This is a genomic window from Blautia sp. DFI.3.45 (assembly GCF_020593505.1).
Classification (GTDB): domain Bacteria; phylum Bacillota; class Clostridia; order Lachnospirales; family Lachnospiraceae; genus Blautia_A; species Blautia_A wexlerae.
Map to the genome: position 1 here is coordinate 1 of NZ_JAJDMI010000033.1, position 40,519 is coordinate 40,519.

Genomic DNA, 40,519 nt, shown 5'->3' on the forward strand with positions numbered 1-40,519 from the left:
TTCCTTGTTTTGGTTCAAGGTTACGAACGAGCACCGCGAGTTTCGCAATTACCTATCAAATTTTTATCAGATTCTCAAACATTCGAAATCCGCTGATTTGCTATGTAAATCGCTACTTTCTCATGTTTGGCAGGTCCCAAGTTCAAAAGTCTTATCGTGCAGGCACGAACGACTTTTTGACCTTTTGTCCCTGATATCATAAAAGGGCGCACGAATATAATTCGTGACGCCCTTGTCCTTACTGTATCACTCCGTTGCCGGATTTTTATTTTTCCAGAGATTTAATTGTATCTTCGATGATTGCTACAGCTTTGTCGCACTCTTCTTCTGTAACAATAAGCGGTGGGATCATACGGATGATATGCGCTCCAATAGCTGTGATCAGAAGATGTCTGTCAAGACAACCATGTTTTACATCCACTCCGCCGATAGTATCATCAAATTCCACACCTACCAGAAGTCCCTGATGTCTTACTTCTTTTACATGAGGAAGCTTCTCAAGCTTAGCTGCAAAGTAATCGCCAACCTTCTTTGCATTTCCAGCCAGATCTCTGTCCAGAAGCTCATTCACCTCAGCCAGTGCAGCTGCACAACTTACCGGATGTCCGCCGAATGTAGTTCCATGGGAACCTGCTGTGAAAGCTTTTGCAACCTCTGCTGTTGCACAGATGGCACCGATTGGCATTCCACCGCCCAGAGCCTTTGCCATAGATACGATATCCGGTTTGATACCATAATTCATATAGGACATAACAGCACCTGTTCTGCACCATCCTGTCTGTACTTCATCGATCAGAAGAAGCATATCGTTCTCATCACAGAATTTACGAAGTCCCTGCATGAATTCCATTGTTGCAGGATGTACGCCACCCTCGCCCTGTACAGGCTCAACCATAATGGCAATTGTGTTCTCTGTACATGCATCCTTAAAAGCCTGAAGGTCATTGTACGGTGCATAGGAGAAACCATAAGTCATAGGTCCGAATCCAACCTGGCATCCATTACCCGGCTGACCTGTTGCAGACATGGCACCAAAGGTTCTTCCATGGAATCCCATCTTTGCAGTTACGATATGATAACGGTTTGGACCATACTTTTCAATACCATATTTACGGGCCATTTTGATCATTGCCTCGTTAGCCTCTGTACCAGAGTTCTGATAGAAAATCTTGTCCATTCCGATTGTTTCACAGACTTTCTCAGCAAGCAGCGCCTGCGGGATTGTGTATGGATAGTTGAATGTATGCATAATATCATCTAACTGATCCTTTGCAGCAGCTACAACCTTCGGATTACAGTTTCCTGCGCTGTTTACTGCAATACCTGCGTAAAAATCAAGATATGGAGTTTTATTCTCATCATAAATGTACATGCCCTCTGCTGTCTCTGCAAGGAAATCAAATCTCTCATAAGTCTCGATCATGTACTTGTTTACTTTGTCCTTAATGTCCTGAAAAGTTAATCCTGTGTCTTTTAATTTCATAGCTGTGCCCTCCTGCATCCTTAAGATAATAAAAAAAGCAAAGACAAACTGACCCGTATGGGTAAGCGCCTTTGCTTAACTTTTTCTGTGTATTATTTTGTACATCCTTACAATATCACTGCCCTTATGATTTGTCAACATGTTTTTTTGAACATTTACATTTTTTACAGAAAGATCGTTACTGAGAACGGAGTGAACAGTAACGAAAGCTCTGTGTTCTCCTTATTGTATATCCAATATTTCCTGCATATTCGTGCGATAATAAAGGTTTCTCAACAATTCATAACAACACAGCCTCTTCATGAAATGGCAGACTGACAAACCATTACATACATCCTTTCTTTTCAGATATTCATTTTCTGGTGTATCTTTTTCATTATTTTGTGCATTATATTGTACATTTTACACTCATACTTCGGATAAAATCACCTGCTTCACTACTCAGTTCTACACTATGGTAATCCACCTGCGGCAGACCGCTTCAGCAACAAAACTCCTGATACAACTGCATCAATGATAATCCAGAAAAAAACAGGTACAGCAGGCTTTCTCCTTCCCTGTGTTCCGATAGACATGCTCCTGATCCGTTTCAAACTTAAACACCTGATCTCTGTGGATTTCATACTTCTCACCATGACATTCCAGAGTAAGCACACCCTCCATAACAGCCAGATATTCTCTTGTCTTCTCCCCATGGCTACCACTGATATAAACACCACCCGGTTCCACCTCGATCCGGTACACCTCCACCAGACGGGTATCCTCATAAGGCAGACAGGTCCATACCCTGTACTGTCCTGCTATCTCCTTGGTAGGAACCAGTTCTGCCGGTGTCACCAGACAACAGTCCACTCTCGGCGGCTGTATCAGCTCCTGAAACTCTATCCTCAGACCACTTGTAATCTTCCCCAGCACACCCAGAGAAGGATTGGCAGTCCCTCTCTCAATCTGAGCCAGCATACTCTTACTCACCCCCGTCTGCTCAGACACCTGATCCAGACTCATACTCTTGGATTTCCGAATCCTCTTCAGATTCACCGCCACATTATTCGATAAATAATCCATATGTCCCCTCCTTCCAAACAACTGTATTATTTATTTTTTATATCAGCAATATAGAAATCTGTCAATTACATTACTGTTCACTCCGTTCTCAGTAACGTAGCCAAAATTCATTCAGGAACATAAATTTTATAGCAATTATCCAAAACCCGGTTGACAATTTCCTCTCTATAAATGTATAATGTAACCCAAGAAAACATTTGTCCACCCTATTCGGACAATGAATACCTCATATCAGCCAAATGCCATGACAGGGAGGAGTACACAACTCCGGGAAGCACAGAGAGAAAGCGGTCGGTGCGAGCTTTCGTGAACGAATTGTGGAAGTAGCCCCCGAGCAGTGAACCAAACCGTATATCCCGTCTGATCCACAAGACCTGAACGGACATGCCAAGTAGGCTTCAACGTCAGTTCCACGTTACAGGAACACAGTATATCAGTACTGACAAAGTGCAGAGCCAGACTCTGAATACAGGTGGTACCGCGGAAAACATTTTCGCCCTGGGCAAACAAGCCCAGGGCGTTTTTTACTATATTTATATATCAGGGTCAAAAAGTCGTTCGTGCTTGCTTTAATCTGTCACATCAAACCCGCCACCCCACACTCGGCAGAATCAGCGCAGCGCCATTCTGCCCCCTGTATTGGCCAACACACAGCTCGGAAATTTATTTGTTTTCGGGTGCATTTGCAGGAGTCGTAGTAACTCTTAGTGCCTGGAAATCTGCGTTGTTCAGAAAAATCTCACTGTCTGAGCCGCATCTGCGGCGAGTTTGAGATTTTTCTGAACGGTTTTAGCAGATTTTCAGACACTTAGAGTTCCTAGTACATCGTTTTCGAAATAACTATACCACTCACTTGTCTGCGAATCCGATTGCACAGGTCTAAAAGCCTCAGCGTAGCCCGCTACGCCTGCGTTTTTATACCAGCACACTCGAATCCGCATCCTACGCGATTGGTATAATTATTTACGAAACGATGTACTAGGCTCCGAAACCGCACACCAAACAAATAAATTTCTGAGCGTCCTATACACATACACAAAGGAGGTTTACCAAAATATGAAACAAATATCCGGCAACAAACTCTTAGTCAAAGCCTTAAAAGAAGAAGGCGTAGAATACCTCTTCGGCTACCCCGGAGCCTGTACCATCGACATCAGTGATGAACTCTACAAACAGGACGATGTCAAAATCATCCTCCCCCGTCACGAACAGGCCCTTGTACACGAAGCCGACGCCTACGCCAGAACCACCGGCAAAGTCGGCGTATGTCTGGTAACCAGCGGTCCCGGAGCAACCAACCTTGTAACAGGACTTGCAACCGCCAACTATGACAGCGTACCTCTTGTATGCTTCACCGGCCAGGTAGCCCGCCACCTCATCGGCAACGATGCATTTCAGGAAGTAGACATCGTAGGAATCACCAGAAGCATCACCAAATACGGCGTTACTGTCCGCAGACGTGAAGACCTTGGCAGAATTATCAAAGAAGCCTTCTACATTGCCCGCACCGGCCGTCCGGGACCTGTCCTTATCGACCTTCCAAAGGACGTAATGGCAGAACTTGGCAGCGCTGAGTATCCTAAAAATGTAAACATCCGCGGATACAAGCCCAACACAGATGTCCATATCGGTCAGCTCAAACGTGCCATCAAACTTTTAAATAAAGCAAAACGTCCCTTATTCCTGGCAGGCGGCGGTGTAGTAATCTCCCGCGCCCATGAAATTTTCCGGGAAGTAGTGGAAAAGACAAAAGTACCGGTTGTCACAACCGTAATGGGAAAAGGCTCTATCCCCACAGACCATCCACTCTATATCGGAAACCTTGGCATGCATGGTGCCTATGCAGCAAATATGGCAGTCAGCAACTGCGATGTGCTGTTCTCCATCGGAACCAGATTCAATGACAGAATCACCGGAAAACTTCATGAATTTGCACCACATGCCCAGATTATCCACATTGATATTGATACAGCATCCATTTCCCGAAACATTCAGGTAGATATCCCCATTGTTGCTGATGCAAAAGAGGCTATCACCAAAATGAACGAATACGTCCAGGAATGTTCAACGGACAAGTGGCTTAACCTGATCAAAAACTGGAAAGAAGAGCATCCGCTTAAAATGCGTCCAAATGATCTTTTAAGTCCGATGGATATCCTGAAAGAGATCAACGAACAATTTGAGAACAGTATTATCGTAACAGATGTAGGACAGCATCAGATGCTTGTCTCCCAGTATGCGGAAATCACAGAGGGCAAACAGATGATCATGTCCGGTGGTCTGGGAACAATGGGCTATGGTCTTCCAGGCGGCATCGGAGCCAAAATCGGAAATCCCGACAGACCTGTCATCGTTATCTCCGGTGACGGCGGTGTGCAGATGAACATTCAGGAGCTTGCAACTGCAGTTCTGGAGGAGCTTCCGGTTATCCTGTGTATCTTTAACAATGAGTATCTTGGAATGGTACGCCAGTGGCAGAAGCTTTTCTACGGCAAACGCTATGCTATGACCAATCTGCGCGCAGGAGCACTTTCCCGCCGCACTGAAGGCATGGAATATCCACAGTACACACCGGATTTCATCAGACTTGCAGAGAGCTACAGGGCAAAAGGAATCCGTGTCACAAAAAAAGAGGAAATTGCAGCAGCCTTCGAGGAAGCAAAAAAGAACACAAAGGCACCTACAGTAATTGAATTCATCATTGACCCTGAGGAAATGGTTTATCCTATGATCAAACCAGGCGGAACTCTGGAAGATATGATTATGGACTGTTGATCAGGAGGAAAATTATTATGGATAAAGGAATGAAAAAAAGATGGATTTCTCTCTATGTTGAGAACCAGGTAGGTGTTCTGTCCAAAATCTCCGGACTTTTCTCCGGAAAAAGCTACAATCTGGACAGTCTTACTGTAGGAACCACCGAGGACCCCACAGTATCTCGAATGACGATCGCAACTGTCAGTGATGATGAAACTTTTGAGCAGATCAAAAAACAGTTGAACCGTATGATCGAGGTTATTAAGGTTATTGATTTCACAGACGTATTTGTCCGCATGAAAGAGATTCTGTATATTAAGGTTTTTAACTGTTCCAAAGAAGATAAGGTTGAACTGTTTCAGATTGCCGAAACCTTCAAGGCAAAGGTCATTGACTATGGCAAAGACAGTCTGCTTCTGGAATTTGTCCAGACAGCCACCAAGAATGATGCAGTTGTTAAACTGATCAAGGAAGAATTCCACAGAATTGAAGTGGTACGTGGAGGAAGTGTAGGAATCGAATCTATCAGTATGATGGAACGATAAAACTTTTTCTGAAATTTTTATAAAGGGAGGATTGTCGCATTGTTCTTAATGCTCAGTCCTCCCTTTACTTACGGTTCTTCCATCTTTTCGTTTTTCATCTGTGCTTTCGCTTTTCGCCCAATCCGTGCATTGCTGTTCATAATACTGGCACGGGTGATCTTATCATTTCCAAATTTCATCCGGATCTCATCCATAGCTGCATCCAGCTTTCTGTGGCGTTCTTTATTTTCTGTATCTTCAAACAGAGACATCTGTTCATAAGTGCCATCTGTAAGGCCTGTCAGTGCCACACCAATCAGACGTAGCGGCTGTCCTTTCCAGAATTCTTTAAAAAGTCTTGTAGCATTTATATAAATTTCATCTGTAAGATCTGTAGCATTTTCCAGCTTTGTCTGGTGTGAACGGTTTCTGAAATCCAAAGTACGGAAAGTCACGGAAATACAGTTGCATTTCTTATCTTTTCTGCGCATTCTGGTTGCCAGAACATCACACTGCTCCAAAAGTATGGGAAACACCTGCTCTATGGAAGTAATATCATCGTTAAAAGTAGTTTCCACGCTGAAACCTTTTGCCTCATCAGGCACTGCTTTTACAGGGGAATCATCGATACCTCTGGCATATTGCCATAGCTGATGTCCCGTTTTTTCCCCAAGCCAGTACTGCACATTGGATGCTCTTTCTCTTGCCAGATCACCGATGGTACGGATTCCCTGATTCAGAAGCTTCTGCTCGGAAGCTTTTCCCAGAAACAGCAGATTACGGATAGGAAGAGGCCACATTTTCTCCGGGATTTCATCCGGGAACAGAGTGTGTACTCTGTCCGGCTTTTGAAAATCTGATGCCATCTTTGCCAAAAGCTTATTGGTAGAAATTCCTACATTTACTGTGAATCCCAGCTCTCTGTGAATCTTGTCTTTCAGCTCATGAGCAGCAGCTACAGGGTCAGGATAGATCAGAGAAGTACCTGTCATATCCAGAAATACCTCATCAATGGAAAAAGATTCCATCACAGGTGCAAAGGAAGCACAGATTGCTTTAAATGCCCGGGAACATTTATCGTATAATTCAAAATCACTGGGAACGATCACCAAATTGGGACATTTCCGAAGAGCCATAGCTACTGGCTCGCCGGTCTGGATCCCGTATTTTTTTGCAGGGATAGATTTGGCAACCACGATACCTGTCCGTTTCTTTGGATTTCCTCCTACACAGGAAGGAATTTCTCTGAGATCCGGCAACCCCTGGCTCACCCTTCTGGCTGATTCCCAGGAAAGAAATGCACTGTTTACATCAATATGAAAAATTAACCGTTCCGTACTTTTCACTGTTCTTCCTCCAATATATGAATTGCGCTCTTCATATCTGATGATTTCATTTTACCCTGATCTGCTCTCCAGGGTAAGAACCTCGTTTGTCCAAAAAAGTGTCTTTATTTGCATCATCTTGTCTGAGCTGTTACTGTATTTATATTTGTTTGATTTCACTCTGCTATCAGAGTTTTGAACAACAACGCCGCACTTGCCATACGGCAGTGCGGCGTCTGTATTTCGCTACCGGTCACATTGTTCCCGGTAACTTTTTTTACTTAATTCTGAGGATTCATTTCCTCTCGATATATACTTATCGATTAGTCATAAAGATTAGGAGCAATTTCTTCGCTGTCCATATTTGTGGAATCATACCAGTATCCAGTTCAGCCTCCAGCCATTCATAAGAGAATTCCGGGAATGTCTGATGTTTGAAATTTTTCCATGTTACTCCTTTCTCATGAAGTAACTGTCTACACATAAGCAAACAGTGCCATCGCTGTCATTGATCAGCAATAAGCCCCCGTGTTTTCATATAGTTCCATTATACCTTCTCATTTTCCCGAAGTCAACATAATTTAACATGTATCAGCCGTTTATTTGTGTTGCTTTTTATTTGATTTTTGTTGTATTTCAGTTGTTTTTATTTTGTTTCCTCATTGACATTTAAATCCTCATCTGTCATACTTGAATATAACGAATGTACCATCAAACAGCAGCTTTGCATCTTCCGTAAGGCTCTTATCATATATAGAAACCGCTCTGGAAAGGAGACAAACAATGTATCTTTCTGACATCCACACACATTCTATCGCCAGCGGTCACGGAACCACCTGTACCATCTCTGACATGGCAAAAGCAGCCAGCAAAAAAGGACTGAAACTCCTTGGGATTTCTGACCACGGCCCGGGAACTCTGGCTTCCGGAACTTCTTCTTATTTCAGAAGCCTTCCTTTTTATCCCAGAAAAAGATTCGGCATAGATATTCTTTACGGAGTTGAACTAAACATCCTGGACAGTGCAGGACATACAGATCTGTCAGATGAACTGCTGAACAACCTGGATTACGCTATCATCAGTATGCATCGGCAGAACTACCGTTCAGGCTCTGTATCTCAGAATACAGAAGCTTACATCAATGCAATAAAACATCCTGCTGTAAAAATACTCGGCCACTGCGACGATACACATTTCCCTGTAGATTATGAAACGCTGGCAAGAGCAGCTTTACGGGAAAATGTTATTTTTGAAATAAACGAAGCTTCCCTCGCACCCGGAGGATATCGGGGAGACACAAGAGCCAATGCAGCCAGAATCCTGTATCTCTGTCAGAAATATCAGCTTCCTGTTATTTTGTCCAGCGACAGCCACGGAAAAGAACATGTTGGAGATTTCACCTATGCCGAAGAATTCGTTCACCAGCTCATGTTTCCGGAAACTCTTATCCTTAACAACCAGCTTCCCAAATTAAAAGTTTTCCTTCAGACACGTTAAAAGAATGTTCCTCAAAGGGACATTCTTTTATTTTATGCATTGTTTTTTGCATTGTGTTATTTTGTTTATTTTCTATAATTTCTTATCAAAAAAGACGACATTTTAGTACATTTTAATTAACAAAACTCACTTAACCATTTACATATCTCTTGATAGATCAGTCTTACTGTAGGAACCACCGAGGATCCTACAGTATCCCGAATGACTATCGCAACAGTCAGCGATGATGAAACCTTTGAACAGATCAAAAAATAGTTAAACCGCATAATCGAGGTTATCAAGGTAATCGACTTCACAGATGTATTTGTCAGAATGAAAGAAATTCTCTATATCAAGGTTTTCAACTGCTCCAGGGAAGATAAAGCAGAACTGTTTCAGATTGCAGAAACCTTCAAGGCAAAAGTCATTGACTACGGCAAAGACAGCCTGCTTCTGGAATTTGTCCAGACAGCCATCAAGAATGATGCAGTTGTCAAACTGATCAAGGAAGAATTCCACAGAATCGAAGTAGTACGTGGTGGAAGTGTGGGAATTGAATCCATCAGCATGATGGAACGCTAAATCTCATAATCAATATTTTTTGCAGAATATAGAAACGTCTCTATATCCTGTATTTATTTTCAAACATACTATAAAATATTGCAGTTTTTAATCAAATGTGTTATTGTTTACGGGAGCGTTATTCGAAAGAAAATGCATCTGATTTCCACATCTGACAGTCTGGTGGATAAAGTCATCCACTTCACAGTCTGGTTAAATTTGTGAGGCGACCTGTAAGGCGTCTACACACCGGAAACTTTTACCGGAAGATATTTCTTGTTTCATATCTTTTGTTCTGATGTATATTTTTCATAACGCCTGATCCCCATACTCTAAACTGTCTGAAAAGCAGGGGACGCATTGCGCCGTTTTATCAGACCAAAAGGAGAATTCATATGAACACAACAACAACTACTACAACAGCTGCCGCAAAAAGAAGCAGCACTCTTTACATGGTAGAGCTGGCTATGATGATTGCCATTATTCTGCTCATGTCCTTTACCCCGCTGGGCTACCTTCGTACTCCCGGCTTATCCATCACTCTTCTCACCATCCCGGTAGCTGTAGGAGCTATCATCCTCGGACCGAAAGGTGGTGCTGTATGCGGACTTGCTTTCGGTGCAACCAGCTTCTATATGGCTGTCACAGGAAGTTCAGCTTTCGCTGCTGCACTTTTTAACATTAATCCATTTGGCACTTTTATTGTATGTATCGTGGCACGTGTGCTGGAAGGATGGATCACAGGACTTATTTTCGCAGCATTATATAAATCACCGGCGAAGAAATTTTCCTATTACGTTGCTTCACTGGCATGCCCGTTACTGAATACTTTCTTCTTCATGGGCTTTTTATGTCTCTTCTTCTACAACACAGATTACATTCAGGGTATTGTTTCCAGTCTTGGAGTAAGCAATCCTGTTGTCTTCGTTGCTGCTTTTGTGGGCGTTCAGGGACTGATCGAAGCGGGCTTCTGCTTTGTAGTGGGAAGTATCGTTTCCAAGGCACTTTCTGTGGCACTGAAACGTGCATAATCTTTAAAAGAACAGCCTTTTCCAAAAAACCTGACTACATTGTCACCGTAGTCAGGTTTTTTTATCTGGCACATTTAAAACAGAAATCCTACCTGATTCAATTAATATCTATAGCAATCTCACAAAATAATGCAATCAAGACAGTTCAGCAGAGTGCGAAAGACAAGGAAAATATCTGACGCAGTACTTCACATTCTGATGGGCTGGATTGCTCTCAGTATTTCATAGAATTGCTATCACATAATAAAGGAGATTTTTATGTCATTATTAAAAGAGATTTCTATTACAGAGCTTTCAAATTTACGCATCGGTCATACTTCTGACCATGATGCGAAGACCGGTGTAACTGTTCTTTATTTTCCAAATGGAGCAAAAGCAGGCTGCGATATAAGCGGAGGCGGCCCTGCTTCCAGAGAAACTCCTCTCACCTCTCCTGTCACTGCCGACAATCCCATCAATGCTATTGTCTTGTCCGGAGGTTCTGCTTATGGACTGGCTGCTGCTGACGGTGTGATGAACTATCTGGAATCACAAAATATCGGTTATAACACCGGTGCAGCCCTGGTTCCTCTTGTATGCCAGTCCTGTATCTATGACCTCTCTTACGGAGATCCTAAAATACGTCCAACTGCAAAAATGGGCGAAGAAGCCTGCCGTCAGGCATTTGCAGGAACAGATGCCAGAACCGGGAATATCGGCGCAGGTACCGGTGCAACTGTGGGAAAACTTTACGGTATGAAACAATCCATGAAGTCAGGTCTTGGTATTGCCGCTGTATCAGTGGGAAATTTCCAGATGGCCGCAATTGTCGTTGTCAATGCACTGGGAGATATCTTTAGTCCACAAAATGGTCAGAAAATCGCAGGGCTGAAAACGCCTGACAGAAGCGGGTTTCTGGATAGTGTCCACGAATTATACCGCTTTATGACACCTCATGACCAGTTTACCGGCAATACCACCATCGGGGCTGTGATCACCAATGGGGCATTTTCAAAGGCTGAACTGAATAAAATTGCCTCTATGACCCGCTGTGCCTATGCCAGATGCATCAATCCTGTAGCAACTATGGCTGACGGCGATTCCATCTATGCTGCCAGCATTGGCGATGTTTCTGTAGATATCAATATGGCAGGAACTCTCGCCGCAGAAGTCATGGCTCAGGCTATCCAAAATGCCATCCATACTTCCCGGATCCAGGATGAAGAATTTTTGAAATATGTATAACAGTCCGCTATAAAAGCGCAGAGAAAAAGTATCATCTCTGCGCTTTTATTCTTCCTGTCTGTCTTCATTTTTCATCTGTGCTCTGGTTTTTCTCCAAGCCAGAGCTGTACATTTGCTTCCCGTTCCCTTGCCAGATCACCAATAGTACGGATTCCCTGATTCAGAAGCTTCTGCTCGGAGGCTTTTCCCAGAAATAACAGGTTACGGACAGGAAGTGGCCACATTTTCTCCGGTATTCCCTGGCTTACCCTTCTGGCTGACTCCCAGGAAAGAAATGCGCTGTTTACATCAATATGAAAAATTAATCGTTCCATACTTTTTAATATATCTCAATCATATTTTTGCAGACTTCCAATCATCTTAATCCCCATTATCATCAACACAGGGAAAATCAGTGCCGCAAAGATTCCAAGTTTCAGATTATCATTCAGTGCTCCTGAAATCATCCCCACATAGGTTGGTCCGGATGAGCATCCCACATCTCCAGCAAGGGCAAGGAGGGCAAACAGGGCTGTTCCGCCACGCTTTACTGAGGCAGCCGCCATGCTGAAGGTTCCCGGCCACATAATACCTACAGACAGACCGCAAACCGCACATCCAAGGATTCCCAACGCAGGTACCGGGATAAATGCGATCATCAGATAGGAAACCATGCACAGAACTGCACTGTATTGCATAAAGCGTTCCAGATTGATTTTATCTCCAAATTTTCCATAAAATGCCCTTGAACTTCCCATAAGAATTGCAAACGCCATGGGACCTGCCAGATCTCCGATAGTTTTATTGATTCCAAAGCTTTTCTCAGCCAGAGTAGAAGCCCACTGGCTTACCGCCTGCTCACTGGCTCCTGCACAGAGCATCATTAACATCAGAACCCAGAAGATTTTTTTCTTAAAAAGCTCTCCCATAGTCAGCCCCTTTTCACCCTCATCCAGCAGTGGAGCAATGGGAACTCTGGTAAAAAAGATTCCATTTGCAATGGGAATCAATGCCCACACCAGCGCCATATATTTCCAGTTTGCAATCCCGAAAATACGAAAGAATAATGTAGAAAGAAGTACCACTCCCACATGTCCCCAACAGTAAAAGGAATGAAGGAGACTCATTGCTTTTTCCTTATTATCTGTAGGGCAGGCTTCCACCACAGGACTTACCAGCACCTCCAGCAATCCGCCTCCGATGGCATAGATCATAACTGCAATGAGAAGTCCCACAAACGGATCTCCCAGGCACTCCGGCAATACTGTGAGCAAAATCAGACCTGCAGCCGCCATTGCATGTGCCAGGATCATAGATGCACGATAACCTATTCTGTCCACAAATCCAATCGATGCCAGATCTACCAGCAACTGAATCCCGAAATTAAAAGTAACCAGAAGTGTGATCTTCTGCAGCGAAATCCCGTAACTGCCCTGAAATGTCAGAAACAGCAGAGGAACGAAATTGTTCACAATGGCCTGCACTACATATCCGATAAAACAGGCCTGCACTGTTCTGTTGTAATTTGTTTTCATTCGATATGATATCCTCCAATCTGAAATTTATTAGTTACTGAGAACGGAGTAAGCAGTAACAATTTATTACGCTGATATCGTTCAGGCATTCTCATTCACCAAATTCTGCACCTTCACAGTTCTATCAATCAATAATGACAGTGTATCACAGATTCTTTCTTTTTTCTTTCATTATATTTTGAAAATCCTATAAATTTTTATGTTATTTTGACTTTTTCTCATATAACAATTCTATACACTCTAACAGGTAATCCATCAATCCAATTCAAAATATTTCCCGCAAAAAAAGATGTGTACCATACCATTTCTGACACCATACACATCTCAAAATAAACACTTCTTATCTTCTGTACTCCGCAGTCAGGTCTTTAATAACCTCTCCTGCAATAATCAGCCCGACGACAGACGGCACAAAGGCCACACTCCCCGGAATATCTCTGCGCTCCGTACACTTATGCGCAGCACCCGGAGGACAAATACAATGCGACCTGCAGCTGATCGCCATATCTTCAATTGGTCTGATCGGCTGTTCCTCTGAATAAACAACCTTCAGTTTCTTCACACCACGCTTCTTCAGCTCTCTACGCATAACCTTCGCCAGCGGACACACCTTCGTCTTATAGATATCCGCCACCCGAAACGCACTGGCATCCAGCTTATTTCCGGCACCCATACTGCTGATAACAGGAGTCCCTGCCTCCTTTGCACGCATGATCAGTTCAATCTTCGCAGTCACTGTGTCCACAGCATCTACCACATAATCATACTCACTAAAATCGAAATCAGCAGCATTCTCCGGAAGATAAAAACAGTTATGGATTCTCACATCTGCTTTCGGATTAATGTCCAGGATCCTGTCCCGCATCACCTCTGTTTTATATTGACCAACAGTTTTCCTGGTGGCAATAATCTGTCTGTTAAGATTCGTCAGGCATACTTTGTCATCATCGATCAGATCAAAGGTCCCCACACCGCTTCTGACCAATGCTTCACATACATATCCTCCAACCCCTCCGATTCCAAACACTGCCACACGGGAGTTCTCCAGTTTATTCATTGCTTCTTTTCCCAGAAGAAGCTCTGTTCTTGAAAATTGATTCAACATAATATCTCCATTTCATTCGGTATTGACCGACTATCTGCCTGCCTTTCTTCTACTTCATTATTTCTGGTCTGTTCTGCTTTGCTGCCTGTAATGTAAGCAGCTCTGCATGCCAGAAACAAAAAAACAAGGAGCAGAAACCAAAGCCAGAGCTTTCTTTTGTTTTTTATGAGCAACCGTTTCATAATCTGCATCACTATTCCTTAATATATTATTTTCAGATACCAGAGTTGCAACATACTTCCATCACAGATTTCTTATGATATCTTTACTTCTATAATGCGTCAAGTATATCATAGAAAGAAAAATCCTGCAATGAAGAAACTCTGTTACTGTACATGAAGTGAACAGTGCTGAGTGAAATTCACAAACCGGAAGTGCTTATCCATCTCATCACCAATCAATCCAATTACTTTTCCCATGGTAAATGCCGCCATCACTGTTCCGATTCCCAGTCCGTTGATATGCCCCAGAATCAGCCCTGTCATACAGGCAGTAATCATCAGACAGATCACATCAAAAGAAACCTTGATCTTAGAATATTTCACCTTTATAATCTCTGACAGTTCACGAGGAAACAGATCTGTAGGAATAATCGGCAGACCGCATCTGTTAGAAAGTGCGATCCCTATACAGATCAGCAGATAACTGATCACAAAATATAACACTCTGAGTGGAATTGTCTTTGGCAGGATATTGATCCATGCCTCATTAACATCCAAAAACTCACTGAATGCAAATCCAACCAGAAAACTGCACAGATAAGCAGGTACAAATTTTTTTCTCAGTATCATCAGACTTAAGATCAGAAGTGCCTGAAAAATATAAGTCCATGTTCCCAGTGTAATTACCGGAAATACTTTTTCAAATGCATAAGGAACACTGGATATGGCAGATATTCCTGAACCAGAATACAGCATCAGAATAACAGCAAGACTGTTGATCATGACTGCTATCACCAATGCCAGCTCTCCTCTGAAAATATGTCTCGAATCTTCTTCCTCATTTGTTTTCATAACAATTCTCTCCTCTAACACAAGCAAGGGACTGCTGTCAGAAAATATTTTCTGTCATACTTTTCTGACGGCAGACCCCTGTGTCTTTTACATCTTATATTTTCTGAAAATACTATTTTTTATCGAATCAGGCAAGTTTCCCACTTCAACTACTGATATTTTCCTGACTTACTCAACCGTGCAGACGCGGATCAGGTTTGTTCTTCCCGGAATTCCAAGCGGTACACCACCGGCAAATACAATAGTGTCGCCAACTTTTACAAGTTTATGCTTCTGTGCTGCTTCGATTGCTCTCAGGCAAAGGATCTCAGAACTGTATTCTTCTTTGATCAGCATCGGGTAAACACCCCAGGACAGATTCAGCTGGCGAAGAACTCTCTCAGAGCTTGTACATGCACCGATCAGACATCCTGGTCTGTGTTTGGACATCATATGAGCTGTACTTCCGGATTTTGTCACTGCAAGGATTGCACTGGCCTTCAAGTCGATTGCGGTCAGACAGGTTGCATGTGCGATTGCATTTGTAATATCCGGATTCTCATTTCTGTCTGTTTTCTTAAAGATTGTATTGTAATCAATATTCTGCTCCATATGTTCTGCAATACGGCTCATCATCTGAAGTGCCTGTACCGGATATTTACCAGCTGCGGTTTCTCCTGAAAGCATAGTTGCACTTGTTCCCTGAAAAATCGCATTGGCAACGTCTGTAGCCTCTGCACGGGTTGGTCTCGGATGAGAGATCATGGAGTCAAGCATCTGTGTTGCTGTAATAACCGGTTTTCCTGCTGTGTAAACTTTCTGGATGATTTTCTGCTGGATAACAGGTACATATTCCGGCGGGATCTCAACACCCATGTCACCTCTGGCGATCATGATGCCATCTGCTGCTTCAATAATCTCGTCGATATTGTCAACGCCCTGCTGGTTCTCAATCTTTGCAATGATCTGAATCTCTTCACCGCCGTTTTCTTTCAGGATTTTTCTTACTTCGCGGATATCGTTTGCAGTACGTGTAAAAGATGCTGCAACGAAATCAAATCCTTCCTGGATACCGAAGAGAAGATCATCATGGTCTTTTTTACTGATGAATGGCATCTTCAGGTTTGCACCCGGAACATTGACACCCTTCTTGTCGCCAATCACACCTGCATTAATAACCTTGCAGACAATGTCCTTTCCTGAGATGTCCTGAACCTCCAGGTCTACAAGTCCATCATCAACCAGAATATGTCCGCCCGGCTGCACATCCTTATAAAGCTCTTTATAAGTAATGCTTACGCGCTCATTAGTTCCTTCAATGTCTTTATTTGTAAATGTAAAAATCTGTCCTTCTTCCAGAGAAACCTTGCCATCCTTGAAGCATCCAAGTCTGATCTCCGGTCCCTTTGTATCAAGAAGTGCTGCAACAGGTCTGTCATATTTCTTGCGAAGTTCTCTCAGTTTCTGGATACGGCCTCTCTGCTCATCGTGAGGTCCATGTGAGAAGTTGAAACGTGCTACGTCCATTCCCTCTCTCACAAGCAGCTCCATAACATCGCCCTTATCAGTAGACGGTCCCATTGTACAGATAATTTTGGTTTTTCTCATTTAATCTTTCCCTCCAAACTGTCAACTCAATTTTATCTATTTTATTCCTGTAAAATAATGTAATAAAATGTTACCTGTTTCTATAAATGAAAACATTAAATCAAATAAAAATTACCATTATTGAGACTATCTGTCAATATAGAATTTCGACTTATTTTTGTTGATATTTGACAAAAAAATAACATACTTTTGTTGCAAATATCACATATATTTTGGCTGATCCGACAGTTGGAAAATTTTTCACTCATTCTTATCAGAATCCAAAATCTGCATAGTCTTCCGGCAGAAATCTGTGGTAAATGATATGGCATCCTTCATCTTTAAAACAATAATAATAAGGATCTGATCCATCATCAAAGCGGATCATCACATCAAACTCCTCGTTATCCATTGGTTCAGTAATGATTTTATCTGAATAAGAATGGAACAGTTCTTTAATTTCATCTATCGTACATCCATGTCTGCCGACCAGTTCGATCAATGCCTTGATGAATTCATTCTCTTTCATATTATTATGTACATATTCGGAAGCTTTTTCCGAAACAGTAAAGCAGAAACGATCTCCTCTGTGTGATACTGCTACTTCACCAAATTTCTCTTCTATATAAGAAGGAAAATCTTTTAAAATCTCCATCATGCCTGCAGCATCCGTCTCATTGCCAAAGAAATGATTCAGGGAACTGAGCGGATAATAAAGGCTGATCTTCTCCTTCATATATCCAAGCTTCGCCTGTTCCTCTTTGATCACATCGATCAGACTGGTTTCTAATCTGTTATAGTTCATTTATTTTCCCTCCTGAAAATCTGTCCTTTTGCTTTTTCTGGTTAATATTTTATCAGACATTGCCCGAAAATCAATGCATTTCTTTTTCAATTGTACGCCCGCCAAAACAATTTCAATGTTTTCTTTTTCATACAAAAATAAAGAGCTTGCGAAACTGTCCTTTTTTTCTCCCTCTGACAAATAACTCTGACTGGATAAAACAAAACAGATAAAACCAACCACTTCGTTGCTTTTTAACCAAATAACTGCTTGATTCGGTTAAAAAAACAGCGTTCCAAATATTATTTATATCCGAAACGCTGTCATTATTCCAATTATTTCATTATGTATTTAATCCCAGTTCTTACGTCCGTAACGAAGTGTCACATCATATATTTCCTTCTGGAGTTTCTTTGTAAGATCTCTCTTCTTGATTCTCCACTTCCAGTTCATACCAACTGTAGATGGTTTATTCATTCGGAATCTGTTGTCCAGTCCCATATAGTCCTGCATTGGGATAACGCAGACACGCGCAGCACTGCGCATGATCAGACTGATGAAACACTTATACAGTTCTTCTTCCGGTGTTGCATGATCACACAGATAATCTCTCGCCAGTTTTCTCTCAGCTGCTGTGATGCTATTCCACCATCCCACGATAGTTTCATTATCATGGGTTCCTGTATACGCCACGCAATTCTCCGGATAGTTATGTGGCAGATAATCACTGGCACATCCGGAATCTCTGGAGTCAAACGCAAATTCCAGAACCTTCATTCCCGGGAATCCGCTCTCATATACCAGATGACGTACGGAATCTGTCATATATCCCAAGTCCTCTGCGATAACCTGCTTCCATCCAAGCGCCTGTTCAATCTTACGGAACAGATCAATTCCGGGACCTTTTTCCCAGTGTCCGCCTCTTGCATCTTTATCTCCGTATGGAATAGAGAAATATTCATCAAATCCACGGAAATGATCGATTCGCACAACATCATACAGTCTGAAGCAGTAACTCATTCTGGAAATCCACCACTGATATCCTGTATTTCTGTGATAATCCCAGCGATACAGCGGATTTCCCCATAACTGACCGGTTGCAGAAAATCCATCCGGAGGGCATCCTGCTACTGCCAGCGGTACATTGTCCTGATCCAACTGGAACAACTCCGGATGTGCCCATGCATCAGCACTGTCCATGGCAACATAAATCGGAATATCTCCGATGATCTGGATTCCTTTTGAATTTGCATAGGATTTCAGTTTCATCCACTGCTCATAAAACTTAAACTGCATATACTGCTGGAATTCAATATCAAAATAGAGTTCTTCACGATAATAATCCATGGCATTGTTCCAGCGGAGTCTGATATCCTCAGCCCATTTGGTCCATTCTACACCTTCGAAACGGTCTTTTACTGCCATAAACAGAGCATAATCTGACAGCCACCAGCTGTTCTCTGCTACGAATTTCTGATAGTCAGGATTCTTGCTGATATCACTGTTCTCGTATGCTTTTCTCAGAAGAGGATAACGGCCTTTGTAGATTTTTTCATAATCTACCTCATCAGGCTTCTTTCCCCAATTAACTTTCTCGCAGTCTTTCTTATCAAGAACTCCTTCTTCCACAAGTGTATCCAGATCAATAAAATATGGATTACCTGCAAATGTAGAGAAAGATTGATATGGAGAATCTCCATAGCTGGTCGGTCCCAATGGCAGAATCTGCCAGTAAGTCTGTCCGGCTTCCTTTAACCAGTCTACAAATTCATATGCACTTTTGGAAAAACATCCGATGCCATAGTCTGATGGAAGACTGCTGATCGGCATTAATATTCCTGCTGCTCTTTTTCCCATGATTCTTGTCTCCTTCGCCATTCTTCACTTTTACCGCCTATACTTTATCTAGTACATCGTTTTCGAAATAACTATACCACTCACTTGTCTGCGAATCCGATTGCACAGGTCTAAAAGCCTCAGCGTAGCCCGCTACGTCTGCGTTTTTATACCAGCACACTCGAATCCGCATCCTACGTGATTGGTATAGTTATTTACGAAACGCTGTACTAGTGTACATATAAGCAGTTTTTCTATACCTTATGCGCAATTGTTTTTTTTATTATATCTATTTTTTGTGCAAATTGCAATACAACTTTCATGTTATCCATTTTTTCGTGAAAATTACTAATCATTGCTTAGTTCTTTTTGTCATCTTCCATATTAAACACCAATCATTTCCACTCAGAGAATTGTCGTCAAGCGGATATTCACAATCTGCTTCGCTACGCAGCTCTATACCGAATAACTGCTCCGCATTTCATCAGAAGGAGCTTATTTTTTATCCATATCAAAAACTTATAATTACAATGCAATATTTCTATTTTACGTTTCATTTCTGATATGATAGGATGTGTTCGGTTAAAAAATAACAAAGTAACACTCCAACTTATCTGTTGAGAAACGTTTATCATTAACTACCATCAGAAAATTTCTTATACAGATATCTTCAACATCTTAAGTTATACACATCAAAGACAAAGAAAGAGGTAAGAAAATGGAAGACAACAAATTATGTCTGGAAAAACAGCCTTTAAACCAGGAAATGCTTGACAAAATCGATGCTTACTGGCGTGCAGCTAACTATCTGTCTGCCGGACAGCTCTATCTTCTCGACAATCCGCTTCTGAGAGAGCCATTAACTATGGATCAGATCAAGAAAAAAATTGTTGGTCACTGGGGAACTGTACCGGGACAGAACTTCGTTTATGCACACTGCAACCGTGTCATCAAACGTTATGACCTTGATATGATCCTGCTTTCCGGTCCTGGACATGGCGGAAACTTCATGATTGCCAACACCTATCTGGAAGGTTCTTACAGCGAAGTTTATCCTAACATCAGCCAGGATGAGGAAGGTATGAAGAAAATGTTCAAACAGTTCTCCTTCCCATGCGGAGTCCCAAGCCACTGCGCACCGGAGACACCTGGTTCCATTAATGAAGGTGGCGAGCTTGGTTACTCCATCGCTCATGCTTTCGGAGCTGTATTTGACAACCCGGATCTGATCGCAACTACTGTTGTAGGTGATGGTGAAGCTGAGACTGGTCCTCTGGCGACATCCTGGCAGTCCAACAAATTCCTGAACCCGATCACAGACGGTGCTGTACTTCCTATTCTTCACTTAAATGGATATAAGATCAGCAACCCGACTATCTTCTCCCGTCTTTCTCATGAAGAACTTGAATGCTTCTTCAAGGGTTGTGGCTGGAAACCATATTTCGTTGAAGGTGACGACCCAATGACAATGCACAAGAAGATGGCTGAAACAATGGACACAGTGATCGAAGAAATCAAAGCAATCCAGAAGAACGCCCGTGAGAACAATAATCCGGAACGTCCGGTATGGCCAATGATCATCCTTCGTACCCCTAAGGGATGGACAGGTCCTAAGGTTGTTGACGGACTTCAGATTGAAGGTTCTTTCCGTGCTCATCAGGTTCCGATCACTATGGAAAAACCGGAACATCTTGAACTTCTGAAGGAGTGGCTGGAAAGCTATCGTCCTCAGGAACTGTTTGATAAAAACGGACGCCTGATCCCGGAACTGGCTGAACTGGCTCCTAAGGGAAATGCACGTCTCGGTGCCAACCCACATGCAAATGGCGGACTTCTTCTGAAAGATCTTCGTCTTCCGGACTTCCGCGATTACGGTATTGAAGTACAGCCTGGCAAAACAAAAGCTCAGGATATGATCGAACTTGGCGGATACATCCGCGACATCTTCAAACTGAATGAAGAAAACAAGAACTTCCGTATCTTTGGACCAGATGAAAGCATGTCCAACCGTCTGTACAAAGTATTTGAATATCAGAAACGTGACTGGAACGCAGAAATGCTTGATACTGATGACTGCCTCGCAAGAGACGGACGTATTATGGACAGTATGCTCAGTGAGCATATGTGTGAAGGATGGCTGGAAGGTTACCTGTTAACAGGTCGTCATGGCTTCTTCGCAAGCTATGAAGCTTTCATCCGTATCGTTGACTCCATGGCAGCCCAGCATGCAAAATGGCTGAAAGTTTGCAATCAGCTTTCCTGGAGACAGCCCATCGCATCCCTGAACTTCATCCTGACATCCAACGTATGGCAGCAGGACCACAACGGATTTACTCATCAGGATCCTGGATTCCTGGATCACATTGCCAATAAGAAAGCAGACGTAGTTCGTATGTACTTACCACCGGACGCTAACTGCTTACTCTCCTGCTTCGATCACTGCATCAAGAGTAAGAACTATGTTAATGCAATTGTAGCTTCCAAACATCCAAGTTGCCAGTGGCTGACCATGGAGCAGGCTGTTAAGCACTGCACACAGGGTATCGGTATCTGGGAGTGGGCAAGCAATGACTGTGGTGAAGAACCAGACGTTGTTATGGCCTGCTGCGGTGATACACCTACACTTGAGATCATGGCTGCAGTTACTATCCTTCGTGATGAAATGCCGGAACTTAAGATCCGTGTTGTTAACGTTGTCGACCTGTTCAAACTGGAATCTGACCACAAACATCCACACGGCTTAAGTGACGCAGAATATGATGCAATCTTCACAAAAGATAAACCTGTCATCTTTGCATTCCATGGATATCCAACACTGATCCATGAGCTTACTTATGAGCGTCACAACCACAATATCTCTGTTCACGGATATCAGGAAGAAGGTACTATTACTACACCATTCGATATGCGTGTACAGAACCAGATTGACCGTTTCAATCTTGTAAAGGATGCCATCATGCATCTTCCACAGCTTGGAAACAAAGGTTCCTTCTTAATCCAGAAGATGAATGACAAGCTTGTTGAGCACAAACAGTATATTGCTGAATATGGCCAGGATTTGGAAGAGATTCGAAACTGGGAGTGGCATAAATAAATCCGTCTAACAGATGATAAATTCCTTATAAATATAATAAGTCATCAGGATTCACATCATGTGGATTTCCTGATGACTTTTCTATTTCAGCGGTTCTGTTCTTTCCGTTCTGCCAAAAACTTCTGGAATGCTTTAGATGCAATACTTTGAGGATATTCTGTATCATGGATCAGAATAATGCTTCTCTCCGGAAGTGTTTCATTTACATCTATCTCAAAAACCTTTCCGGATTCCAGATCATCTCCGGCAAATTCTTCTGGCAGGAATCCGATTCCCATATTATACCGTACTGCCGGGAGAATCATATCTGTAGTCGCCAGCTCTACATCCGGCGAAAACTGCAGTCCATTTTTTGAAAAATACTCATTCAAAAATCTCCTGCTGATTGCCTCGGAAGTCAGGCTGATCCATGGATAGGCTGAAAGTTCCTCCAACGAAGTCTTCCTCCCCTTCAGCTCCGCAAAACGACTGCCTCCGATCAGAATTTCCCTATACTTTCGCACTACTTTCATTTTCAGTGGCTCTGCTAACTGTAAAGAAGCAGATACAACTGCAAGATCTACTTTACCCTCTTTTAAGGCATTTACAGAATCTGTAGTGCTGTTATTAAGAATTTTAAAATGCACATTCGGGTATTGAATATTAAAGTCTCTGACTGCCTCGAACAAATAACAGTGCAATGCTGTCTCTGTTGCACTGATATAAATGGTCCCGTTCTCAAGGCTGATCAGATTATTAAGATTATCCTCGGCTTTGAAAAACTGAGCACAGCCTGCTGCTACATACTGATAGAAAATCTTTCCCTCAGGAGTCAGTTTCATGCCACTTTTGCTTCTGGTAAACAGTCTGCACCCTAATATATTTTCCAGATTATGTATCGTCCTGGTCACAGCCGGCTGGCTGGTCTTTAATACTGATGCTGCCTTTGTCAGATTCTCATATTTTGATACGTAATAAAAAACTTTATAATATTCAAAATTTGCGTTCATTCTGTTCTCCGTCTTTCATTGTCTTATGTACAGTAACATATTTTACGCGCCTATTCTATCACAATTCTTTTTTCTGTACAATCTGATATGTCCAGAGTGTGTATTACTATTATCAAAAATAATCTCGCTTTCTTCATTGCGTTTTTTTGCACAATACAATATAATAATTTTAGATTTTATTTATGCAAAAAGACGAAAGGATGTACATATGAAGCACAAAAAAGACTGGTATAAAGATCTGGTGATCTACCAGATTTACCCAAGAAGTTTTAAAGATGGCAACAATGATGGAATCGGTGATCTGAAGGGAATGATTGAGAAGCTGGATTATCTGAAGGAGCTTGGCATCAATGCAGTATGGATGTCTCCTGTCTATGCTTCTCCGAATGTGGATAACGGTTACGATATTTCTGATTACTTCGCGATCATGGAAGAATTCGGAACTATGGAAGACTGGGATGCTTTCCGCGACGGTGCACATGAACGAGGCATCGCCATTATCATGGATCTGGTCCTGAACCATTCTTCAGATAAACATAAATGGTTCCTAGAATCAAAGAAATCCCGCAATAATCCTTACAGTGATTACTATATCTGGCGTGATCCTGCACCGGACGGAGGCGCACCCAACTGCTGGATGTCCGTATTTGGCGGAAGCGCCTGGGAATATGTTCCGGAACGTGGACAATACTATCTCCATTTCTTTGCTAAAGAACAACCGGATCTGAACTGGGATAATCCGGAAACTAAAGAGAAAATTTTTGATATTATCCGTTTCTGGAATGAGAAAGGTGTTGACGGATATCGCATTGATGCCATCAGTTATCTTGACAAAGGACTGGACGGACGTGCAGATATGAATGAACCCCTTGGTACTGTAGCGTGTGTAAATCTGGAGGGAACCCACCGCTACATCCGTGAAATGGTTGCAGAAACAATGACTCCCGACAATCTGATGAGTGTAGGAGAAGTTAATATCAACAATGAACAGGATGCCATCAACTATTCCAGCGCAGCAAGCAAAGAATTTAACATGGCTATTCCATTTGTCCCTCCGATTGTTGAAATCCAGACATGGTCACCAGAGAAAATGAAACGTGATCTTAAGAAAGATTATGAAATCCTGAAAAAAGACGGATGGTGGGCAAGATTTTTAAGTAATCACGACAAACCGCGTCAGGTTTCCCTTTACGGAAATGACAGAGAATTCTGGTCAGAATCTGCAAAAATGCTGGCATGTTATCTGCACACACTTCCCGGTACCCCCTTTGTTTTCCAGGGCGAAGAATTGGGAATGACCAATGTTACCTTCCCATCTATCGATGATTACAATGACATTGATACCCGCAATTATTATAAAACCATGATCGAACAGGGAGCTTCTCCTGAAGAAGCACTGGCAGAATCCAGAAGTATCAGCCGTGATAATGCAAGAACGCCTATGCAGTGGAACGACAGTCCAAACGGCGGATTTTCTGAGCATACTCCGTGGCTGGGTGTCAATCCAAACTACAAACTCATTAACGCAGAAAGCCAGATGAATGATGACTCTTCCGTTTTCAGATTCTACCAGAATCTTATCGCACTACGCAAAAAACACCCGATAATGGCTCATGGAGATTTCAAACTCTGCTGCCCGGAAGAGGGACCGGTTATCGCCTACACCAGAAGCTGGCAGAACGAGACATGGCTGGCAGTGCATAATTTCTCTGCATCCATGCAGAAATTCCATTATGGCGCTGAAGATATTGAATTACCGTGCAACACTCCCGTAATCATTTCCAATTACGGCGAAAACGAAGTTGAATACGGAATTGGAACACTTGTACTCAAACCTTACGAAACCGTAGTATTCCAGTTACATTAAGCAACTTCATCAATACAGACAGTAAAAAGCAGAACCATTGAATCACTATCCCTCAATGGTTCTGCTGCTTTTTTGTATTTGTTTTTCATTTATTTGACTGCCATTACTTTGCATTTCTTTTTGTAAAATGCAATACCGTACTTCAAGTGCTTCTCCATTCTCAGAAACAGTTTTCTTAAAATATTCCATAATCTGTGTCAGAAAAATATTACGTATTTCCATATTAGGAATGGTAAGCATGAACGTATTTGCATCTTTTCTTCCGGTCTGTGTGAGATATCCCGTAGTAAAAAGAACACTCCACAGGTTTTCAATCGAAGCATACATATCCTGATATGTCAGTTCCTGATGAATCTCCTTTACAATTGTTTCTCCTGCTATCAGTTTCTCAATTTCCTTTCTGACCGTTCCCTTATCAGTCTCCTGAATAAAGCGTTTCACCGCTTCATTACTACTGGTATCAGACCAGTAATGCTGTGGCTGCGCCAGATTATTTATACGCAATTCGTCACAATAATTTATCATATCCCAGGGACAGTAAACCTCTACATTTCCAAACCGATATCCGTCATACCACATTTTTATTTCATCATAATGCTCAAAAAGCTCATAATATTCCAATATATTCTTTTTGGAAGTTTCTTTTTAATTTGTTTCAATAGACACACTTCCCTTTATATTTTGATATATTAAACTCTAACTTTTATAAAGTGTAACATATTGCTATTGAATTCGTCTATCAAAATTTCTTTACATCCCATAATGTTTCTATTAATATCCCATCGTCTATTCATCCTTACAATACAACTGTAATTGTACTATTTTCTGCATTTAATAATAGTACCATATTGGAGCAAAATAGAGATTGCCAGCAATTTAACCACTGACAATCTCTATTTTTTATTTTATCAATCAGATTCCTCTGAAATCTCGACAACTATTCACATGACAGAATGTCACTCTTTAGCAGTTTAACAAGAGAAATCCGTCATCCAATCGGCTCGAAGTCTACAGCTCCATGTTTACACAATGGACAGATATAATCTTCCGGAAGTTCATCGCCTTCGTAGATATATCCGCAGACTTTACATACAAATCCTTTCTTACCTTCTGTTTCAGGTTTCGGTTTTACATTTTTCTGATAATAGGTGTAGCTCATTGTCTCCTGGTCACTTACCACGCGGGCTTCTGTCACACTGCAGATGAACATTCCGTGAGTTCCCAGATCTACATACTGCTCTACTTTCAGGGACATAAATGCGTTGATATATTTGTCCAGGAATATCAGTCCGTTATCAGAACGATTCACCTTCTGTCCCGCAAATTTATCCACGCTTCTTCCACTCTGGAAACCAAACTGTTCAAATACAGAGAACGGAGCTTCTACAGAGAGACAGTTTACATTCATCACCCCTGTCTGCTTGATAACATGGTGAGAATAATTTGTCTTATTGATATTAACTGCAACACGGAACGGAGAGTCTGTCAGCTGGGTAACTGTGTTGACAATCAGTCCGTTATCCTTCTTACCGTCATTTGATGTCACTACATAGAGACCATAACCAATGCGGAATAATGCTGTCATATCATTTTTATTTGCCAGTTCATCATTCTTTGCAATATATTCCTTACAAAGCTCGGAAGCCATCGCTTCCATCTGATCTCTGTTTTCCTGATTGACTGCGGACATGATCTTCACTGTGGTGTCCAGCCAGTTGATCTTCTTACATTCAGAAAGCATATTTTTCATTACTTTTGCTGCCAGAGGTGCCCAGGAACCGTTTTCAATAATGCCCACTGTGCGGTTCTGGAAATTATGCTCTGCCAGACGGGTAATAAAGTCATTCATAAACGGATAGATTCCTGCATTATAGGTAGTTGTTGCCAGTACCAGCTTACTGTAACGGAATGCATCACTGAGTGCCTGAGACATATCATCTCTTGCCAGATCATAAACAACTACTTTCGGACATCCCTTGCTTTTTAATTTCTCCACAAACTGATTGACTGCTTCTTTGGTATGTCCGTATACAGAAGTATATGCAACTACGATTCCTTCTTCCTCCGGTGTGTAAGAGGCCCAAGTATCATAGAGGCTGATATAATGTCCCAGATTTTCTGTAAGTACCGGACCATGTAACGGACAGATGATCTGAATATCCAGAGTAGCTGCTACTTTCAGAAGTCTCTGTACCTGTGCGCCATATTTACCAACAATACCGATAAAATATCTTCTTGCTTCATCATCCCAGTTTTCTTCCACATCCAGAGCACCGAACTTACCAAATCCATCTGCTGAAAAAAGAACTTTATCTGTGCTGTCATAAGTCACCATAACCTCCGGCCAATGTACCATTGGCGCAAATACAAAAGTAAGATTATGATTTCCCAGACTCAGTGTAGAACCATTCTCTACTTCCAGTTTCTGCCCTTCCAGATCCAGTCCGAAGAAATTTTTGATCATTACAAATGTCTTCGCATTGGCTACTACTGTAGTGCCGGGATATACTTCCAGAAAGTTCGCTACATTTGCTGCATGGTCAGGCTCCATATGCTGAACGATCAGATAGTCCGGCTTACGTCCGCCCAGTGCCTGTTCAAGATTATCCAGCCATTCATGTTTGAAATTGGCATCTACAGTATCCATAACTGCAACCTTGTCATCCAGAATCACATAGGAATTATATGCCATTCCGTTTGGCACTGCATACTGTCCCTCAAACAAATCTACCTGATGGTCATTAACTCCGACATATTTAATGGTATCTGTAATCTTCATATTTCTGCCCTCAATTCTTTCTTTATAGTATATCGTCTGTCCGTTACTATTCAGCAATCTGCTGTCACTCAACGTTAATAAGTTATAGTTGCTATGCATTCTTAATTTGTTTATGTTTTTATATTATACTATTTTAATCTAGTTTTCAAGTCCTTTTGGTAATTTTTTTCATAATGTAGTTATAATCTTATACAATGTCTCCACGCTGTACGGCAGTATCCTCTCATCTAATTGAAATTTCGGATGATGCAGAGGATGATTTTCTCCTGGTATTCCCGCAAGAAATACTGTGAAAAGTCCTCTGGTTTCTCTGAAATATCTGTATGCATTATCACCTGAAAGAAACAGCTCATCTTCTCCTTCCAGGACAAACTTATCCCCAAATACTTCTTCACCCACTGCCTTTGCTGTCTCTGTAAGTTCCTCATCATTGGCAAACGCATATACCGGATTTTTGGGAAATTCCATACGGATCTGTGTGCCAGTCTGCTTTTCAATTTCCTGCAGATTTCTCTCCAGCTCGTGCTCAAGTGCCATGTAAGTTTCTTCATGAACTGCGCGTATATTTCCGTTTAATACCACATGGTCTGCAATAATATTCGTATATTCACCGCCATGGATCGTACCCGTACCCACAATATATTTTCCTGAATCCGGATGCTGTTTTCCAAAACTTTCATTCAGATCATGAATGGCACTTATCACTTGAGCAGCTGCATAAATTGCATCAATCCCCTTATCCGCTTCACACCAGTGACTGGATTTTCCATGAACATGAATCTGCATACTGTTGATCATGGAAGATGCCTGTCCCTGATGCACTGCCATTCCAAATGTCATGTCCGCTGCGTAATGAAACATCAGAAATGCATCTGCTTTCGGATTCTCTAATGCTCCGGCCTGAAGCATTCTTTTTGCACCTTCACCAATCTCCTCTGCAGGTTCAAAAAGGAACCGGAGCCTGACTGGAAAATTTTCCTGCATTCTTTGCTCTTCTGCCACAATTTTTGCAAGGATCAGTGCTGCTGCCAGGATCATATCGTGACCGCAGGCATGCATACATCCCTGATTTACTGATGCATATGGTAGATTTGTCTGCTCCTGTATGGGCAATGCATCCATCTCCGCCCTGAGTACAACCATTTTCTCCCTGTTTCTCAGAGATGGAAGTTCCGCGATCAATCCTGTAGGTTCTATCGGCACAATCTCATATCCCAGTTTCTCCAGATATTTCCGGATATATGCAGACGTCTCCACTTCCTGAAGTGCCAGCTCCGGATGTTGATGAAAGTAATGTCTCAATGTGATTAATTCTTCCGTATATTTTTCTATATTCATCTGTTTTCCAACCTTTGTTCTCAGGGATTACCATTTTCATCTTCCGACATACTCAAAACCGCATTCGGACGTTCCAGGCAGAACTTCTGTATCTCTTCCAGAAATCTCTGACCGTATTTCTTTAACTTATTCTTGCCCACACCGGAAACCTCCAGCATTTCTTCTTCATTTGATGGACATTTGATGCACATATCTATCAGCGTCTTATCACTGAACACGATATATGGAGGCATGGCTTCCTCTTTTGCAATTTCCAGACGAAGTTTCCGCAGGGCTTCAAATAAATCGTAACCTGCTGCCGTAAGCGCATCTGTACTGCGTTTTCTGACAGATTTCTGGGGCTTTTTCTTTTTATCCGCTTCTTTTTCCTCGTAAGTACGCATGATCACGTGAGTATTTTCATCTCTTAGCGGAGAAATATCGCCCAGTTTCAGCACACTGTAACGTTCCTGTGTCTGATAGAGATATCCCATCTCAGTCATCTGGCTGATCAGTGCCCTGAGTTCTGCCTCACTGTGATCATTCAATGCTCCATAAGATTTATACTTATCTGCTCCAAGCTCCCTCAACCGGGCTCTCTTAGCCCCCAGCAGAGTACCAATCACAATTGTCAGTCCATACCTTCCTCTCGTCTCAGCTACACAGTTCACTACCCACTTCGCCTCTCTGGTCATATCTGTCTCATGGTATTCTCTGTGACAATTTCCACAATTATCACAGGGACCGAAGGTCTTTTCACCGAAATACTCCAGAATATAATTTCGCAGACATCCTGTTGTTTTACAATATCCTTCCATGATCTGAAGCCTTCGTATATCCCGCTGACGAATGAGAAATTCATCCTCTTCATCCACATCGGAAAAATCTTTGTTATCCAGAAGCATTCGATCGATCATAACATCCTGTGCAGAAAACAATAGAACACACTGGGAATTCTCTCCGTCACGCCCTGCACGTCCTGCCTCCTGATAATAATTCTCCATACTCTGCGGCATATTGTAATGGATCACATATCTCACATTGGATTTATCAATCCCCATTCCAAATGCATTTGTTGCAATAATAACAGGAGTTCTGTCATAAATGAAATCATCCTGATTCTTTTTTCTGGTTTCATTATTCAGTCCTGCATGATATCTGGTAACAGCAACTCCTTTTTGGAAAAGCAGTTCAAAAAGATTGTCCACATTTTTTCTTGTAGAGCAGTAAATAATCCCGCTCTCTGTTGGATGTCTGTCTATGTAATCCATCACAAAATCGTCTTTTCGCCGGATATTTTCCACGCTGTAATATAAATTCTTTCTATCAAACCCGGTGATTACTACTTTCGGATCTTCCAGATTTAAAGTACAGAGAATGTCGTTCTTTACTTCCTCTGTTGCAGTTGCGGTAAAAGCACTGACGATCGGACGACCGGGAAGATTTTTTACAAAGTCTACGATTTTGACATAGCTTGGTCTGAAATCCTGGCCCCACTGTGAAATACAATGTGCCTCATCCACTGTCACCATGGAAATCTCCACCTGTCTGGCAAATTCCAGAAACTCATAATTTTCCAGACGTTCCGGTGCAACATAAATAATTTTGTATCTTCCTCCTGCTGCCAGGTACAACGCCTTGCTAATCTGACTTTCCGACAGTGAAGAATTGATAAATGCGGCATGTATTCCCGCTTCATTCAAAGCCTTTACCTGATCCTGCATCAGTGAGATCAGAGGAGAAATTACAATCGTAATTCCTGACAGCATCAGTGCCGGTACCTGATAACAGATAGATTTTCCGGCTCCTGTCGGCATGATTGCAAGCACATCCCGGTGTTCCAGAATGGACTCCACAACACTCTCCTGCCCTTCTCTGAATGTATCATATCCAAAATAAGTCTTTAAGGTTTGTACTGCCTGTCTGTTCACCTGAAACCTCCCTCTGCATTTTAATCTATTTTAATCTCTTTTTCAGCTCCTGAATCAGTTCGGAATAGTCTCTGTGCTGCATCTTCGGAAATGCCTTGATGATACGCCCCTGACCGACAACGGTATGATTGGTAATAGAACTGGACAGTTCCTCAAACTGAGCCTGAAGCTCCGCTCTTTTTATACGAAGCATTTCGATAGATTTTTCTCGCTGTGCGGCAGTTGCATCACGCAGTTCTGCTGCTGCAAGAGTTGCCTGAACCTTTCCTTCTCCCACTTTCTGTGCTGTGCCAATCGTAGTCGTAGCCAGTGTATCACTCAGTTTATCACTTACAATTCTCAGATCTGAGCGAACCTTATCCAGTCTGGTAAGCTTTTTATTCAGTCCCTGGATCACTGCTACCGTCACAATAAAATCTGTCAGATACACAGCATACAAAGCTGCTATCACAATCCATTCCCAGGTTGCAGGTGTATGTAACGCATGTGCCTCTACATACTTCTGGAAAACTTTTACTACCATAACGATAGCCAGTCCCCAGATCAGAGAAAACTCCAGGCAAATGTAGCCATGAAAATTAAAGGGTTTATCTGAATAATCCCACCATCTTGCGTGGAAACACACATCCAGCAGCCAGCCTGCAACCAGCTCCACCGCAGTTGCCAGAACAATTCCAAACACAAAAATCATTCCATCACTCATCTGACGCCCGCTGCCCTGAATTGTATTGAGCAAAGCAAAAACAGAAAGCACCCCAAATCCATATACCGGGCAAACCGGTCCATTCAGGAAACCTCTGTTTATAACTTTTCCCAACGCTACTGCATGAAAAATAACTTCAACAACCCAGCCGCCAAAAGAATAAATAAGAAAATACAGACATATCTGAAAATACGTCATTCCACAAATCATTCGTTGCTCCTCCTTGCTTTCATCAAACCACTTTTCATATCCCATTATCACAGTTCAAACAGAAAACTTACCCCAGACTGTTTTGTAATGTACTGATCAGTTCCTCTATAACAATTGGTTTGGATAGAAATCCATTCATACCACATGCCAGTGCTTTCTTTCTGTCTTCGTCAAAAGCATTGGCAGTCATGGCAAGGATCGTAATTCCCGCCAGTGCCGGATCATCCAGTGAACGGATCTGCTCAGTAGCCTCATATCCGTTCATTACAGGCATCTGCACATCCATAAGCACCAGATCATAATCACCTGGTCTTGAATTCTTAACCTTCTCCACAGCCTCTGCTCCATCTTCCGCTGTATCAACCTGAAAACCATATTCACTAAGGAGTGCTACTGCAATTTCACTGTTCAGTTCATTATCTTCCACAAGCAGTATGCGCCTGCCTCTGAAATCTGAATCTGCTGCCGGAAGGATATTATCCTCTGCCTCAGCCTGCTTCTGGCCGATTGCAGCCATCAGAGTCTCTCTGATATCTGACATAAACATAGGCTTGGAGCAGAATGCAGTCACCCCTGCTGCCCTGGCTTCCACTTCAATATCTGACCAGTCATAAGCAGTCAGGATAATGATCGGTGTATCATCACCAAGACTTCGGATCTGACGGGTAACTTCAATGCCGTTCATATCCGGCAGACGCCAGTCAATGATATAAGCATGGAATGCATCACCCATTTCCATAGACTGTCGTGCGCGGAGAACAGCCTCCTTACCGGAAAGTGTCCATTCCGAACGCATTCCAACCTTTACAAGCATCTTAGTCACACTGTCACAGGTATTGAAATCATCGTCTACTACCAATGCCTTCAGGCCTTCCAGCTCTGCGATTTTCTCTATACGGTGATTCTCAGGCTGGATCCGCAATGGCAGGCGGATAATAAATTCAGTACCTTTTCCCTGTTCTGTCTGAACTTCAATGGTTCCACCCATCATATCCACGATGTTCTTGGTAATAGCCATGCCCAGTCCTGTACCCTGAGTCCTGCTTACAGTGGAAGTCCGCTCTCTCTCAAAAGGAGAAAAGATCTTCTGTACAAATTTCTGACTCATGCCGATTCCGTTATCCTTTACCCGGATTTCGTACAGTTCACAGCCTCTCTGTGTACCCGGATACTCTCTCAGCCGGACAGAAACGGTTCCGCCTGCAGGAGTAAACTTGATCGCATTGGACAAAAGATTCAGCAGTACCTGATTCAGCCTGGTCTTGTCACAATAAACATCCTCATTGGTAACATCCATGACATCCATGTAAAGCTCTAACTGTTTCGCATGGATTTGTCCGCTGATAATGGTTTTCAGATCATGAAGAACCTCTGACAGACTGACTTCCGTCTCTTCCAGATGGATTTTCCCGCTCTCAATACGGCTCATATCCAGGATATCATTGATCAGTGAGAGCAGATGATTACTGGAGGAAAGAATCTTACCCAGATAATCCCGAACCCTTTCTTTATCATCAATGTTGCTTACAGCCAGTGTAGTAAAACCAATGATCGCATTCATTGGTGTACGGATATCATGAGACATATTGGAAAGGAAGGTGCTCTTTGCCTTGTTTGCAGTCTCCGCAGCGCGGACCGCCTCAGAAAGGGCCTGATTCATTTTTCTATCAGAGGTACGATCTGACAGAACCAGGATATATTTCTTTTTTCCGTTTACCTCGCTGCCCATTGCAACGTTATGAAACCAGCGGTGTTCTCCTGTTTTCTGATGAACATATTCAAGATCCCATTCCTGCTGCTCATGAACCTGGATTTCTTCCAGATACTTCTTCTCCGGATCTTCAACGTCCCCGGGATGCAGTTTCCCAAGGACACAAATATCTTTACGAATCTGTTCTACTGTAATTCCCAGCAGTTTTTCCACATTGGGACTGACGTAATCTGCCTGATATGTTTTTGCATCCAGCATCAGGAAAACGTCATCTACATTCATTGACAGCTTTTGAAACAATTCGTCCCTGTACAGGATCTCCGTATCCTTTCTCTTCAGGTTTACCCTGTTTTTCCGGAGAATAATTCCAATAAAAAGACCGGCAATACACACCGCTACTGCACTTACAAGCAGCACAGTGCTACGCTGCAGAACATTCATACTTGCATTGACGATATCAGCCTGGACAAGTCCCAGAAAGATCCAGTCCTGAGGTTTGGATTTCTCATAGACCAGATAGTAATCCTCTCCATCCAGATTTATCAGCATTGCATCTGTATGTCCTTCCTTAAACTCTTCTGAAAGCTTAAGGATCTCTTTTTCAGACAGAGTAGAATGTTCTCTCAGAATCCCAAAGAAATTATACACCTCTCCCCATGCCTCAGAAGAATGATCCACAACAACACGGCCATCCGGATGAACCACATAACTCTGGGCATTTCCATTGAAAGCAGAAATATTCAGCACATTTACGATATCAGAGTTTTCATAGGCAATGGCAATGGCATCATATTCAAAGCCCTGATAACTTCCATGAGGCCTGGGAGTGGCAAAAACAAGGAGCTGGGATTTTCCGGGAACTGTTGCATTGGTTATCACATCATTTCCCTGCCGGATCTCATCTTCAATATTTTCCTGTAATCCCAGATACCCGGTTTCACCTGTTACCATCTTATAGTTCCCGTCCGCTGACAGGAAATAAAAATCTAAAAAGCCTGCATCTTCCTGTGCTTTCTCTATATACTCACGAATTTCACTTTCATCGGAAGTGTTCTGCAGATATTCCCCCCATATATGGAGATAAGTCAGATTCTTATTTGTCAGCTCACTTAGCATATTATCAGACTGATGAAAAATTTCTGTCAGGTGAGAAACACTTTCCTCATAAACAGTCTTCGATACAAACCCCAAATATTGGAAAACAGTCAAAAGGATTCCAACAAATAGGGCAATAAGAACTGCTGCATTCCATCGTTTTCTCACAACCCGTTTCTTTCTGTTTGTATTATGATTCTTAACATCCATTCTTCTCACCTCAGAGTAATGTAGTCTTCAGGCTCTGCAAGAATGGCATTACCATCTGAAACATATGTTGTCCAGGTATCTTCCACAGAGGTATCCCCTCCATCAAATACAATATTTTCCTCTGCCGGATAAGCTTCCATATATTGTGGTGCTGCAAGGCAGGTCACAGTAAAAGTATCCTTGTCCTGAATCTGTTTTCCATTCTTTGAAACTTTACTCAATGTATAACCATTATCCGTTTCCCTGATTTCTACAGAAATACCACTGAACACAGGCAGAGAGCCGCGGTTAAAGGGGATAAAGCCTCCCTGATAGCCTTCTACGAAGTTTCTGACCGTTTCCTTCAGTTCTGCCCCGCTCATCTCACTGCTGTAAGCGGAAAGCTCGTTTGGCATAATCATGTTGCCTGCCATTTTTTCTGTATAACCGGCCTTCAGTACATTTCCTGTAAAGCTGTTTCCTGTTGCAATCAGCACATCCGTCCCATAAATACCGCGCAAAGTGTTTGCCATAACAGAATAGGCTTCATTGCCTCCGCTGGTATGGAAACGATTGGAATAAGTTTTCTTTGAATCCAACACAATATCCTCAGAAGTGGATTTTTCTTCAAGAAGCTGGGAATTAAATGACTGATAAGCCTGCTCTGCATTATATTCTCCTGAGATCATCTTAGACACCACATCCCTGGAAATGGAAAAAAAGTCATTTGACGCAATACGGATATACATATGGTTTTCTTCGATCACAGGTTTCACATCCTTCAGATATTCCGTAAGCCGGAAATCCACATCCTGGCTATAGCTTAACAGATCCTGCCCATCATAAATGATCCGGTTCTGCGCATCCTCTGAAAGCATTGTGTTCAGTACCTTCATTGCTTTCTGCCGACGTGTTTCATCCTTTGTCAGGTCACGGTTTAAAGCTATCTGGAAATATGGTGTAGTCATCAGCCACTTTTCGCCGTTCTGCTGAAAGAATGGCAGGAATGTTGTGTTAATGCCCTGATCCTGGAACATTTTTACACCGGCAGAACTGCCGAAATACATGGCAAGCTTACCACTTTTGTACATCTCAACCACATCATCATAATTCATATCCAGATCATCCTGGCTCAGCCCTGTATCCTGAATAAACTGCTCCATACGTTCAAAAGCCTCCGGCCAGACAATACTGTCCAGACCTTCTCTCTTTGCATTGTCCGGGTCACTGTAGATGGTACGCCACTTACGTCCATCCACAGAAGACAGCTCTGATGCAGACAGACCCTGCAGTGTTTCCATACAGGTATAATCATAGTAATAGTCTGCAGTAAACCCACGGATACCCACCTCATCAAATGCCTGGCAGGCAGAAACGAAGCTTTCATAATCCGTTGGAAGAGGAATATCATACTTTTCAAAAAGATCTTTGTTCACTACAAAGCCATGGGCATCTGCACACACAGGAAGCCAGTTTACACTGCCATCCTGATTTTTGAAATTGTTAAGGTAGGTATCATAGACAGCACCTGCAGCATTGGTTGTGGAAAGATCCATCAGACTGTCCTTCAGGGGGCTTGCATCATGGAGGGAAAACCTGCAGCAGGTTATAATATCCGGCAATCCGCCGTTTTCATTCAGAAAACGATAGAAATCCAGATCATTATTGCCTACTACAAATTCAACGTTGATATCCGGAAGCTGTTCCTGGATGTATGGCGCATATTTTTCATACAGCTTTGTGCTCCATAAATACACTGTGATGGTTTCTGCATCTTCTTTTTCCGCACTTTTCCCGCCGCAGCCAGACAGAAGTGATACGGCTGTCACCATCGCCAAAAGCACAGAAACTAACTTGTTCCATTTTTTCTTTTTCATTATAACTTCTCCCTCTGATTGCGTTTTACTAACTCATTGATCACTTTTACTAATAATTTCCCATCAACAGGCTTGGCAATATGTTCATCCATTCCTGCTTCCTTTGCTCTCATTTTGTCCTCAGTGAACGCGTTTGCTGTCATGGCAATGATCGGTATCACTTTTGCATCCTCTCTGTCCAGAGAGCGGATCATCTTTGCTGCTTCATATCCATTCATGACAGGCATCATAATATCCATAAGAATAGCATCAAATTCTCCAGGTCTGCTTTTTCTGAATATGTCAACAGCCTTCTGTCCATTCCATGCTTTTGTCACCACAGCGCCTTCATTCTGAAGCACAAATTCTGCAATCTCCATATTCAGCTCATTATCCTCTGTCAGAAGAACATGGAGCCCCTGGATAGAAGTTTCTGTTTTTTCTTCCGTTTCATTCCTGTCCTTCATATCTGCATCAATCTGGAATGGAATCCGGATCACAAATGTAGTCCCTGTGCCTTCTTTACTTTCAAAGGAAATGGTTCCGCCCATTTTCTCCACCAGTTTTTTTGTAATTGGCATTCCCAGTCCTGTTCCGGCGAATTTTGTGCGGCTTCCTGCATGTTCCTGTGCAAATGGTTCAAAAATGCGTTTCTGGAATGCCTCTGTCATTCCAATTCCGGTGTCTCTGCAGACAAATTCCAATGTGGGCATTGCTGTCTGTTTCGATGGGATTTCCCGACAGCTGATATAGACATATCCGTTTTCTTTGTTATATTTCACCGCATTGGACAAAATATTCATCAGAATCCGTTTCACATGCACCGGACTTCCAATAAGATTCCAGTGTGTAACTTCTTTCTCTTCCCAAATGATCCGGATGTTCTGCTCCGCAGCCATATGTTCGATCACACCCAGTATTTCCTCAAAAATACTGTTCAGATTAAATGGGATGTCTTCCAGAACCACTTCATCTGACTCCAGCTTGCTCATGTCCAGAACCTCGTTTATCAGTTCCAGCAGCAGATGGGATGTCTTTTTGATCTTTGCCCTGCATTCCGTCTGTTTCTCCATATTGTCTGCATAATGGTCTGCCACATTGATCATGCCGCAGATTCCATTGATCGGTGTCCGGATATCATGGCTCATTCTCTGCAGAAACTCAGTTTTTGCCTCATTGGCTGCTTCTGCTTTTTTTGCTGCTCTTAGAAGTTCTGCTTTATATTTTTCATCTTTTTCCTTTTCCTGTTTCCGATGTGCCAGATCCGCTCTGTAACCCCAGAAGCAGAATATACCGAATATGAGTAAATAAAGAAAAACGACAGCTGTTACACTTAGCGGCAGGTTACGGAATACTTCCGTATCCGGAAGATAGGCATAAATATAATAATCCCTCTGCTTCAGCATGATTCCGTAACCTCCGGTTCCTTCATTTTTTAAATGAAAAATATGCTGACTGTCTGTATGCTCTTTCATTGCCTGGACAACCTGGTTGCCGGCAGTATCCTGTCCCAGCAGGCTTTCATCGTTGCTGGCAACAATGGTTCCCTTGTCTGCAACAATAATCGTTCCATCTTTCTGAGTGCTATAGCCCTTTAAAAGGTTCTGTATTGTCAGGGTATAATTTCTGACAAATTCCGAAGATGTATAATAATAGATTGCAACCATACCTGGCCCATCTTTTCTGGCACAGGCTGCAATGTCGATACGTGATCCGTCTTCTCGGTCAATCCGTTCCGAATAAGATCTTTCTTCATATCCGGTAAAATCCATGATAATGTCTTTTTGCAGATAATCTGTGATCTCATTGGTCAGAGCCTCATCCATGCTGTATTTGCAGACTGTCTTTCCCTCTGCATCCAGCACAAGGATACCATCCACCCAGAGGGTCTGCAGATTTTCTTTCAGAAACTCCTGGCTTAGCCGGCCGCCGTTTTCTGTTTCCATGTCGATATTCGTACTCATCTGTCTGGCACTTTCAATGGCGCGGAGGAGACTTTTAGATTCCGAAGCTTCATTATAATGGGTGTAGGTGGAACACTGCACTTTGACATAGTTTACAGTTTCCACCATCCTGTTCTCTGCTTCCTTTTTCTCTGCCCGAAAAAAGTAATACAGGGAAACTGCAGTCACACAGATTCCAAGCAGAATGCCGAATATCCAAAATCGTTTTACTTTTATTCTTCTCCTAATATCCAAGATCATCCACCTCCAGATACTTCTGGGGATCATCCAGATATTTTTTAATGATTTTCAGGGATGTGCCATCCTGACGCATTTCTTCCAGCGTCTGATCCATCTGCTCACAGATTCCTCTGTCATCCTCTTTTGCAAAAGCAACACCTATCCCGACCACCATCAGCGGATCTTCCAGGATACGGAAACTTGCATCATAATCCTTCATGTACTGGACAATGGATTCCTCATGTGCAGCAACTGCATCTACATATCCTTTTCCCAGAAAGGTATAGATCAGTTCCCTGTGCCCAAGACTGATCAGATTGCCCAGTTTGGGGATCCTTTCATCCGTCCGGTTCAGAAAAATGCCTTCCGGTTTGGTTGTGGACTGGACGGCAAGGTTCTTTCCCTCCAGATCACTTAGTTTATAGATATCACTGCTCTCATTTACAGCAACTACCTGACGGCTTGCTATGTATGGTCCTGCCCAGCGGTAATCGTCAAGGCGTCCTTCCATGGAAAAACAGCCCATAATACAGTCAATCTCTCCGCTTTCTACCAGTTCTTTTTTCTTCTCCCAGTTGATCTGGACAACATCCACCTGATACCCCATTCTTCTGAAAGCTTCTGTAGCCAGTTCCACATCAATTCCTGTGGGGATTCCATCTTCATTCAGATAATTGTATGGCGGATAACTGTCACTGCCCAGGGTGATAACGGGATTTTCTCTTTCTTTTTTAGTAACATCTGCATTTTTGCACCCTGCCAGGGCAGTTGCTAAAATTCCCACAAGCAGAATGCCTGCAATCACTCTTTTTCCTTTCATCTTTTCTCCATTCCTGCTGTTCTTCTCTATTTTCCATCAAAATTTAACCGAATCAGGTAAGTCTCCTGCGGAGGTTGCGAATATCCGCTTGAAGACAAAAAAAAGTTCCTTGTAAAAAATTTTACAGGAACTTTTTCCATAATGCCCATTTAACATTTACCTTTTTTTATCACTGAGGCATGATGCAACCGGCTGGCATGGCCAGATTTCAATCTGACTTTAGCTCCTTCTGGCTTTGCGCCCCGGCTTTTCAACCGGTTTGCCAATAAATGCCATAAAAAATTATTTTTATTATAGCACTCATACTATATCATGTCTATAAGAAAATATGTTACTGTTCACAGCACAATGGTATTTAGATAATCTATACCCTTAGTTAGTCTTAAGGGTCTAACAAAAAGATTACAAAAGCCTTGACTTTTAAGCTGGAATCTGCGGCCGCTCTCATTACTGATATTAGGTAATTGCGAAACTCGCGGTGCTCGTTCGTAACCTTGAACCAAAACAAGGA

Annotated in this window: 27 protein-coding genes, 1 pseudogene, 1 riboswitch and 1 other annotated feature; of the genes and pseudogenes, 8 read left to right on the plus strand and 20 right to left on the minus strand. The window is 42.4% G+C overall.

Going from position 1 to position 40,519, the window contains the following annotated elements:
- Positions 1 to 265: 265 nt before the first annotated feature.
- Positions 266 to 1,483, minus strand: coding sequence for an aspartate aminotransferase family protein (locus tag LJE09_RS11830; protein WP_008706795.1), 1,218 nt, complete (start codon positions 1,481 to 1,483; stop codon positions 266 to 268).
- A 510-nt stretch (positions 1,484 to 1,993) separates the two neighbouring features.
- Positions 1,994 to 2,548 carry a helix-turn-helix domain-containing protein gene (locus tag LJE09_RS11835; RefSeq protein ID WP_026649022.1) on the minus strand — a complete coding sequence of 185 codons (555 nt, stop codon included), beginning with the start codon at positions 2,546 to 2,548 and terminating at the stop codon, positions 1,994 to 1,996.
- Positions 2,549 to 2,783: 235 nt separating this feature from the next.
- Positions 2,784 to 3,052: a binding site (T-box leader), on the plus strand.
- A 552-nt stretch (positions 3,053 to 3,604) separates the two neighbouring features.
- Between LJE09_RS11835 and ilvB the strand changes: the two genes are divergently transcribed.
- Positions 3,605 to 5,323 (plus strand): biosynthetic-type acetolactate synthase large subunit, encoded by a 1,719-nt coding sequence (gene ilvB, locus LJE09_RS11840; protein ID WP_022381367.1) that lies wholly within the window; start codon positions 3,605 to 3,607, stop codon positions 5,321 to 5,323.
- Between the two features lie 17 nt (positions 5,324 to 5,340).
- Positions 5,341 to 5,850: an acetolactate synthase small subunit gene (gene ilvN, locus LJE09_RS11845; protein WP_022381366.1), complete on the plus strand. Its 510-nt coding sequence runs from the start codon at positions 5,341 to 5,343 to the stop codon at positions 5,848 to 5,850.
- Positions 5,851 to 5,918: 68 nt separating this feature from the next.
- Here the strand turns inward: ilvN (LJE09_RS11845) and LJE09_RS11850 are convergent, their stop codons facing one another.
- On the minus strand, positions 5,919 to 7,175 hold the full coding sequence (locus tag LJE09_RS11850) for a DNA polymerase Y family protein (protein ID WP_118338912.1): 1,257 nt from the start codon (positions 7,173 to 7,175) through the stop codon (positions 5,919 to 5,921).
- 762 nt (positions 7,176 to 7,937) lie between these two features.
- Here LJE09_RS11850 and LJE09_RS11855 point away from each other — a divergent pair.
- The 4 genes and pseudogenes from LJE09_RS11855 to LJE09_RS11870 all read left to right on the plus strand — a co-directional run bounded on the left by LJE09_RS11855 (position 7,938) and on the right by LJE09_RS11870 (position 11,446).
- Positions 7,938 to 8,651, plus strand: coding sequence for a phosphatase (locus tag LJE09_RS11855; protein WP_022381364.1), 714 nt, complete (start codon positions 7,938 to 7,940; stop codon positions 8,649 to 8,651).
- A 159-nt stretch (positions 8,652 to 8,810) separates the two neighbouring features.
- Positions 8,811 to 9,212: pseudogene (ilvN, locus tag LJE09_RS18850) on the plus strand (acetolactate synthase small subunit); the annotation flags it as partial.
- A 374-nt stretch (positions 9,213 to 9,586) separates the two neighbouring features.
- Positions 9,587 to 10,222, plus strand: a complete 636-nt coding sequence (locus tag LJE09_RS11865; RefSeq protein WP_025577594.1) for an ECF transporter S component — start codon at positions 9,587 to 9,589, stop codon at positions 10,220 to 10,222.
- Positions 10,223 to 10,480: 258 nt separating this feature from the next.
- Positions 10,481 to 11,446 carry a P1 family peptidase gene (locus LJE09_RS11870; RefSeq protein ID WP_025577596.1) on the plus strand — a complete coding sequence of 322 codons (966 nt, stop codon included), beginning with the start codon at positions 10,481 to 10,483 and terminating at the stop codon, positions 11,444 to 11,446.
- Between the two features lie 71 nt (positions 11,447 to 11,517).
- Here LJE09_RS11870 and LJE09_RS18455 read toward each other — a convergent pair whose 3' ends face one another.
- From LJE09_RS18455 to malQ, 7 genes are all read right to left on the minus strand, one after another.
- Positions 11,518 to 11,760, minus strand: coding sequence for a hypothetical protein (locus LJE09_RS18455; protein ID WP_330594552.1), 243 nt, complete (start codon positions 11,758 to 11,760; stop codon positions 11,518 to 11,520).
- Positions 11,761 to 11,775: 15 nt separating this feature from the next.
- The gene (locus tag LJE09_RS11880) at positions 11,776 to 12,960 is read right to left on the minus strand and encodes an MFS transporter (protein WP_025577598.1); all 1,185 of its coding nucleotides are present in this window, start codon (positions 12,958 to 12,960) and stop codon (positions 11,776 to 11,778) included.
- Between the two features lie 340 nt (positions 12,961 to 13,300).
- Complete coding sequence (locus LJE09_RS11885; protein WP_025577599.1) at positions 13,301 to 14,065, minus strand: tRNA threonylcarbamoyladenosine dehydratase; 765 nt, start codon at positions 14,063 to 14,065, stop codon at positions 13,301 to 13,303.
- 326 nt (positions 14,066 to 14,391) lie between these two features.
- Complete coding sequence (locus LJE09_RS11890; protein ID WP_022381358.1) at positions 14,392 to 15,078, minus strand: DUF6198 family protein; 687 nt, start codon at positions 15,076 to 15,078, stop codon at positions 14,392 to 14,394.
- 168 nt (positions 15,079 to 15,246) lie between these two features.
- Positions 15,247 to 16,665 carry a pyruvate kinase gene (gene pyk, locus LJE09_RS11895; RefSeq protein ID WP_173701809.1) on the minus strand — a complete coding sequence of 473 codons (1,419 nt, stop codon included), beginning with the start codon at positions 16,663 to 16,665 and terminating at the stop codon, positions 15,247 to 15,249.
- 253 nt (positions 16,666 to 16,918) lie between these two features.
- On the minus strand, positions 16,919 to 17,449 hold the full coding sequence (locus LJE09_RS11900; protein ID WP_118575069.1) for a DUF3877 family protein: 531 nt from the start codon (positions 17,447 to 17,449) through the stop codon (positions 16,919 to 16,921).
- 330 nt (positions 17,450 to 17,779) lie between these two features.
- The gene (malQ, locus tag LJE09_RS11905; RefSeq protein ID WP_117676532.1) at positions 17,780 to 19,285 is read right to left on the minus strand and encodes a 4-alpha-glucanotransferase; all 1,506 of its coding nucleotides are present in this window, start codon (positions 19,283 to 19,285) and stop codon (positions 17,780 to 17,782) included.
- 697 nt (positions 19,286 to 19,982) lie between these two features.
- Between malQ and LJE09_RS11910 the strand changes: the two genes are divergently transcribed.
- Positions 19,983 to 22,358 carry a phosphoketolase family protein gene (locus tag LJE09_RS11910; RefSeq protein WP_008706824.1) on the plus strand — a complete coding sequence of 792 codons (2,376 nt, stop codon included), beginning with the start codon at positions 19,983 to 19,985 and terminating at the stop codon, positions 22,356 to 22,358.
- A gap of 86 nt (positions 22,359 to 22,444) precedes the next feature.
- Here LJE09_RS11910 and LJE09_RS11915 read toward each other — a convergent pair whose 3' ends face one another.
- Positions 22,445 to 23,347 carry a LysR family transcriptional regulator gene (locus LJE09_RS11915; RefSeq protein ID WP_022381354.1) on the minus strand — a complete coding sequence of 301 codons (903 nt, stop codon included), beginning with the start codon at positions 23,345 to 23,347 and terminating at the stop codon, positions 22,445 to 22,447.
- A gap of 208 nt (positions 23,348 to 23,555) precedes the next feature.
- On the opposite strand from LJE09_RS11915, the gene LJE09_RS11920 reads away from it, so the two are divergent.
- Positions 23,556 to 25,214: a glycoside hydrolase family 13 protein gene (locus LJE09_RS11920; RefSeq protein ID WP_227311361.1), complete on the plus strand. Its 1,659-nt coding sequence runs from the start codon at positions 23,556 to 23,558 to the stop codon at positions 25,212 to 25,214.
- A gap of 45 nt (positions 25,215 to 25,259) precedes the next feature.
- Here the strand turns inward: LJE09_RS11920 and LJE09_RS11925 are convergent, their stop codons facing one another.
- From LJE09_RS11925 to LJE09_RS11965, 9 genes are all read right to left on the minus strand, one after another.
- On the minus strand, positions 25,260 to 25,835 hold the full coding sequence (locus LJE09_RS11925; RefSeq protein ID WP_227311362.1) for a hypothetical protein: 576 nt from the start codon (positions 25,833 to 25,835) through the stop codon (positions 25,260 to 25,262).
- Positions 25,836 to 26,202: 367 nt separating this feature from the next.
- Positions 26,203 to 27,993: a flavin reductase gene (locus tag LJE09_RS11930; RefSeq protein ID WP_227311363.1), complete on the minus strand. Its 1,791-nt coding sequence runs from the start codon at positions 27,991 to 27,993 to the stop codon at positions 26,203 to 26,205.
- 168 nt (positions 27,994 to 28,161) lie between these two features.
- Positions 28,162 to 29,331, minus strand: a complete 1,170-nt coding sequence (locus LJE09_RS11935) for a M20 metallopeptidase family protein (RefSeq protein WP_227311364.1) — start codon at positions 29,329 to 29,331, stop codon at positions 28,162 to 28,164.
- A 20-nt stretch (positions 29,332 to 29,351) separates the two neighbouring features.
- On the minus strand, positions 29,352 to 31,241 hold the full coding sequence (gene recQ, locus LJE09_RS11940) for a DNA helicase RecQ (protein WP_227311365.1): 1,890 nt from the start codon (positions 31,239 to 31,241) through the stop codon (positions 29,352 to 29,354).
- 25 nt (positions 31,242 to 31,266) lie between these two features.
- The gene (locus LJE09_RS11945; RefSeq protein WP_161276504.1) at positions 31,267 to 32,154 is read right to left on the minus strand and encodes a putative ABC transporter permease; all 888 of its coding nucleotides are present in this window, start codon (positions 32,152 to 32,154) and stop codon (positions 31,267 to 31,269) included.
- 67 nt (positions 32,155 to 32,221) lie between these two features.
- Positions 32,222 to 35,170, minus strand: a complete 2,949-nt coding sequence (locus tag LJE09_RS11950) for a hybrid sensor histidine kinase/response regulator (RefSeq protein ID WP_161276505.1) — start codon at positions 35,168 to 35,170, stop codon at positions 32,222 to 32,224.
- A 5-nt stretch (positions 35,171 to 35,175) separates the two neighbouring features.
- Positions 35,176 to 37,026, minus strand: a complete 1,851-nt coding sequence (locus tag LJE09_RS11955; RefSeq protein WP_022380198.1) for an ABC transporter substrate-binding protein — start codon at positions 37,024 to 37,026, stop codon at positions 35,176 to 35,178.
- Complete coding sequence (locus LJE09_RS11960; protein ID WP_227311366.1) at positions 37,026 to 39,209, minus strand: ATP-binding response regulator; 2,184 nt, start codon at positions 39,207 to 39,209, stop codon at positions 37,026 to 37,028. Before LJE09_RS11960 ends, LJE09_RS11955 begins: the two co-directional genes overlap by 1 nt.
- Complete coding sequence (locus tag LJE09_RS11965; protein ID WP_227311367.1) at positions 39,193 to 40,008, minus strand: substrate-binding periplasmic protein; 816 nt, start codon at positions 40,006 to 40,008, stop codon at positions 39,193 to 39,195. Before LJE09_RS11965 ends, LJE09_RS11960 begins: the two co-directional genes overlap by 17 nt.
- A gap of 180 nt (positions 40,009 to 40,188) precedes the next feature.
- A riboswitch (cyclic di-GMP riboswitch) is annotated at positions 40,189 to 40,282 on the minus strand.
- Positions 40,283 to 40,519: the final 237 nt, after the last annotated feature.

Coding starts and splice junctions, on each gene's coding strand:
- LJE09_RS11950 (WP_161276505.1), bottom strand. CDS start 35,170: ATGGATGTTAAGAATCATAATACAAACAGAAAGAAACGGGTTGTGAGA.
- LJE09_RS11960 (WP_227311366.1), bottom strand. CDS start 39,209: ATGATCTTGGATATTAGGAGAAGAATAAAAGTAAAACGATTTTGGATA.
- LJE09_RS11870 (WP_025577596.1), top strand. CDS start 10,481: ATGTCATTATTAAAAGAGATTTCTATTACAGAGCTTTCAAATTTACGC.
- LJE09_RS11830 (WP_008706795.1), bottom strand. CDS start 1,483: ATGAAATTAAAAGACACAGGATTAACTTTTCAGGACATTAAGGACAAA.
- LJE09_RS11885 (WP_025577599.1), bottom strand. CDS start 14,065: ATGTTGAATCAATTTTCAAGAACAGAGCTTCTTCTGGGAAAAGAAGCA.
- ilvB (WP_022381367.1), top strand. CDS start 3,605: ATGAAACAAATATCCGGCAACAAACTCTTAGTCAAAGCCTTAAAAGAA.
- LJE09_RS11865 (WP_025577594.1), top strand. CDS start 9,587: ATGAACACAACAACAACTACTACAACAGCTGCCGCAAAAAGAAGCAGC.
- LJE09_RS11855 (WP_022381364.1), top strand. CDS start 7,938: ATGTATCTTTCTGACATCCACACACATTCTATCGCCAGCGGTCACGGA.
- LJE09_RS11930 (WP_227311363.1), bottom strand. CDS start 27,993: ATGAAGATTACAGATACCATTAAATATGTCGGAGTTAATGACCATCAG.
- LJE09_RS11835 (WP_026649022.1), bottom strand. CDS start 2,548: ATGGATTATTTATCGAATAATGTGGCGGTGAATCTGAAGAGGATTCGG.
- pyk (WP_173701809.1), bottom strand. CDS start 16,665: ATGAGAAAAACCAAAATTATCTGTACAATGGGACCGTCTACTGATAAG.
- LJE09_RS11945 (WP_161276504.1), bottom strand. CDS start 32,154: ATGATTTGTGGAATGACGTATTTTCAGATATGTCTGTATTTTCTTATT.
- ilvN (WP_022381366.1), top strand. CDS start 5,341: ATGGATAAAGGAATGAAAAAAAGATGGATTTCTCTCTATGTTGAGAAC.
- LJE09_RS11920 (WP_227311361.1), top strand. CDS start 23,556: ATGAAGCACAAAAAAGACTGGTATAAAGATCTGGTGATCTACCAGATT.
- LJE09_RS11910 (WP_008706824.1), top strand. CDS start 19,983: ATGGAAGACAACAAATTATGTCTGGAAAAACAGCCTTTAAACCAGGAA.
- LJE09_RS18455 (WP_330594552.1), bottom strand. CDS start 11,760: ATGGAACGATTAATTTTTCATATTGATGTAAACAGCGCATTTCTTTCC.
- LJE09_RS11915 (WP_022381354.1), bottom strand. CDS start 23,347: ATGAACGCAAATTTTGAATATTATAAAGTTTTTTATTACGTATCAAAA.
- malQ (WP_117676532.1), bottom strand. CDS start 19,285: ATGGGAAAAAGAGCAGCAGGAATATTAATGCCGATCAGCAGTCTTCCA.
- LJE09_RS11935 (WP_227311364.1), bottom strand. CDS start 29,331: ATGAATATAGAAAAATATACGGAAGAATTAATCACATTGAGACATTAC.
- LJE09_RS11880 (WP_025577598.1), bottom strand. CDS start 12,960: ATGAAAACAAATTACAACAGAACAGTGCAGGCCTGTTTTATCGGATAT.
- LJE09_RS11890 (WP_022381358.1), bottom strand. CDS start 15,078: ATGAAAACAAATGAGGAAGAAGATTCGAGACATATTTTCAGAGGAGAG.
- LJE09_RS11900 (WP_118575069.1), bottom strand. CDS start 17,449: ATGAACTATAACAGATTAGAAACCAGTCTGATCGATGTGATCAAAGAG.
- LJE09_RS11965 (WP_227311367.1), bottom strand. CDS start 40,008: ATGAAAGGAAAAAGAGTGATTGCAGGCATTCTGCTTGTGGGAATTTTA.
- LJE09_RS11955 (WP_022380198.1), bottom strand. CDS start 37,026: ATGAAAAAGAAAAAATGGAACAAGTTAGTTTCTGTGCTTTTGGCGATG.